The organism is Ruegeria sp. YTSA072 (genome assembly GCF_059610285.1).
Map to the genome: position 1 here is coordinate 1 of NZ_JBXWNI010000018.1, position 57,671 is coordinate 57,671.

Sequence of the window (57,671 nt, forward strand, 5' to 3'; positions counted from 1 at the left end):
AGAGCGCCGAGCCATCATCAGAGGTCAGGTAAAGCGTATAGCTGCCACCCTCGGTGACATTCAGATTACCAGTATAGCGCGCGGCAAAATCATCCGACGGGCCACCGTCCCACAGTGATCCGTTGCTGCGATAGGTGTTCAATTCAGAGGCTGTACTTTTCAGGCTTGGAGCAGTGGAGAAATCGATCAGGCCTAGACGATCAATCTGAGATTCCAATGTGAAGTATTCCGCATATAAGCTCATGATACTGCCCGTTCTCCACTAATTCCGCTTCAGTGCGGTTATTGTTTCCATTTATCGACTTCAACGAGGCTCAGTTGCGGCAAAATTGTGTCTTGGCGGAAAAGCGCCGAGCTTACAGTGGGCGCAAAACGCCCTATTTTTTTGCACCTGAACCTTTCGTCGAGTCTCACAGTGGTTTGGAAACCGCTGCTCCGTGAGTGTTTAGATCCGCCATCTATAACTGAATTGTTTTAAAAAACTTTGCAGTTCAATCCGGCAAACCCAATCGGAGGGGTAATAGGCAGAAAACGGCGAGGATCACACATGCCATAAGCGGAATTATGACAAGTTAGGGCCTATCGGCTCCCTACCAGAGAACCGCTACACTCAGATTCCGGCAATCCTCAACTTGAAACGGGGCAAACTATCATATCGCCCAATCGCTATTCGAGGTAGTGCGAATTTATCCGCATTGTCTGATGCCAACTCCATGCCGAGTATTGCTGCGGAGTTGAAATTCATTTGTTCGATTGCCACACGCAGCAGCGCGCTTTGATTCCCGTTCGGATATGCAAAGTGACAGATTTCCCGATGTGTCCAGGTTTCCAACAGTGAGCGAGACCGCAAGATACTTTCGCGCGCCTCACAAAAAGGGATCTGGTCGAGCAGATTATGACAATGGCTATGCGACCCAATTGTCACCCACGGATTGGCGGCCAGAGCCTGCAACTGATTCAAACTCAGCGGCACTAGGGGCGCGCAGCCGGACTGAACGGCCCCCGCTTGAAGGGCAATTTTTTGAGTCAAAATTTCGCGCTGTGCTGGTGAGACAGTTTTCAAGGTCTCAAGAATATCCGAAATGAGCAGCCAACGGACGATACCTGTTTCGGGTCCGATGACCCAACGCCTTAATCCATCATCTGTCAGATCAATGATGGTCTGCCCGGGATTCTGCAGAACGTTCATAATACGATCAAACCAATAAACTTGACCATTTTCGATTTGAGCAGTCGCAATATAAACCGTTACAGGTAGATTTTCAGCTTCAACAATTGGCAGAAGACAGTCGAATAGCCCCACATCTCCATCATCGAATGTCAGAACCACGCGGGGCCGTCCCCTCGATTTGGGTGAATTCAGAGCCTCATCAAGACTGACAATGTCATAGCGGGTACGCAGATACTCAACCTGTCTGCGGAAATCCGACACACGCAAGACGGTCCAGGCATCTGTTTTATCGTGATCTGGGCCCAGTGTGTGATAGCAGAGAATAGTTATCGGGCTACCAAGTAAGGCACGCGATCGCAAAATTTTATAGGGCAGCTCAGAGCTCAGAACCCGAACCAACGTTTCCTTCAAGATACCCATAGCCCCAATTTAACTCGCAAACAGAAGCTGCAGTTTGGCTGCCTCGGACTCAATATTATGTCGAAGCTTCACCCTGCATCGTGCTTTTTCTCCCATACGATCTCGCACTGATTGTGGTGCCGCTATGGCCTCACGCAACGCCTCCAGCAAAGTGTCCACGTCGCCCGCAGGAATAAGCCATCCAGTTTCGCCAGGCAGGACCAGTTCCGGAATCCCTGCTATATAGGTAGATATAACCGGGCGGCCCTGCGCCATAGCTTCCATGATGACAACGGGAAGACCTTCAATGAAGCTGGGCTGAACTAGGGTATGGCAGGCCGCTATCTCTTCCTTCACCTCTTCAGAAGAAATCCAGCCTGTGAACTGTACAGATTTGGCAATTCCAAGCGTACTAACTCGGTCTTCTATTTCGCCACGCATGGGCCCGTCTCCAGCCAGAACCAACTGGATATCCTCATGGTCGTGCAGAAGCTTCGCAAAGGCTTCTAAAAGGATCAGGTGGCCCTTTTCCGGACTCAGGCGGCCAATGCACAAGAAGCGGGTCGATGAAGCCGGGACGTCATGCGTAGGTTTTTCAAACGCTTCAGGCGGCAATCCACAGTGAACCACTTTTATCTTCGGCCAGTGCTTCGGTGCCACGTGTCGCATCAATTGACTGCGCGTGTATGCGCTTATGGTTACAACAAACTTGGCATGAGCAACCTTATGATCGAAACCTAGTCGTTTTGCATTGTCAGCCTCATCCATCCCGTGAATGGTGAAGCTATATTCGCCGCCGCCCAGAAAATGTACAAGCATTGCTACTTCTGCTGGATTAGTCCCGAAATGTGCATGAATATGCGAAACTGGGTTTTCTTCCAACCAGAGCCGAATACGACAGGCATGCGCCAAATAAATCAGATGGTAAGGCCATGGGCGTACAGAATTACGCGACATCAAAATAGTAGCCCTGAAAGCAGTTTGAAACGAGCAAGGAAAACGAGCAGCGCACCTGAATAAACAGAACAACAAAGGCAGGATGCCTTCAGAAAGCGTGTAACGGGTCTTTTTCTTCTCAGACTGATCCTGAGGATTCGTTACTTCTGCATCCCAACCTCTCAGAGCAAACCGAGAGACCTCCACCCCCCTACGTTCCAGTGCGGAAATTTCTCTCCGAATAAAGGTATGACTACCTTTGGGGTATTGGTTTATCAGATAACCTACACGCATTCTGGATACTCTTGCTTCGAAATATTACTCTATGATTGGGTTAGATGAATTTTTACATTCAAAATGCTGCCATATTTGGACAGCTCCTTATTATTGCGATAATCATAAAGCACTGCAACATAATCACTTTTCACATTTAAGAACCGCTTTTTAGCCCTAGAATTCAGACTCCATACAAACCTTAATCTCCTGCTTGTTTCATGGCCAGAACAAGACGGTGGCTACGAGAGCGATTGCAGATAAAAATACCTTTGAACATCTATCTTATCACGTTGCCGCCCGCCACCAATCCTTGAAGCTTCCGAACATGATCTCGATGCGGTTGCGCTGTTTGTATCGGCGCCTATCGCACTCGACTGATGTCTTCCGCTGTTTTCAACTAAAGATTTAGGCGCAAACAACTTTGTCTTTCAACACCTCTCAGAACCAATCTGAGTCAGGCGCGGTCCTCGAGTAGCCATCCGACATCTGGTAAGCCACTCAGTAATGCACGTGTTCCGATGCAATCTCTGATCTGAGCTAAGGGTGACAAATAAGCTTACTGGTCGCCCTTAACTGCCGCATGCCTCACGCGGCTTGGTATTCATCCCAAACTTAGTTCGACCTACTAGGTGTCCACACTCTCTTTTTCGCGACTATGCTGGTCGCTGTCTGGCCGGCCTTGAGGTAAATTACATCAATGATCACGGCCTTTTCTTCGCCGTGTTCGGCGGGTAGACTTGCCGCGATCTGCACAAAGACCCATTTGTCTCCCCATCGCCCTCAACTGTTGTAAAGTGTCTTGTGCGGCCCGTACGCATTAGGCGCGGCTGGCCGTGGAACTTAGGGAATAGGGCTCCAGACGAACCATCTGCTCGTCATCCAGCCAGAAAAGATCGCTCATGTCATCGCTTTTAAAACGATGGATCTCGCTGAATTCCTTAAAGCAATGGCTCCTGACCCTAACGAAGATTGGTAATTGTCACACAATACGACTTTATTCAGCACTAGAACTGACCGCACCTTTAGTGCCTGCATTTGTTGCAGGAAACAGATAGACGATTCGATCATCTTTGTTGACGGATCACCGTGCCATCTGGCGGTTGCAGAGCCCGGGCTGGCCTGAGGTATTGCTCTGAAAGTCCCCGCTGTCATAAATTATCAAAAATTTGTCATGAAACTGTCTTGGGTACAAAGGTTATTGATGTCGCGACCTTCATATATTTTGTTCACCGGAGTACTCGCTTTCGGGTTAGGCCTTATATTGACGCCGAATTTTTTTATTTGGTTGGGGCCGCTGAAAACCAGCCTTTTGTCAGAGATTGAATCAGTCAGAAGCATTGCGCAGCTTGAAGTGTTCATCGCGCGTTTCCTAGTTCTCGGAACCTCTGTAGCCCTGATTGCAACTTGGGTGTTCTGGCCCCAGCTTTCGGAAAGCCGTGTGGTCAATCGGATTTCCTACCATCAGCTTTCAACCCCGCTTGATCTGCGCCTGCCCAATACTTCGCTGATCGTCATGAGCAGTATGTTTGTGCTCATCCTCGTTTTGGTTGCTATCGCGGGTTTCTTTCCAGGGGCTTATCAGACCAGCGTCATGGAAGAGGACGGGCTGATAGAATATACGACCGCTTTTGTTTTCCTGATTTGCTCGTTTCTATCTGGCTATCTGGTCACTAAGCTCCCTGAGCGCCGGAAAAAGATCCTTCATGTCATACTCTGCCTGGGGTTCTTTCTGTGCTTTGGTGAGGAGATCAGCTGGGGGCAGCGCATCTTGGATTTTGAAACGCCGGATGCGGTTCAGGTCGTGAATGTGCAGGGTGAATTCAATATCCACAACTCGTTCGGGTATCTCGCAGACCATGTGTTTATAGCGGGGGTTTTCATCTATGGTGGCGTTCTTCCGATTATTGCAAGCCGCAGCCCCTTCTCTGCAAAATTAATAGACATGACCGGTCTGCCCATAGCCTCTCTGGGGTTGGCGATTGGGTTTATACTGGCATCATTGTTGCATAATTGGACGGTGTATGTTGTCCTTCCTTGGACGCCAATAAGGATTGCGGAACCTAGGGAATTTTTGTCCTCAATAGGGTTTTTATTGTTGATGTTGGAAACGATTAAGAATGCGGGTTCTATTCATAAGTCAAAATAGTCTGGCCAGCTTTGTAGTTGCGTGTAGCGCTCTGCTTGCGTCAGTGAATTCGTGCGATGCACAAGCTTCCATTGGCCTACAGGAGCGTCCCTTCAACACACGCATCGTGCAGTCGGGTCATAGTCTTACCGACCCAATCCCAAAGCTGTTGAAAAAGATGGTGCGTGCACAAGGTAAATTTGGCGTGGTTATTGATCGTTCCACGATACCAGGTAGCCCGATGCAGGCGCGATGGGAGCACAAACCCGGGGGTTCAAAAGCTGACGCAAGGTCAGAAATAGGAAACTATGATCTCCTTGTTACCACTGAGCGCGTCCCTCTCGAAGGTGCGATGAAATATCTGGATTCAGAGAAAGTCACTCTGAAATGGTTCAACCACGCCTGGAAAAACGGCAATAACGGCCGTGGCGCGGAAACAATATTGTATGCATCCTGGACAGAGCTCACAGGCGTAGATGATGATGGAACAGTTCCCCAAGGGCTTGCTCCATTCCGGGACCGTTTAATGACTGAAATGGCAATGTGGGAGAAGATCTCTACATATGTGAATGCCAATCGCCCCGCAGGCTCGCCGAAAATGCAGCTCATTCCTGGACCATTGATTGTTGCTGCACTTTTTGATGAGATCAAAGCAGGCCGTGCCCCGGGAATGACCAGCATCAAGGATGTCTTCAAAGATGATATCCACTTCAATTCTAACGGCAATTATCTGATTACCCTTGCGCATTATGCTGTGATCTACGGGCGTGATCCAAGGGGTCTTCCGTATAATCTGGGACAGGACGCCCCCCCGTCTCGCGAGCAGGCCAAATGGATGCAGGAGCTGGTGTGGAATATCGTCAATAGCTACGCAGCCGAGGGCCATTAGTCGCGTTAGGATTGTATCCCCAGTATGATTAAATACCACCATTTTGGGCGCATTGTTCTTGATCACCCCGTGCCGTCTGCATGCAATCCTTCGTCATTTCTGAACTGCATTACCGTGAAGCGTGCGCCTGAATTTCTATTAAACTACTCTAAAAAGACAGGGAATTAACTTCTTTTTGCCAGCTTTTGACGTCAAAAATACAGAGCTCTTTGGGATAGTCTTGCCGCCTTCAAACAATCATCGTGAAATCATCTGTTTCGTTTGGCAATCCTAGTGGCACCCCTTAAACTCAGATTAGTTTATTTATGGATGGTTCAACAGTGAATACTTCTGCCAGGGACGGCGACATCGCAATCGTTGGCATTGCTGCGCATTTGCCCGGCGCGTCGTCGATTGAAATTTATTGGTCCAACCTGCGCGAGGGGGTGGAATCTATCCACCAACTCAGCAGGGAACAGCTCCTTGCAAGCGGCGAAACTCCGCATCTGCTTGAGCGACCGGACTATGTGCCGTTTGCTGCCCCGCTGAACCGCTTTGAGGAGTTTGATGCCGAGTTCTTCGGTCTGTCTCCCAAAGAAGCGGCCATCATGGATCCGCAGCACCGCCAGTTTCTGGAGGTTGCTTGGGAGGCGCTGGAAAATGCGGGCCATCCGCCTGAAAAATTTCCCGGGCCCATTGGTGTCTTCGCCGGTTGCGGGATGGGCAGTTATTTCTATTTCAACGTCTGTTCGAACCCGGATCTGGTCGACGATGTGGGCATGTTCCTGCTGCGACATACTGGTAATGACAAGGATTTCCTGTCGACCCGGCTGAGCCATATCCTCGACCTTAAGGGGCCGAGTGTGAATGTGCAGACCGCGTGCTCGACCTCACTGGTTGCGGCCCATTACGCGACGCAGGCTTTGTTGACCGGTGAGTGCGATATGGCGATCGCTGGAGGTGTCACAATCGAATTCCCTCATAATAGGGGTTATGTTTATAAAGAGGGCGAGGTTCTTTCACCGGATGGCCATTGCCACGCCTTTGATCATCGTGCGCAAGGTACGGTGTTTGGCTCGGGCGCTGGTGCTGTCATCCTGCGTCGCCTGTCCGACGCTATCGAAGACGGCGATCACATCTGGGGCGTGATCCGGGGTACCGCCATCAACAATGACGGCGCGGCCAAGGCCGGGTATCTGGCACCGTCCGTTGATGGTCAGGCTGCCGCGATATCCGAGGCCCATGTGATGGCCGATGTGAGTGCCGATACGGTGGATTACATCGAATGCCACGGTACCGGCACCTATCTGGGTGACCCGATCGAAGTGGCCGCGCTGACGCAGGCGTTTTCGGAAACCACGCAGGAGACAGGGTTTTGCCGGTTGGGTTCGGTCAAAACCAATATCGGCCATCTGGATACCGCTGCCGGCGTTGCGAGCCTGATCAAAACCTCGCTGGCTTTGCACCACAAGCAGATCCCGCCCAGCCTTGGGTTTGAGAAGCCCAACCCGGCGATTGATTTCGAGAACAGCCCGTTCCGGGTGAATGATACCCTGACCGATTGGGTCTCGCACAAGGGGCCGCGTCGCGCTGGGGTCAATTCTCTGGGTGTTGGTGGAACCAATGCGCATGCCATTCTGGAGGAAGCGCCCGAACGTGCCGCGTCCGAGCCTTCGGATTGGCCGTTTCAAATCCTCACGGTTTCGGCGCGGGGCAAAAAGGCGTTGGATGCAAACAGCGCAGCGTTGGTCGAACATCTGCGCGCCAACCCCGATCAGAATTTGGCCGATGTCGCCTGGACACTAAAAAACGGACGTCGCGGGTTTGAAAAGCGGCGTGTGATTGTCGCTGAAACCCATGAAGAGGCTGCGGCCATTCTGGAGGAAAACGATCCTCGTCGGGTGTTCACGCATTCGGTGATCTCAGACGCGCCGGAGCATGTCTTCATGTTCCCCGGCGGCGGCGCGCAATATGCGGGTATGGCGCGGGACCTTTATGAGACCGAGCCGGTCTTTGCCGACTGGATGGACCGCGGGTTGGATATTCTGCAAGCCAAACTCGACTACGACATCCGCGCGATCTGGCTGCCCGAACCGGGCCAGGAAGAGGCCGCGGATGAGCAGTTGAAAACGCCTTCGGTGCAGTTGCCGCTGATCATGATCACCGAATATGCGCTGGCGCAGCTTTGGATGGAATGGGGCGTGAGCCCCGCCGCATTGGTCGGCCATTCGATGGGTGAAAACACCGCCGCTTGTGTGGCTGGTGTTATGTCGTTCGAGGATTGCATCGGTCTGGTGCATCTGCGCGGGCGTCTGTTCGATACGGTTCCCGCTGGCGGGATGCTAAGCGTCCCCTTGCCCGCGGACGATCTGAGACTGCTTCTGGGGGATGACCTCGATCTGGGTGCCGTCAACGCCCCGAGCCTGAGCGTTGCAACCGGGCCTCAGGCGGCACTGGACGATCTGGAAAAACGCCTGCGCAATCAGGGCGTAGACTGCCAGCGTATCCCGATTGATATCGCGGCGCATTCGCGGATGCTGGAGTCTATTCTGAAGGAATTTGGCGACTATCTGCGCTCGATTGACTTGCTGGCCCCACAGATACCCTTCCCCTCGAACCGCAGTGGCAACTGGATCACCGAGGCTGAGGCCACGGATCCCGAATACTGGGTTGGTCATCTGCGCAACACTGTTCATTTTGCCGATTGCATCACCACGCTGTCCGAGAACCCCGAGCGTATCTTTATCGAGGTTGGCCCGGGCAAGGCGCTGGCCTCACTGACCGGGCAGCATGACAAGGTAGATGCCAACCAGGTGATCAGCAGCCTGCGCCACCCGAACGATGAAGTGGCTGACGATGCCTATTTCATGGCCATGCTGGGCCGTATCTGGGCTTTGGGTGGCACATTCGACTGGAAACAGATCTGGGGTGAGGCCCGCCGCAACCGGGTGCCTCTGCCCACCTATGCTTTCCAGCGCTCGCCCTATTTCATCGAACCCGGAGAAACGCAAACGGGAACGGCCGACCAGTGGCTGATGCGGACCGAAGACACGACTGACTGGGGTTACCGCGTGGCTTGGACGCCAAAATACGCGGCCTGCGATGTCGATGTCACCGGGGACCTGTCAGATGCGCCGCAGGAAAGCTGGCTGATCTTTGCGGATGAGGCCGGGCTGTGCAGCAAGCTGACCGAGCGCCTGAAACAAGCGGGTCACAAGGTGATCACAGTTACACCGGGCGATGCCTTTGCCCGTATCGACGAGGATCACTATCAACTGGCTCCGGAACGCGGGCGCGAAAGCTATGACGCGCTGATCCGCGATCTGGTCGCGCAGGAGCGTATTCCGACCCGGATCGTTCATGGCTGGCTACTGACGCAGGCCGAAACCTTTCGCCCCGGCGGCAGCTTCTTTCACCGCAATCTTGAGCAGGGCTTTTACAGCCTGTTCTTCCTGGCGCAGGCCATCGGCGATGAAGACCTGCCGATGCCTCTGCACCTCCATGTCCTCAGCTCGGGCGCATTGCAGGTCCGGGACGAGGCCCTGCCCTACCCTGAGAAAGCAACTGTCACCGGCCCGACCCGCGTGATCCCGCGCGAATTCCCCGCGCTGACCTGTGCGCTGCTGGATATCGACCTGCCGCAAAGTATGGGCAAACGCCGTGCCCCTGCCCTGCCTGACGGCCTCACGGATCAGGTTCTTGAAGATCTTCTGGCCCCGCCCACCTCGTTCACAGCGGCGATCCGCGCGGGCAAGCGGTTTGAACAGGGCTATCGCCCGCAAGCGCTGGCAGAGCCCTCTCAGGATGACCTGCCATTGCGCGACGGCGGCACCTATCTGATCACCGGCGGTTTTGGTGGCATTGGCCTGACATTGGCCGAAGCGCTGATTTCCAATGTGAATGCCAATATTGTCCTGCTCGCGCGCGGTGAACTGCCGCCGCGCGAGCAGTGGGAAAACGTCCTGAGCAACTCGGCCCCGCAGAACAAGACCGCTCGCCGTATCCGCGCCATCGAAAAACTGGAAGCTGCTGGCGGGACAATCCTGCCGATGTCGGTCGATGTCAGCAATGTTGAAGAGATGCGCCAGTGCGTTGATCGCGCAACACAGGAATTCGGCCAGATCAACGGCGTGATCCATGCAGCTGGCCTGATCGATGACGCGCCGATCATGACCAAGACCATGATGGAGATCGAGGATGTGTTTACACCCAAGATCCACGGCACACAGGTCATCGACCAGATATTCCCAGATGGATCGCTAGATTGGCTGGTTCTTTTCTCGTCCACTTCGACCGCGACAGCGCCTGTGGGTCAGGTCGATTACGTTGCCGCCAATGATTATCTGAACGCCTTCGCGCGCGCGCGCTCGGGCGGCAAAACGCAGGTTCTGTCCGTCAACTGGGGCATCTGGACTGATGTCGGCATGGCAGCAGACGCGATGGAGGCCCGAACCGGATCCATTGAGCCCGCGCCTGTGACTTCGGCCGATGTGCCGATGCTGGATCAAGCGAGCTTCGATGGGGCGGGCAATTGCTTGCTGAGTGCGAGCTACAATGCCCATGATCGCTGGTTCCTTAATGATCACCGGACCAAGGCCGGCCATGCTCTGGTTCCCGGCACCGGCTATCTGGAGCTGGCCTCGGAGGCGCTGCGGGTGCAAGGCGAAATCGGCCCATTTGAGATTCGTGACCTGTATTTCCTGCGGCCCCTCGCGGTGCCGGACAGTGAAGATCAGCAGGTCCGACTTCGCCTGCCACGCAGCGATGTCGGCTATGATCTGACGGTCGAGAGCGGGTCGGATGACGCATTTGAGCTCAACGCCCAAGCCAGCCTGTCCCTGCTGCCCCTGATCACGCCTGCGCCGTTAGACGTAGCCGCCATCGCGGCCCGCTGCGGCCCGGCCCATCAGGCCGAGGGTGCAGGGCGTCTGCGATCCCCACAGGAGGCGCATCTGAATTTCGGCCCGCGCTGGCGGGTACTGACCTCGACCGCGCTGGGGCAGGATGAAGGTCTCGCTCATCTGGCGCTGCCCGAGGGCCTGCAGACGGATATGGAGGCAGGCTATCGCCTGCACCCTGCCCTGATGGATCTGGCCACAGGCTGGGCGATGGAATTGATTGCGGGATATCGGGCCTCACACCTGTGGGTGCCGGTCTCTTACCGATCCGTGCGCGTGTTTGCCCCGCTGCCCGCGCAGATCGTCAGTTGGGTCCGCAACGCGGGCGACAACCGGGCCGAAGGCAAAACCGCCAGCTTCGATATCACCATCGCCGCTCCGGATGGGACGATCTGCATCGAGGTTGAAGGCTTCTTGATCCGCCGGATGGAGGATGCGGTGGACTTCGCCTTCACCGAAAGCGCCCCTGCGGCCACCTCTGGGGTCGATACCCCGGCGCCCTTGTCCCCGGCCGAGGAACGTCTGCGTCATAACCTATCTCAGGGTATCCCGGCGGTAGAAGGACCCAGCCTGTTCTTCAAGGCGCTCTCCAGCGGACAGTCGCAGATTATCCTGTCCTCGTTGGATCTGGACGGGCTGATTGCGCAGGCTGCTGACAGCGGGGCATCTACGGAAAGCTCGGACCAGAAGTTCCAGCGGCCCGAGTTGGACTCTGATTATGTTGCGCCAGAAAATGACATTGAACGGCGCTTGGCCGGGTTCTGGCAAGAGCTGTTGGGCGTAGACGAGATCGGCGTCGAAGACAGCTTCTTCGATCTCGGCGGACACTCTCTGATCGCGGTGCGTCTGTTCGCGCAGATCCGTAAAACCTATAACGTGGACTTCCCAATCTCGGTCCTGTTCGAGGCGCCGACCATCCGTAAATGCGCCGACCTGATCGCCGCCCGCGGTGTGCCGAAAGATGGAGGTGAGGGAGACTCGCCTGCAGCAGCCCCAGCCACGCCGGAACGCCGCTTCACCCATCTGGTGCCGATGCATTCCGGTGAAGGTGGACCAAAGACACCATTCTTTCTAGTGGCAGGCATGTTCGGCAACGTGTTAAACCTGCGCCATCTGGCGCATCTGGTGGGCACAGACCGGCCCTTCTATGGCCTGCAGGCGCGCGGACTTTATGGCGATGAGGAACCCCATCGCGATCTGCGTGAGGCCGCCAAAGATTACATCGCCGAAATGCGGCAGGTGCAGCCCACAGGGCCGTATATGCTGGGTGGCTTCTCGGGTGGCGGTATCACGGCTTACGAGATCGCACGGCAGCTGACCGAAGCGGGAGAAGAGATTGCGGCGCTGGTCATGCTTGACACGCCCTTACCGGTACGGCGGCCCTTGAGCAGACGGGATCGTCTGATGATCCAGTGGCTGGAGTTGCGCGACAAAGGTGTGAACTATCTAATCCAATGGGCCAGAAACCGGATCACCTGGGAGTTTCAGAAGCGGCGGCCTCAGAATACGATGTCCAACGCAGGTCAGCAGTTTCATGATGCTGAAATCGAGGCGGCCTTTCTCGAAAGCGTCGTCAGCTACCCGCTACATCCTTGGAGTGGTCCCCTGGCACTTTTCCGTCCGCAAGGGATCGGGAAATGGGAAGTTGCCCCGGGTCGGCTAGTTCATCATGACCGGTATTATATCACACACGATAACGACTGGACAAAATGGGCACCCAATATCAAAGTGTTCGAGGTGCCCGGCGATCATGACTCGATGGTGCTAGAGCCCAATGTGCGCGTGCTGGCGGCACAAATGAAAACCTGCTTGGAAAACGCCGAACGTCAAATTGTGCACCCACGCCCTATCCTGCAGGAGGCGGCGGAATGACCATATCTGTTCCCAAACTCCTAACGGTCATCCTGAATTACAAGACGCCGGACATGACCCTGCGATCAGTCGAGGCCGCAAGGCTGGCAATGAGTGGTATCGCTGGCGAGATCATTGTTGTGGACAACGATTCACAGGATGGCTCCTTCGAGGCCATCTCAGTCCATGTTCAGAATCAGGGTTGGGATAAGGACAACCGCGTTCGGATCATCCAATCTGGTCACAACGGCGGTTTTGGCGCGGGAAATAATCTGGGGATCCGAACGGGGCTGCACGATGGCACGCGGCCCGACTACGTCTACATCCTAAACTCAGATGCCTTTCCGGCACCGGATGCCATACGCCTGTTGGTGGAGCATCTTGAAGCCACGCCAGAGGCGGGTTTCGTGGGAAGTTATATCCACGGCGAAGACGGTGATCCACATCTGACCAGCTTCCGATTTCCTTCGATCGCCAGCGAGTTCGAAAGTAGTATCAACTTTGGCCCTCTTACCCGATTGTTCAAAAACCGGATCGTGCCCATTCCCATCCCAGCCGACACAAGCCCTGTCGACTGGCTAGCCGGGGCCAGCCTGATGACGCGCCAAAGCATTCTGAATGAGATCGGCCTCTTTGACGAAGAATTCTTCCTTTATTTCGAGGAAACCGACCTGTGCAGACGTGCCGCACTGGCGGGCTATCGCACTGATTACGTGCGGCCCAGCGAAGTCATGCATATCGGCTCCGTCTCAACCGGCATGAAAAACTGGAACCGGGTACCTACTTACTGGTTTGACTCCCGTCTGCGTTATTTCGTTAAGAACCACGGAGCATTTTATGCCGCCTGCGCTACATGCGTACATTTGGCAGGTGGTTTTCTCCACTGGCTGCGCTGTCTTATCGCGCGCAAGCGCAGTGGTGTTCCACCTTATTTTTTGCGCACCCTAGCTTGGCATGACCTGTCCGCCTGCTTTCGCGCACCATCACCTAAAAGAAAGCAGGACACCGCGCCCAAGCCTGTTATTGGAGAGTAAAATGCCTTTCAGCACATTTCTTATCGGCCATGAATCCCTTGTCATTCAATGCGGGGAAATGCTGCTGGAAGCGGGGCACAGCATTCAGGGTGTGGCAACGCGCAATCCGGACGTGGAAGCTTGGGCTAATTCTCATTCTCTGCCTCTCCATACATCCGGACGTGATTTGCCACGCCAGATCGAAGGGGTGGCGTTTGACTACCTTTTCAGTATAGCAAACCTTGATCTGTTGCCGCAGGCGCTTTTGGGCAAAGCGCGGAAGGGTGCCGTCAATTTCCATGACGGTCCGCTACCGCGCTATGCGGGACTGAATGCGCCGGTCTGGGCAATTCTGAACGGTGAGACGCAACATGGGATCACTTGGCACATGATCTCGGGTGGTGTGGATGAGGGCGATATCGTCGCCCAAAAACTGTTTTATATCAACGACTCTGAGACCGCTCTGACCCTGAACACCAAGTGCTATGGCGCGGCTATCGATAGCTTCACCGATGTCATTCACGCGCTTGAGACGGATCAGCCCCCTGCCCCACAAGATTTGTCACAGCGCAGCTATTTCGCAAAGAACGACCGCCCCGAAGCGGCAGCGCGGTTAGATTTCTCAAAATCCGCCAGCGAACTGACCGCTTTGGTCCGTGCGCTGGATCACGGGGACTATTGGAATCCGCTTTGTCGCCCGAAAGTTGAACGTGACGGTCGGGTCTGGCTGGTCGGGTCAGCCACGGTAAGCGATCAGCAGACGGATGCTGAGCCCGGCACCATTCTTGCAAGTACCTCTGAGACGGTGACCGTCGCAACCAGTGATGGCGCCATTGAGATCAGCGATCTACGTAACGGTCTGGGCGCGCGCCTGCCTACCGATGGTATTTTGAATGGCGGCAGCGCCCTGCCCATCCTGTCCGCAGAACAGGCAGCTTCGATCAATCAGGCAACCGCTGACGCGCTGTCAGCCGAGTCGGAATGGCGTATTCGTCTTGAGGCGTTGCAGTCCGTTGCAATACCCTTGGTTGAGGCCTTTGCCCCCTCGGGAGCCCCCCGGTCACAGGTGCTGCATGTTCCCGAAAACCTTGAAGATCGCACAGCCAAATCGGCTCTGGCGGCCCTCATGATGCGTCTAGGAGATACCGCCACTCTTGATCTGGCGCTGAACATGAGTGCTGCAACGCCCTATCTCAACAGTTGGGTGCCGGTACGTTTTGCGGCTGAACAGGCGTTTTTAGACGCGCAAAACAGCTTTGACCAGACCATCGCCCGAGCCCAACAGCTGGGCCCCTTTGCCTGCGATCTTCCGGCCAGGTTGCCTGGCGCGACCCCGGTAAAAACACCCGTGATCGGACTGTCAGACGATACGTCTGCAGGACTCATCTCGGGCACCAGCCTGACCTTGGCCATATCCTGTGGAAAGGCTGTTTTGTTTGCCGATGGCGGACATGTCTCCGAAGCCGCTCTACACCTGTTTGCCGCCAGATTGGAGAGCCTCTTTGTTGCGCTCACTAATCCGGCTAATACAAGCCTGCCGATTGCTGAACTTTCCATTCTGCCCAAGACGGAACGTGCGCAAATCCTGCAGGACTGGAACAATACATCCGTCGCGTATGACGAAAGCACCTGCGTTCATCAGCATTTCGAAGCACAGGTTGAACGCACTCCGGATGCGCCTGCCCTGGTCTTTGAAAACCTCAGTTTCTCTTACTCCGAGCTAAATGCCTTGGCCAACCAGGTCGCGCATGTCCTGCGTGAGAAGGGCGTGGGGCCTGACACTCTGGTGGGGCTGCACGTCAAACGCTCTCCGCTGCTTTTGATCGGAGCGCTGGGTATCCTGAAGGCGGGTGGTGCCTATGTCCCGATGGACCCGGCCTATCCTGCGGAACGGACCGCTCTGTATCTTGAAGACAGCGGCGCAAAGGTAGTTCTGACGGAATCCACTCTGGCAACGGGCTTGCAGGATCATGGTGCGCAAGCCCTGTTGCTAGATACGGACCCACGGCTGGGAGCGGCAGCGATTGGCAATGTCAACAGCGGGGTGAATGCGGCCAACCTCGCCTATATGATCTACACCTCCGGTTCGACCGGACGCCCCAAGGGGGTCATGGTCGAACACCGCAACGTGTCGAACTTCTTCACCGGCATGGACGACCGCATCAGCCACGATCCGGCCGGCGTCTGGCTGGCGGTGACCAGCCTGTCCTTCGACATCTCGGTGCTAGAATTGTTCTGGACCCTGGCGCGCGGGTTCAAGATCGTCCTTAGCGACGACGAAAACCGCGCTTTGGTCGCAGGCGAAGCGACACCCGGAAAGTCCATCACCGGGAAAAGTATGGAGTTCAGCCTATTCTATTGGGGTAACGACGATGGCCTTGGGCGCGACAAGTACAAGCTACTGCTTGAGGGCGCGAAGTTTGGAGATCAGAATGGGTTCTGCGCCGTCTGGACGCCCGAGCGTCATTTCCACGCCTTTGGCGGTCCCTACCCCAACCCATCCGTAACGGGCGCAGCCGTCGCTGCCGTGACCGAGAATATAGGTGTGCGTGCCGGCAGCTGCGTTGCCCCACTGCATCACACCGCGCGTATTGCAGAAGAATGGGCGGTGATCGACAACCTGACCAACGGGCGCGCGGGTCTTGCCATCGCTTCTGGCTGGCAGCCCGATGATTTCGTTTTACGGCCCGAGAATACGCCGCCCGAAAACAAGCCCGCGATGCTCGAAGCGATCAGCACTCTACGTCAGCTCTGGGCCGGTGAAACGGTGGAGTTCCCTACCAAGTCCGGGGATATGCATGGTGTGGTCACGCAGCCGCGCCCGGTATCAAAAAAATTACCTGTATGGGTCACCACTGCGGGCAATCCGGATACCTGGCGCGAGGCCGGAGCCATCGGTGCCAATGTGCTGACCCACTTGCTGGGCCAGAGCATGCAGGAGGTCGCCAACAAGATCGGCATCTACCACACTGCCCTGCGCGAAGCGGGGCACGATCCGAACGATCACAAAGTCACCTTGATGCTGCACACATATGTGGGTCAAGATCGCGAAGAAGTGCGCCAGGTCGCGCGCGCGCCGATGAAGGACTACCTGCGCTCGGCAGCCGGGCTGATCAAGCAATATGCTTGGGCCTTCCCCGCCTTCAAGAAACCCAAAGGTGTGTCGAACCCGTTCCAGCTGGATCTGGGCAGCTTGTCTGACGAGGAACTGGAAGGCATCCTCGATTTTGCCTTCCAGCGCTATTTCGAGGATTCCGGCCTGTTCGGCACCGTCGAGGATTGCCTGAACCGGGTTGAAGAACTAAAACGCATCGGGGTCGACGAAATTGCCTGCCTGATTGACTACGGCATCTCGGTCAATGAGGTGATGGAGGGGCTGAAACCTCTGGCCGAGGTTCTGCGCCTGTCCAATCAGGATGTAGAGCTGGCCGAGAATGACTATTCCATTGCCGCCCAGATCATCCGCCACAAGGTCAGTCATCTGCAATGCACCCCGAGCATGGCTCAGATGATCCTGATGAACGACGAGGCGCGGTTTGCCCTGTCTAAGGTCAAACACATGATGATCGGTGGCGAGGCCCTGCCCGGCTCGCTGGTCAAGCAGATCAACAAGCTGTCCCCGGCGCATATCGAAAACATGTACGGGCCCACGGAAACAACAATCTGGTCGACCACCAAAACCGCAACCGCCGCGGAGGGCGTGGTGAATATTGGAACCCCGATTGCCAATACGCAAGTCTATGTGCTGGACGATGACAGAAAACCCGTCGCCATCGGCGTGACCGGAGAGCTGTATGTCGGCGGTGCCGGTGTCACCCGAGGCTATTGGCAGCGCGAGGACCTTACAGCCGAGCGCTTCGCCCCCAATCCGTTTTCAGATGCTCCGGACGCACGGCTCTACCGGACCGGAGATTTGGTGCGCTGGCGTACAAATGGGCAGCTCGATTTCCTGGGTCGGGCGGATCATCAGATTAAGCTACGTGGTTACCGCATCGAGCTGGGTGAAATTGAAAGCCTGCTGGATATGCAGGCCGGGGTGCGGCAGTCGGCTGTCATTGCGCGGGAAGACACACCTAATCTGGTTCAGTTGGCAGCATATATGACCGTTGATCAACCCGTGGATGAACAAGCGTTGCGCGAGGCGCTGTCAGCACACCTACCCGATTACATGGTGCCGGCACATTTCGTAACTTTGGACAGTTTTCAGCTGACACCAAACCGGAAGTTGGATCGTAAGGCCCTGCCAGCGCCTGCGGTGCCGATGCCGCGTGCCTCAGCCATCTCGGCCAAACCTGTGCTTGGCGGATCTGTTGCTCAGAAAATCGCGGCTATCTGGTCACAAATCCTGGGAGTTACCGACATCGCGGGGCGTGATAATTTCTTTGATCTGGGCGGGCATTCCCTGTTGGCCGTGCAGGCGCATCGTGAAATTCGCAAATATCTGAATGTGCCGGGCCTCAGCATTACGGACATCTTCCGCTTCCCAACTCTGGCGGCGCTGACTGAGACGGTGGAGCAGAAAACAGGTTCTAAACCTACGGAGGCCACTCCCGCTCAGCCCTCACCCAACAAAGCCAGCAGCCGCAGCGATGCAATGGCGCGCCGCCGCGAAATGCGGGCGCGCCGCCGGTCTGCATGAGCAGGTTTTCGGTGGTAAAGGCCGAGCTTCGCCAGATGCTCGGGCCGGATGTTGGAATCGGGGTGACAGATCCCAAATCCTCAGGTGAGATGCTGTTGCCAGAAGAAAAAAACGCGATAGCGCACGCCGTGCAAAAGCGACAATTGGAATTCACCTCGGGGCGCGCCGCGGCTCGGCAGGCGATGAGCGAGTTAGATCATTCTCCGGCAGCCATTCCGATGGCTGCTGACCGCAGTCCGGTCTGGCCTGACGGGCTGGTCGGTTCCATCACCCATTGCGATGACATCTGTATCGCAATTGTAGCACATAGTGGTTCCAAACACAGCATCGGTATCGATATCGAGCCGAACGCACCTTTGAGCCCCGATCTGGAGGAAGTCATCTGCACTCCGTCTGAGCGGACATGGTTGGGCGCCCAGCCTCCGGAGCGGTGTGGGTATATTGCAAGGCAAATCTTTTGCGTGAAAGAGAGTATTTACAAGGCTCTATACCCGATTACCGGCGAAGTCATTGGCTTTGATGCGCTGGAACTTTCGTTGCCTTTGCGGCAAAATGCCCCTGTCATTCTGAAAGCTGTCGAACCGGCAGAAAGGCTGAATATCGAGAGCAAGTCTTGCATCCTCGGAAGCCACATCTTTGCATATGCCAGCCTTGTTGAAACGTCGGTTACCATGTTACAGAACAGCGGACTTCACCGATGATCAAACGCTATATTCCAGCTTTTGCTTTAATCGCCATTGCCGCCATTTTTGGTACGATGCGGTTTGGCTTCACCAAGCCGATAGAGATAGCATCTTTCGACGCTTTGTACACAACTCCGATCCCTGCCCCGCTGGGCCCATTGAACGTCTTTCATCTGGGACACAGCCTTGTTGGTCCCGATATGCCCGAAATGCTAATGCAATTGGCAGGAGGCGAGCACAATTACAGCAGTCAATTGGGCTGGGGCACGCCCTTGAAGGCCCATTGGGAACCGAAAGAGCCCATTAACGGATTTGAGTTGCGGGATGCACCATCCGGTTATGCCGATGCCAAAGATGCCATCTCCTCTGGAGACTACAACGCTTTAGTCCTGACCGAGATGGTCGAGATTCGGGATGCCATCAAGTATTTCGATAGTGCAAAATACTTGCATGAATGGGTGCAGCTTGGTCGGCAGTCCAATCCGGAGATGCGCATCTATTTTTATGAGACATGGCATTCTCTGGACGATGAAGAAGGCTGGCTGGAGCGGCTCGACAAAGATTTAGAGCGCTATTGGGAAAAGGACATTCTACGGCATGCTCTGGCTTACGAAGAACGCCCCGCGCCCGTATACATAATTCCAGCCGGTCAGGTCATGGCAAAATTTGTCCGAGAGGTCGAAAGTCGTGGAGGCATCGGCACCATCACCAGTCGCAAAGATCTATTTTCCGATGACATCCATTTGAACGATTACGGTACCTATCTTATCGCCCTGACTCATTATGCCGTCCTCTATCAAAAATCACCGGTTGGTTTGTCCCATACTTTACGTAAGGCTGACGGCTCCCCTGCTGCCGGTCCTGGTTTGGAAGCAGGCCGCCTCATGCAGGAAATCACATGGGATGTTGTAACCAGCTACAATCGAACCGGAGTGCCGCAAAAGTAGAAGTTCTTCACTGTGACCCGCTCCCCGAGCGTCTCTCACTTATAGAGAGAACCTGCGGGTCTTGTTTTGGACAAGTGCGCCGAGCGCGGAGCTCTGAAATTACTCAACCGTACCGCCCGCCCTGCTTAACCTGAGTTCCGCAGTAGGCTTCTCGGCTCCTGTTTTTTTGATTGTCCCGATTATCTGCGCGGCGATAAAGCGGCCCCTTCAAGGCTGAGCAAACTCTACATCAGAACGAGGGAATTCCGGGGGGGCAGCCTTTGGATTGGTGCATCGAACTAGGCTGTCGCCAATCTGGCCCACCATAGATCATTCAAGAACCAACGGCCGTAATTTACTAGGCCGGCCTGGGTTACGACGCCGGCCGACGCAGAGTTGCGTATCCCGATGAGTGGCTGCGGTTCCTATCTAGACAGCACCTTCATCGAACATCTCCAGTACTCACCGAAGCAACAAGCCATCTACCTCGAAGAAATCCAGGATGGTTTCTGAGTCCGAAGGGTAGTCAGGAACTGAACGATGTTCTACAGCTCCAAGCGATTCCGTTCCGTGCTTGATTGGCTGACGCCGGGCTGCGCAGCATCGGACAACACGAGGTCAATCCCACTAATTGAATTAGTGTAAAAACCATCAGTAATTGTAACTTCTACTTCTACTTATACTCAATTAAGTTCGCAGGTTTTTTTTTCCATCGCCGCCAATAATACTTGGTTATTCCTATAGCTTCGGGGAAATTTCCTAAGGTTAATAGAAGAGCGCGTTCCCACCCCTGATAATCAGCAATTCCCTCTCGGCGAGCCAAGCGTAAAACCTGTGCGGGGTAAGCCAGAAAAAATATTAACGCCCATGCCGATAAGACCAAAGATAAAATTAAAATTAAAAGTGGGAGTCCAAGACTCCACTTCAGTATTCTCGCGACTGCTGCCACATTGTGCCGTTCTGGTGGTGCCCCATGCAAATCCGCTCCTTCGGCAAATGCATGGCCGCTCCTGACGGTACGTTTCCACCATTGACTAAACTGAGAGATTGCAGCGTCATGGAGGGTCATCTCTGCGTCAAGACGCCATATTTTCCAACCTAAAGCCCGCAATCGGACACACAACTCGGGCTCCTCTCCGGCGACCATGGATTCGCGAAACCCATCTACTTCTTTTAATGCTGATACTCGCATCATAGCATCTCCACCGCAGGACTTGGATAGTCCTATCGGTGTATTCCATTCCCAATCACATAAGCGATTATAGGCTGAATGATCCGGTGAGATTTCTCTGCGCCGCCCACACACTACCGCAACTTTGGGATTGTGGGATAAGAAATCGATAGCTTCGTTAAGCCAGCTTTCATTTATCATACAATCACCGTCAATAAACTGTACAAAACTTATCTGTGTATCTTTAAGAAGTATTTTAAACCCCTCATTTCGGGCTCTTGCGGCCGTGAATGGTATCTGCAGGTCCAATTCAATGGGTATTGCGCCAGCTCCCTTGGCGGTATCAAGGCTGCCATCTGTTGATCCCGAATCGACGTAAATAATCTTCCCAACATCTCGGGATATACTTTCTAAACATCGAGCGAGGCGCTCTCCTTCGTTGCGTCCAATTACAACAACGCCAATACAAGACAATTTCAAAATCGTAACCTTTACGTTACAGGCATAGCGTTGGTCCGTCGTCCGCCAACGTCATAATTTGTTCGAACATCATGCAGTTTTTCTAACACTTAGTGAACTGGATTCCCCTAAGTATGTATTCTTTCTCGGACCTAAATTCCAATTTCACATTTACAATATATCGGAAGGCTGACCTTCCCCCTGAACTTTTCTCGTTCAGATGTAGAGTTTGCTCAACCTTGAAGGAGTAAACGAGTGCGAAGGGGCCGCTTTACTGCGGCGCAGATAATAGGAATGATCAAAGAACAGGAACCGACAAGCCTACTGAGGAGCTATGCCGCAAGCATGTACTCATCAGGGGACGTTCTACAAACCTAAGTACGATGGCATGGCCATGTCTGACGCCACCAAGATTAAGCCATTGCAATATGAGAATGAAATGCTCAAGCGCCGATCCGATTTATTTTTGGTATGGTTGACGCTGTGATGAGGCGATTCATCTCTTGCTAGATATAGTTCACTCGCATCTAAAGGCCATTTTTAGATCATTTTGCGCATTACTAATTTGAGTTGTGGTTTTCTTTTTTACATCAGATAAGTATCCCTTATCAGGTGTAATTGATTTTCCGAAGAAATGCGCCCAGAATACGCCTCATGAAGCCTCCTGCCCCTTTTATCCCCACCGCTCCCCCTGCCCTCTCCCAGGCAGATCAGGACGCGCTGACCGACCTCTACGTACGTGGAACACCCGCCAACACGTTGCGGGCTTATGAGCGTGACCTGCTCTACATCACGGCCTGGAAGGCAGCGCGCTTCGGGTCGGCGATGGACTGGCCCGAGAGTGAGGCCACCGCACTGGCCTTCATTCTCGATCATGCGCGGGATTTGAATGGGGCGCGGGAAGCTGACATCGCCCGTCACACGGCGGAAGCCTTGATCGCGCAGGGCTTGCGCAAGTCGCTGGTCTGCCCGGCGCCCTCGACCCTGGACCGGCGCATCGCCTCCTGGCTGGCCTTCCACCGGATGAAGAACCTTCAGAGCCCCTTTGGTAGCCCGCAGGTTAAACAGGCCCGTTCCAAGGCCCGCCGCGCCGCGGCCCGGCCCCCTGCCCCAAAGTCACAGCACCCGATCACCCGCGATATCCTCGAGCAACTGCTGGCCACCTGTCGGGATACGCGTCGGGATTGCCGCGATCGGGCGACCCTGATGCTAGGCTGGGCCTCGGGCGGGCGGCGGCGCTCCGAGATCGTCGGGCTGATGCGCGAAGATGTGTCGATGAAAGAGCTTGGCAAGTCAGGCGTGATCTGGGTAGCGCTGCTGGAAACCAAGACCACCCAGAAGGGCGAGACTCCGCGGTTGGTACTGAAAGGGCGCGCGGCAAAGGCGCTGGTGCATTGGATCGAGGTGGCCGAGATTGAAGACGGACCGCTGTTCCGGCCCATCTCCAAGGCTGACCAAGTGCTAGAACGCCGCCTGTCGCCAGATGCCATTGCGCAGATCATCCGACACCGGTTGAAACTGGCGGGATTGCCAGAAGATTTCGCCTCACCCCACGGATTGCGTTCTGGGTTCCTAACCCAAGCCGCCTTGGACGGTGCTCCGATCCAGGCCGCCATGCGCCTGTCGCTGCATCGCTCCATGGCACAGGCGCAAAGATATTATGATGATGTCAATATCGCCGAAAACCCGGCGGCGGATCTGTTGGGGTGAAAAAACGACGAAAGCCATGAACGTTTCGACAGGCTGGTGTGATCATTGGTTGCCAAGCTCGGCATTCTCGTTATCAAATACCCTAACAAACTGGTTACGCACCCAAAGATTTTGTTTCCTTTTGAATGAAGTAATGGGGAGAGCGCTCGGAAAGTGCGACGCAGCTTTCCCCTAAAGTGAGGTGCCGTCGATCAATCAAAGGTATGAACCAGCTGGTTCATACCTTTATTGTTTAGTGTTTCGCACGCGAAACACTAAACGGTCTGAGATTTCAGCCACTCTTTTAACCGGTCAATGAAGTCGGCATCTAGGTTAGCACCACTCAACACCAGTTTCTGTCCCTGTTCTGCGTGTTGAATACGGATACCACCTACTATCTCAGAAAGAATTGCACTGTTTTCCGCGACAGGTTTTTGAGGTTGCTTATCACGGCCGGCCTTGGTGATCAGATCAGCCAGCACCCTCGCCTCAGCATCGGCATTTTTTGGCGGGTTGTTTCTCAGACTCTGCGCAATGAGATCACCCAATTCCATGTTTTCTTTGAGTGCTTTAGATAGAGACAAACCCAACCGTTCGGGTATTGCCGCAGCAAATCGCAGGTCTGCATCAAGCGCGTGGTAAATCGCAGTAAACGACCCTATCTTTGATCGTTTGGCGCGGCTGGCCGTAGAGAATAGGCCACGCAGAGCAGAGGCCTCGTCTGGATAGGCCCCCTGCTCGGCCGCCCGTGCCGCAATACGGGCACGTTCATAGTAGCTGAGCCCAACACGGATCTCATTCTCCTCGACCATAGACAGATAGGCGTCCGAGGCGTTTTCGGGGCGCCTGAGCAGTGTCTGAACAGTGGCAAAACGCTCATCGCCTGCTTCCGCATATAGTGCCTTGAGTGCGGTCAGGCGGCGCCAGCCAGAGATCAGGCCGAATCGATCCTCGGTCAGCTTGACCACCTCGATCGGGGTCTGCTGACCACGGGCGCGCAGGCTTTCAACCAAAGCCGACATCTCATCCCCGTCCACCACGATCCGATCGCGTACCAAATATGTTTCCTCGATGGATGTCAGCGGTATCTGCTGTACCAACCGCCCTTCGGTGCGTGCCGTGCGTATCTCAGAGCTCAGGTCGTCCACAGCAGCCTGCAGCGCCGTGTCGCCGGCAACTTGCGCAATCGGTGGTGCTGATAGTACCGGAGGGAACATGGACTTTGTTTCAAGTGTCGCGCCCGAGGCCTCCTCAGGCAGATAATTGGCACGGGCGGGGGTCAGCCGTTTGCGTTTTGCCATGTCAAATCCTCCTCATCTGCCCGTGATAGCTTCTGTTCCATCCCGTTACTGCAACGCACGGCGCAACACGTGGTTTACAGAGCCAAAGGAAGCGTTTCGCGCGCGAAACATTGGCTAGGCAGGGCAGGGGGCTCATACCGCCACCTCGGGCTGGTCTTCGGTCTGCAAAGCCAGCTCCTCGCGCCGCCAGACGCCCAGCACCAGCCGTTTGAAGGCAGCATAGGTCTCATCAAAGGTTTCGCGCCCGCGCGCATAGGTCTCTCGATTGAAATCACGGTAATCGGCTTCGTAGATACCGTTCACTTGCTCTCCGGCTTGACCAATCAGCGCAGTGAATTCTTGCCGGTGAGGCGACAAGGCGTTTCCCAGATAGGATTGCATCAATCCGGCTAGCTCTGCCTGCTGGGTGCTGTCATAGCGGGTAATGACCGTGCGCACCGCATCCCACTCAAAGGCCATTTCTTCACGGCCTAGGGCCCGGGCGGCCATGTTTTCGCCTTCCTCGATCGATTGGAAGGTCGAATGGAGCATGTCAAAGAACCGCCCCGTGGAATCAAACTCCAAGAACGAGGCACCCATAGGGACCAGCAGAATATCTGCCGCCGCCAAGCCGTTGATCGTCAGATAGCCAAGAGCCGGAGGAGTATCGAGGAAGATCAGATCATATTCATCAAGAATACCATCGGCCTCCAACGTTTCGGTCAGCGCATCCCACAGCTTCCAGCCGCGGGCCTGCATCCTCCAGACCGGAATCTGAAATTCGGCCCAATAGAGGTTCAGCTGTGCTCCTATCAGATTAATGTTAGGCCAGTGTGTTTTCTGGATCAGACTGTTTGCGCGAGTATCCAGGGCCTCCATCAGGGTGTCATCGATAGGGTGGGGGGCCTCGCCTCGATCCAGCCGCCCATGATTTTCGCGGCGCAGATACCCTGCATAGTGGCGCGCGAGCAAGGGAAACACGGTCTGCCATTCATCCGTAACCGTGCCCCCAAAGATTGAGGTCATTGATCCTTGACTGTCCAAATCGATTACCAACACCCTATACCCATCCAGCGCTGCTGACATCGCCAGATGCGCGCAGGTTGAGGTCTTTCCGACACCGCCCTTGAAGTTGGCGACGGACACCAGTTTGGCAGGCAGCCCTTTGGGCCGGTAAGGGCGGTACTCCTTGGCCTTTGAACCTTCTGAGGCAAAATGAGTCCTGAGCCGCAACACCTCATCTAGGGTGAACCATTTTGCGCCGCCTTCAGTCTCTGATCGACCTTGTGGCAGATCGAGGTTGGCTTTGAGTACACGTCGGAAATGGGGTGCTGCAACCGGGATCAAATAACGGGTGATCTCCCAGGTGGAAAACAAGCGTAGCTGCCGTTCCTTTCCATCCTCCAAACCCCGGCTAGCCAAGTCTGCGCGTCCCTGTGTGCAGGCGTTGGCAATGGCCGCAAAACCGTCTGTGGTGGAAGGCCCCCCCAGCTCAGCAAGGGCGGTGTCGGGGTCAATGTTGAAATAGGGTGGGAGTCCATCTTTCGGAGATATCGCCATATTTTTTGCTCGATATGCTGTGTTTTGGACAGTGTATCATAAAACACAGCATATGGAACAACTAACGGCATCGATGTAAATATTCAAAGTAAATCAGTGGGTTGAAAGCGCTAACAGTATTAGATTTTGCAGTATGTCCAAATTTTTTTAGTTATAATATAGTTATTTATTAGTTACAGGTACGCTAAAACTTCCGTAAAACCTTGAAAAACAATAAGCTAATAGGTTTTTTTTATAGTCTAGTGAATCTGAACCCACGATAAAGTGACTCTGATCCCACGTTGTCCTGACTCTGAACCCACGATCCGTCGCTTTACCAAGCCTGTGGATAAATTTAGGGTGGGTGTCAATAAAACCACGAAGAAGATTCGGTGAGATCAGGAGCAGAGATATGGGTTGGAGTATTTCAGTTCTGATTTATTTTTCATGAGTAGGAATGTGCCCACCCAGGCAGGGGGGCTACTGCCGGATCGGCATCCGACCGCGGATTTTTTTGTCTGCGACATCTTCGATGCGCTGCCCAAAACGGACATGGGATCGATGGAGCATCCGATGTTCTCTCTGTCCACACGCCCTGATCGGCGCATCCTGAACTATGAACATAATGGGGTGGAAATCACGGTCACGCCCTCGGTGCGGGGGCTGGCGACGATCCACGACAAGGACATCCTGATCTTTTGTATCAGCCAACTGATGGCGGCGATCAACGCGGACCGTGCGGTCAGCCGGGTGCTGCATCTGAAGGCGCGTGATCTGCTGGTGGCAACCAACCGGGAAACCTCGGGCGATGGCTACAAACGACTGCGTGAGGCATTCGAGCGGCTGGCCGGCACCCGTATCACCACCAACATGGTGACCGGGGGGGTTGAGACGACCACGGGGTTTGGCCTGATCGAAGGTTGGGAGATCGTTCGCCACACGAGGGCAGGGCGCATGGTTAGTGTTTCGGTCAAACTGTCGGACTGGCTGTTTCGAGCGGTGTTGGCAAAGTCGGTGCTGACGCTCAGCCGTGATTACTTCCGGTTGCGCAAACCGCTAGAGCGGCGGATCTATGAACTCGCGCGCAAACATTGCGGGCGGCAACCTGAATGGCGGGTGTCAGTCGAAACACTGCTGAAGAAATCCGGCTCTGCTTCACCGCGCCGTGTGTTCCGTAAGATGGTGCGTGACATGATTGCCGCCGATCACTTGCCCGACTATCACCTTGAAGAGGAGCCCGGTGACATTCTCCGTGTGAGCCGTCGTGACGCCGTGGTCGAGGTTGAGGATAGACTGCATCTAAAGCCTGAGACACTAGAGGCTGCTCGCCAGCTGGCCCCTGGATGGGATGTGTATGCGCTTGAAAGTGACTGGCAAGCGTGGTGGGTCAGCAGCGGTCGCAGGCCGCTCAGAAATCCCGACAAGGCTTTCTTGGGCTGGGTGAAAAAGAGAGTGGCATAGACTTTATCTCTGGTGCTGCGTTTTTGACACCGTGGCTTGATTGTCATATTTCTGTTATTACACTTAGAGCAGAAATTATGTTCTCGAGTTCAATGTTGAAGCAGCATCTTAAGCGAAAAATTCAGCAGACGTTGGAAACCAAAGGTTTCGAACTACGTCGTGTACCACGTATCGAACCGCTATATAGCGCGGATCATTTGTCCACATCCGGAAACATACTCGAATTTGTGGGCCCGTCTGGCGGGGGGAAGACTACACTTTTTGAGCATCTGGAGTGTTTTCTGGTCCAGCGATGGTATGCGCCGCATTCAAAGCGTTTTCTGGAACACACATCAGAGGATGAGATTTTGGAGGCGCATCAAAAGATTCTGGTAGCCAAAATCCAAAGAATGGAACACGACGGCCTGGATGTCTGGATGCAAAGTGAGATATTTATAAGGCTTGGCAAGATTATCCAACAAAGTCTGGCAGGTAGTTCGAAAGTCTATGCCAAAGGTTTTGCACTGGATGAGGGGATCTGCCACTATTTTGCAGAGCAGATACTGGAACAGGAACGTGACGTTGCCTGCACGTTGCTCAAAAATAGATCCTTGGTTCTTCTGCTGGCAAGAGCTCCCGAAACCATAATTCAGCAAATGCTGGAGAGGGCCAGGAAAACGATGCCAAGCGATGCATTGGACCGGACGGTGACGCGCCTGGGATCCAATACAATGTTGCGGAGTGTTACCGCACAGCTGGAGATTTACAAAAACCTGGGCAACTTGGCGCAAGAATGCGGGCGCCAGGTGCTGGAGGTGTTTTCCGAAGATGGGATCAGGGAAAACACAAGTCGCATTACCCGGTTTGAGCAGAGCCTGTGTTGAAAAAGGGCGGGATCATTTAGCTGGTAGAAGCAAAGCCTCATCGTGAACTGGTAAGGTTCGCCGCTGCAGGTATTGCAAGCAGCATGAATATCACAAGATATGACAGGCCGCTTAGGGCATAGACCACGAGGGCTGTGTATATTGATGTGTCTATATAGAGCGCGCAGACGGCGGCCAGCACTCCAAAGCATATACCTATGCCCACAACCCTGATCATGATGTTGACCCGCCCCAAATCCCAGTCCTCGTATTGTCAGGATTGGCAGCCCCGACAACAAAAATCCAGAAAACCTTTTTAGGCACCCAAGGCAGGCATAGACCTGCTCATTGCTGGTGAGATATTGCCACGCAATACTTGTGATTCGGAACACGGTTGAGCCCGGTGTGTACAGACGAAATCTGCATTCATATTGAGAATTGTTTCCATGACCGAAACCTAAATGCACCAGGTCTCAAGCTTATGTGAATTAAGGCGGGAATGTGGTGATCTCCATTATCGTCTGTGTTAGCCGTTTCACTGAAAATACGAGTTATTACAGTTAAAAGGTCAGAGTATGAAAAAACTTCTGTACATAGCATCCGTAGCAACTGTCCTGGCAACAGGGGCTCAGGCGGTTACTGTCAACCTGTATGGCAGGGACGGTGGAGACGCTGCAGTCAGCGGAAAAACAGCAACTTTCAATAAAGATGGTATATCCGGTCGGATCGAAGCTTTTTCGACCCACACGGGTGCTGTGCCGAGAATCACAGCCAACACATATGGTCTTGGTGTGCTGAACGGGCCGAATGACGTGGCTTATTATCCCGGGAATGGCACCTATGCAGCGGGTGATTATGCCTCATTGGGTGGACAGATTGATGGTCGTTATCAAGACGATTGGCTGACCTTCACATTTGATACCGCGGTACAACTAATCTCGCTGTCTTTGGGGAGTTTCAACAATTCAGCCCCTTGGAATGACAATGCTTACATCAGTGTGAACGGGGGAGCGTTTACGCGCACCAGTTCTTGGCTGTATTCGTTTGGTGACGTCATCGCGACATCTTTTACGGTCAGAGCCCAAGATTATGACGATGAGTTTCTGGCTTATAGCTTTGAGGCCTCAACCTCGGCATCTCCCGTGCCTCTGCCAGCTTCGGCATTGCTACTTTTGGGCGGAATCGCCGGATTTGGTGTGATGCGGCGGCGCAAGCGTTTGGCCTGACAGCCAGACCTCATGGGATGAAGAACACGGCAGTTCCAAGGGGGCTGCCGTTTTTGATTGCGCTTCCAAGGGACAACCAAGAAGATATGGTGTACGTGACCAATTTAGTATGAGTTTGGTATGTCAGCCTTTGGTAAAATGACAATGGGAGCTGTGCCTGGAAGGAAGGGGCGATCTTTCTTCGGGCTATTTTGGCTGGGTCTCCTGGCGCTCGGGGCGTTGGTCTTCTTTCGGGAAGGGATCGCAGAACTCTTCCGTGTGTGGCAGCTGCCGGAATACAGCCACGGCCCTCTGATCCCGGTGCTGTCGGTCCTGCTGTTCCTGCGTCAACTCAAGGGTGTGCCTGTAGATCTTAGCCCAGTAACGGATAGCTGGCCTGGCTTTTGCCTGCTGATGGTCGCGCTGCTGATGGGGGCAGGGGGGCGGTTGATTGGGATCGCTGACATTGTAGCCTATGGCTTGATCCTGTGGGTGGGGGCTGTTTTACTGATCAGCTTTGGCTGGATTGCCGGGCTTCAATTCTGGCCACCTGTTTTACATCTCGTTTACATGCTTCCTTTGCCTGGTGCGCTTTATTATGGGGTATCGACCTGGCTGCAGTTGATTTCATCGGAACTTGGCGTTTGGTTTCTGGATATCCTCCGGGTGCCGGTGTTTCTTGACGGCAATATAATTGATCTGGGCGTCTACCGCCTGCATGTGGCCGAAGCCTGTTCCGGGTTACGCTATCTGTTCCCGATCCTGAGCTTTTCGTATATTTTTGCGGTTCTTTATAAGGGGCCGACATGGCACAAAGCCGTTCTGCTGATCTCGGCGGTGCCAATCACGATATTGATGAATTCCATCCGGATCGCGGTGGCGGGCCTGATCGTGAATTCTTATGGGCTGAGTTATGTCGAAGGGTTTTCGCACTTCTTCGAAGGGTGGGTCATTTTTCTCAGCTGCATTTTGATCCTGTTTGGTATCGCATGGTTGCTGGTGCGCTTGCGCCCCGAGCGGCTTTCGCTGGCCGAGGGGCTGGATCTGGAGACGGACGGCCTGTGGGATCAGGCCAAGCGTATTCGGCATGTTGTGCCTTCCGGGGCCCTGGTTGGCGGTGCCGTTTTAGCAATTGGACTGACAGTCCTCTGGCCTTTGGTTCCCGCACGCGACGCGCCCGCTGTGGACCGTGCGCCCTTCGCTGCATTTCCCAGCCAGTTCGAAGATTGGACGACAAGCGCACCCCGCGTGCTTGATCCGGATGTAGAGCGCATATTGGGTGCTGACGACTTTCATTCGGTCTTTATGCACAAATCGGGCGAGGCCGCCCCGGTGGACCTCTTCTTGGCATGGTATAAAGACCAAGATGACGGCGGAGTTCATTCACCGGAAGTTTGCCTTCCTGGAGCAGGGTGGGAGATCGCTTGGCTTGAGCAGACCGAAGTTTCAAACGGTACATCCAGTTTCCCCGTGAACCGGGCCATCATACAAAAGGGTCTGGAGCGGATGCTGGTATATTATTGGTATGAACAACAAGGCAACCGGGTCGCCTCCGGGTTTCGCGCAAAGCTGCAGTTGATGGTTGGAAAAATAACCAATGGTCAAACGGACAGTTCCATCATACGGCTGATCACGCCGATCAGACGAGATGAGGATGAAGCGGATGCCGAGCGACGGCTGCTGGACGGACTTTGGGCGGTCGAAGGAAATTTGGATGAGTTTGTTGATGGCGGTTGAGGTAGTGTGACCATTGGCTGCCCAAAAACGAGCAGGTCAGGAACAAGAACCAACATTTTTATTGCGTTGCCATTTTCGTGTGTCGAAGAATGTGGTGGGGAAAGCGCGAGGAAATTAATTATTGTCAGGAGTTTTCACTATGACAGAGCCAGTACTGAAGATGGATCCGGAGACACTGAGCTTGTCGACGGCGGCGGCCAAAGAGGCTGCATTATCATTTTCTGAAGACTATCAATCGGGGAAACCTTACGCGCATGGATGCATCGACAATCTCATGCCCCCGGAAATCCTCGAACGTGTTCGCAATGAGTTACTGTCATTGCCGGAGGCTGAGAGCAGCTTTGACCGGAACCAAGAGCGGCTGAAAACCAGTTATTCACCGGAACGCCTCCCTCCCTACACTAGGAACCTATTCTACTTCCTGAACTCGCGACCGTTTCTATTATTTCTTGAAGAAATGACCGGAATTGAGGGGTTGATTCCAGATCCATATTTTGTGGGCGGGGGAATTCATAAAGTTTCCAATGGCGGGCATTTAGACATCCATGCTGACTTTAATCACCATGGGAAACTGAATTTAGAGCGCCGCTTGAACGTTCTGATTTATCTCAACAAGGACTGGAAGGCGGAGTGGGGCGGTGAGTTTGAAATATGGAATAACGAAATGACCGAAAAGGCGGCGTCGTTTGTGCCGATTTTCAACCGTATGTGCTGTTTCAGCACAGGTTCCGACACTTGGCATGGAAACCCGGAGCCCGTAAATCACCCGGATGGAGAGCCGCGCATGTCAATTGCGCTGTACTACTACACCGCGACTTGGAACGAGACACGAAAAAGTCACACAACTCTGTTTAAACCGCGACCGGGAACGGCAGACAAAGCAGACCGGATAATTGCGCGTCGCGAATTCTTGCGAAATGTTTTGCCGCCTTTCGTATATCGCCGTGTTGCGCCACACATGAGGCGGATCGGTTTCTGAGCAGACACTGTAGGCAGGCAATCTTTATAGTTACCGACCTATTTCAAAGGAAATAGAACGCTTTGTCCCGCTTGAAGCTCATATTAGGTGCTTGGCAATTACCTGCTGAACAACGCAGTCTAAAGCAAAAAGCCATGCTTGCAGGAGTGTGGTCAACTCTTGCTTTTTTTGTCGTGGCGCTCATGCGCCTGGTTTCAACGATCGTGTTGACGCGCCTTCTGACCCCAGATGTTTTCGGGATATTTTCTGTCCTTTTGACAGTGACCTTTCTGATGACAATGTTTTCCGACCTCGGGGTACGGTCGCTCATTCTAACATGTGAAAAAGAGCAACTTGGAGATGCGTTTCTTTGGAATTGCTGGACGATACAGCTGCTGCGTGGCTTTGTCGTCGGCGGACTAATAGTTTTGATAGGGGCGCTATTTCGGGCGCTCCAGAATTACGAGGTTTTTCCCGAATATAGCAGTTATTCCGCGCCGGTTCTGTCATCCTCAATTACGGTGTCGGCTCTGGCGTTTGTTATCCTCAGTGTGGAATCCCCAAACAAGTTTGTTTACGAGCGGGATATGAAATTCGGCTTGGTTACGGTTGCGGAAGTTGCCGCCGCGACCCTGTCGCTCATTTTTGTAACCGGCCTTGCATTTTTGCTGTTGAATATCTGGGCGCTGGTCATCGCCTCGGTACTAACGGCGATCGCGCGGGTTGTGCTGAGCTGGGCTCTGTTTCAGGGACCGCGCATGCGGCTGGCCTGGGGAAAAGAACACATTTCACTCATTTTGGCGCGCGGGAAATGGATCGTTACTCATTCGGGCCTAACGGCCATTACAAATGTGGCCGATAGATTGCTGTTGGGAATGTTTATTCCGGCTTCGAGTTTTGGGTTCTACCATATCGCCCGGCAGCTGATTGACATGCCAATTATGCTCCTGAACAAGATCAACGGGCAGATCGGACTGCAGGTATTTTCAGAGCTTCATAAACACAAAACCGCAGAGGCATTCCGCAAAAGCTACTATAAGTATCGCAGGTTTTTCGATTCCATGTCCATGATCGGTTGCGGGCTGTTGGTTACACTTGCGGCTCCTATCGTGGGGATCGTTTATGATGACCGTTATGCCTCCGTAGCGACCATCTTGCAGATTTTAGCGATGGGTTTGCCGCTAGCTGGTTTCTTTGCCCTGAGGGCTGCATTTGGCGCGCAGCGGCGGTTTCGCAAGATGACCCTGCTTAGCATTATCCAGGCCGTGTCAATTTGGGGGGGGCTGATTGTAGCCTTGGGTGTTTTTAACTCGGTTACGGGGGCTTTTTGGGTTGTAGCTCTTCACCGCGTACCCGAAGCGCTTGTCTTGATGGTCATGGGATATAGGGAACATTGGGTTGTTCTTTGGCGGGAATTTTCAAATGTTCCCCTGATAGGTGTTGGTGCCTTGATTGGCTGGTTAATAGATAAAGGGCTTCTTGCCTATTTATGAATAGTGTCAACCAGCCGTGTGGAGGAAAGGAAAACCATTCGTGAAGATAGGATTGATCACACCCTCGTGGCCCGGTGAGGCGACGGCAAATGGAATTACGACGGCAACAGCATCTTTGGTAGAGGGCCTTGTGGCGTTAGGCCATACGCCTGTTATTTTGTCGGCGAAGATCAGCGATGATGGCGGTGTGCAAACGGTGTCTTTTCCTGCGGCACGACCGTGGAGTTTTTGGGAAAAACTGAACCTTAAGCTTGGCCGGGACATAGCGACGGTACCTGTCACCGCGCAAAAAATGCTGGAGGCAGCGCGAATAGCCGTCGATTTGTATGGCATTGAAGTTCTTCTCGTTGAAGAAACACACGGTTTTTCAGGTTACTTAGCAAAAGGATTGGATATTCCGGTCGTTGCCATCTTACATGGTCCGTGGTTCATCTTAAGCGAATTTCAGAAACGCGATGCAGCACAACCAATAAACAAAGGGCGCATTAAGCGAGAGGGGGAGGGCCTACACCTTTGCGCTGGAATTGTGGCGCCTTCGGTAGATGTTCTGCGTAAAACACAGGAATACTATGACCTGAATGGTATTCCACATCAGGTTGTTCCCAATGCGATCGAAGAGAAATCTTCGGCTAAATATATGGTGAACGGGGGGGCTGATCCCAAAAAACTGCTCTTTGTTGGTCGCTCTGACTGGATTAAAGGTGGTGATCTGGTTCTGTCAGCTTTCAATCAGATTAGACAACAAGGGGTTAACGCCACGCTTACATTTGTAGGGCCCGATAGAGGAGTGTTTAATCCGGACGGAAGCCATCAGAATATCAAGGAAGCGCTGGCGACCTTACCAGAGAGTGTGAGTAGTAGGATCAACTATCTGGGGCAGTGTCATAAAAACGAGATAGATATTTTGCGTCGACAGCATGGGATAGCGATCATTGCATCAAGATATGAAACCTTTTCTTTGACAGCCTTAGAGTCTCTTGCAACTGGTATAGCGACAATAGGGGCTGCAGTTGGGGGAATCCCGGAAATCATACGGGATCAAGAAACCGGGATTTTGATCCCATCCGGTGACGCAAGAGCGCTGGCAGACGCCAGTATGCGTTTGATCGCAGATCCGAGTTTATGTATGAAATTGGGGAAGGCAGCACGAAAAGATGTTCTGGGGCGGTTTTCACCAACAGTAGCTGCTAGCCAGATGGTGCAATTTCTCAGGGAAGTTTCACCAGATGATGTGATGCCGAATTGAGCCCCGAATTTTCCCCGCTTCGCGGATAGTCCTTGGGATTGGTTAGATGGCTTTACTCGGTCAGCGAACTAATGAGTGTTTTCTTGAGACACTCATCTCTGAGTTTGCGATGAATGTGTTCTGGGTAAGTTGCTCCGGTGCGATGTAGTGCCAGCCGATCCTGTTGTCCTGCCCCCCTCTGAGCACAGCTATGCTCAGGAGCTCGGTGTGATTGACCTCGAACCGACGAACAGTCCACATTCAATGCAGAGTACGCCCGAATCTGGCTCACCTGATGAACTTCCATAAGATGAGCCGCCGTCTTACGCTTGGCACTAGGCGTTACCGCTATTTTAAGTTTACATCTCTGAGTATCCTACATCTCGCATCATCTAGCCTCCGAATTTGTCGAATGTCGCTTCAACCTAGGGCGCCGCTTGAAGTTGGACGATGGCGATAACTCGATAATATCCGAGCCTTCTTCTGGTCCAGCTGAAGTTTTCTCAATATAGAAATAACGTCCTGCCAACGCGCCGCTAATCAAAAATATGATAGGCGTAAAAGATGCATTGGGTATGAGATCTAATAGGTTGAGGGCAAGAATAATTGTAAGACCGGATGTAGCAACAGAAACTCGAATTTGTTTTTGCTGCCAGAAGAGAGCAAAAATAGGAAAAGCTAGCAGACCAAACTGCGCGATATATCCTAGCCAGCCGAATTTGCTAAATATGATTATCCAAGCTCCATCAAAAGTGCTGGTTGCTTCACCATCCTCTGGGTCGTAGATTTCAGGGCGCCCCCAAGATCCCCAGCCGGCAACCGGTCGTTCATTGGCGCGGGCTAGCAAAAGGTCTTCATTGTCTGTTCTGTACTTAAAGGATTGAGCGCGGTCGGGATCAACCGAATATGCAAAATCATATATGGACGTCACAGGAATGAAACCTGCGCTACGCAAAGCGGGGAAGGAAAGGATGAACACTCCAACAATGACAGCAAGCAACATTTGCGTTCGAATATTAGTAAAAAAGATAATGGGACCCAATATCACAACAAGAATAAACGGACCAAGGCTGCGCGCGACAAAAAGTATAAAAATCATCCAAACCAAAGGTGCCAGCCACGCATTGCCCACAACCCGACGTTCTGATCTCCACAGAGCGATAGTCGCTAAAATCGTCATGGCAACAAATAGGCCCAACAACAGACCGTGCCGGAAAAAAACGACTGGTCGGAAGCCGTCCCCGCGAATGTGTTGCGAGAATTGATGCGGAAAATACCCATATATCCAAGTGTGTAACTGTGGACTCATTCTGGCTTCAAACAACATTGGCATCGAATATACGAGCCCCGCGATGCACAGACAACGTAGCAACAATACATGAGACTCCGGCGAAGCTAGAAAACGTCTTGCTAAAAAGAACGGCAGAAATTGTACAAGCAAACCAACGCTCATCGACAATGCATCATAAAGGCGTAAGCCAGGGAGATATCGAACCCCAACGAAGAAAGCGTCCTGATTAAGTAGAACCGTAACAAACGGGGACGCCACTAAAAGAAAAGTCAGGAGGTGCAGTAAAGGTGAGTTTGGTCGCGTTTCCGGAGTTTCCCGAGTGCCGAAAGTCATTTGGAAGGTAACAGGCTCTGAGACCCTAGTTTTGGCTGGCCTCCCCCATAGACCCAACGCAAAACATATGGCGGCGGCGGACAAGTTTGGAATAGATGTTTTATCCAAATCCTGGAGAGGAAGCTTTATTTCGAGTGAACTGGGCAGCAACAGCAGCCCCGCCAGAAGCGACCATATTAAAGCTGAAGCGGGTGATCTTGTGCGAAACAGGATCAAGACAACAATCGGCCAGCTGTATAAGGCAATGTAAGAGAAAATATTGGGCATGTTGTGCTGGGGATATCCCTATCCGAAGTCAGTCCGCAAACTCGATCCTCTCAAAAAAACCGATGATCACCAAAACGTTCAGGTGTGATTAAGCTTACGCCCGGAAGGCCAAGAGATAGCACTTTCATCGTTACCAATTTGTACCTTTTTAAGTTGAATTACCATCTTCAAAGGCTTCTAGCATACTTGTTTCGTCATTGACCTGCCACGGGATTTTCCTTCCACTGCTAATTAGGGGACGGGCAATGAAGCGAGCGAGGTTTACGGATGAACAGATCATCGGCATTCTGGCTGAGCACGAGGCGGAAGCAAAAGGTGCCGACCTGTGCTGCCAACACAGGTATGTCGGAAGGTACCTTCCACAACGAGAAGGCCAGAAAAGGCCGTGAAATTTTCAACATCGTTAGCCTGTGCTCAGGGCCGCCAAGCAAAATCCCGACCGATTGAGAAGAAAGCGAGAGGGCTTTCTGCGCGACCAAGGTCAGATTCATCCCGAACGCGATAGTTGAGTCCCGTATTGATAATCCACTCTGACTCAAGCTGATAGCTATAGACGGCATTTAAATCCGTGCGCTCCACGCGCGGGTCAACTTCTGTTTCATCGGCCAGCGCATAGGTCGCCCCCAACCCAAAGCGGGAAGATGGACCAAGGCCCCAGATATATCCGATATCGAAAATCAGTTCATCGCGGAACACTTCATCATCAGTGATGACTACATCCCGGCTCAAAAACACTCGAAGTTCATTTTCTCCGAATTCGTTTGCGTATGCCAGAGACACGAGCGGCTCGGTTTTGCCGCCATCTGTATGCGCAACACCCAGGCCGGCAGAAAAGGTAGCGCCAAGAACTTCAAGAGTGCGACCAACGCGGAGTGAATTGAGGCGGCCAGCCAAGGCCAGCTCACTCTCGAGGTCAAAGGTTACCGCACCGTTGGGCATTGCGTAATCAACGCCCAACGCTCCGATGGGGCCGGAAGTTGAATCATCCCCCAAAATCAGCCTTCGCTCGTCGATCTCGGTATATCCAAGAGCAAAGTCGAGGATGGTCCGTTCATTTAGTGCATGCGCTAACCCAAAGATGATGTCTTTGGTTTTTCGATCGGTTTGATCGGGGTTATCTTCGTCATACTGTTCAGCGCTGGCATCAATTGTAGCGGTGGTTACAGGTGACAAGGCAAAGCTGACCCCAACGCCCGCACTCAGGGTGTCGTTGTCAAAGAGATCCGGGTTTGTCTGGTCCACATAATTTAGGTTCTGCGTGTCCATGCGGAAATAATATCCAACAAGATCCTGGCGGCCAAAATCCATCTGGAAATCAAGGTTATATTCCCTGCGGGTGCCATCACCCGTCAGATCACCGAAATCAGAGGGTAATCTGAGGATGCCATCATCATCGATAAAATTACGCAAAGATCGCAAAAAACCAATATCGTAGCTGGAGAAATCGGCACCAAAATCCAGCCCTGCATTGGCGCCATCCCGGATATAGCCAAAGTCAAATATCGAGTCGCCGATATCGACGTCGGTTCCCTTATCAGGCAGGTCGCTAAAGCGCAGGGCAGTTACGGCATCCAATCCAATACTTTGGATGGGGGTTTCGCTGGACAACCCAAACGACAGAATCGAAGAGGCGATCGTTCCACTACCCTTTTCGGGGATATCCAGTCCGAGATTCCTCCCGGACTCAAATCGTTGGGCTATGCCCAAAGTCATCTGTGTCCCGCCCGGGTCCAGATCTATGGCCTGCGCTTCCGCGCGATTGTCTGAATTTACAATAAAACTTACAGCACCGAAGAGCGCTGCTTGTAGTACCACAATTTGTTTCACTGCCCTGCCCCTTTTTTTGGGGTTACTCGAACAAGCGCCGTTGTGGGATTACAATCACATCACCGTCGGTCAGCTTTGTCGATCCCCCAGTTCCTGTGCCTTCCAGCATATCATCGTAATTAAACTGGTACACAGCTTCTTTACCTGTTTTGTCTGTACGACGCAGCATTATCCGTTTTGTGGCTGCAAATCTAGAAAATCCACCCATTTCGCCAAAGAATTGCAGAAGTGTTGTACCACGCACCGGCGTGTGTCTACCGGGCACGCCAGCTTCGCCAATGACGTAGACATCAATCGTACGCGGCGGCAATGGCACGCGCGGAACATTAAGTGCGCCCAGTGACACGAAGACATTGGGCGGAGATGCAAAATTAGGGGCCAGCATTTGTGACAATTCATTGCTGACCTGTTCAACGCTTCGTCCCCCGGCCCTTAAAGAGCCCGCAAGGGGAACATTGATGCGTCCATCCGGTCGTACCAGAACATCGCGGGTCAGGCTTTCATCTTCCAGCACTTCAATACGCAACGTGTCTCCCGATTGGATGCTGTATCCCTGCGCCAAAACCGGTAACGCCGTTGCATAGGTGATAATTGAAACGAGCAGCACAACAATAGGCTTCATATCTAAACTCTTTCATCTCTGCACAAGCAATTCAGGACGGTTCACCAAGTTTCCAGAGAACCGCTTACGATTCCATTTTGCATCGCTTTTGATAGAAACTCCATATTTTCTTCGTGCCAGCAGGGAAATTACCCATTATTTAAAGGGTTTTGTCCATTTGTGTTCACGCAAGTGAAGCCGCCATTGTGTGCAAGACGGACATTATTGCGCCATATTTGTGCTTTTGGTTCGCCTTATTCCTTCAATAGCATTCCGTTATGAAGTGCCTTGGGGCTTAAAAAACCATGATTGTTGGGCTGATCTTGTTGGGAATGATTGGAGGAGCGGCCTTCGGAGGCGCTACACTGATATCAGGCGCTTCGCTTGGTACTGCACTTGCAGTCTATGCAGGAACCGGTGTTTTTTTGGTTCTGAGTGCTGTCGTAATTACGGGGTTCCGAGCTGTTCCGAGAGATCGCTTACCCACGGAAGAAATGACCGGACAACATGCGATCGCACCGGCTTCCCGGATGTCCCAATAATTTAATTCTGCTCTGACAGTGCCTCCAGGAGTTCTTTTGCGCGCTCAATCTGTGGGAATTCCTGATTGGCTGATAGTTCCAGGGCCTTGTTTAACGTATCCTGAGCATTGTCGGTTCTCCCCAATGCCATATACACCTCTCCCAGATGATACTGCACCAGTGGGTTGTGTGGCAGGCCTTCTGCCGCAGTTTCCAGATGATTTAGCGCCTCTTCGTGCTGGCCACGTCGAAAGGCGATCCAGCCATATGTATCCTGAAAGGCGGGTACATCTGACCCCTTTAGCCGCCGTGCAATGGTGTAGGCGCGTGAAAGGCTTTCTTCGTCATCCTTATGCGTCGAGATCAGGCTGGCCAGATTGTTGGCAAAAACTATATTCCCTTTATTTTCCTCATAAATACCCTCATAGAGAGCGATGGCACCTTCGAAATCCTGCAGGCGTTCCAGCTGCTCTGCTTTCAGCAATTGAGGGAACAACGCATCGGGTTGGGCGGCAATGGCGATTTCGATTAATTCCGCCACTTCATCTTCGCGCTCCTGCGACACCAGAATACGATTAAGCTGGCGTAAAGGCTGGGGGGCTCTCGGAAACTCCTGTAGCAATGTGCGATAGATCGCTTCTGCCTGCACTTCCTGACCTTCGGCCACATGCAATCCCGCGCGTACGAAACGCAGATTCGGGTTTTCAGGGTCTTGTTGGAGTCGAGCTTCAAGCAAATTCCGAGCGTCATCCACTTTGCCGTTTTCAACATACGTACTGACGAGATTAGCCATCGCGACCGTTTCGTTTGCATCTTCTGTAAGTAGATCCCCAAGAAAAGCAATTGCATCTTCCGTTTGACTGCGTCGAAGCAGGAACGCTGTTTCTATCCAATTGGCAACGGCAAGTGCGGCAGGGGTGTTTTGCACCCGAAGCTCTGACAAAAGTTGGGGTATGCGGTCCCAATCCTGTTGTCTTAGCTGAATTTCAGCCAGGGTAGCTAGCAGGTCGACGTCAGCAGGAGAAACGCTCAGCGCGTCTGCTATTACAACCTCGGCTATATCCAGTCGGTCCTGCTGCAAAAGAAAGTTAGCATAGCGCAAAGACACTGCCGGTGCGCGGCCGGATGCCTCAACCGCCAGGGCATACCGCTCGCCGGCCAATTCACGTGCCCCGGCACGCTCATGAGCTTGTCCCATAAGGATCATGATGTCGGGGTCACGCGGTGCACCCGCTTGGGCGGTGCGCAAGGCTAGAATCGCATCTTCCGGGCGGTCATCTTCAATTTGCCAGGCAGCTTGCATTTTTAGCGCTTCGACGTGACCCTTCGTGTCTACAAGCACCTCGTCGATTATTGTCCTGGCCGCGCTGACCTGACCCTCGCTGACCAGCATACGCGCCAGATTTACCTTTAGGTTAGAAGTGTTCTCTGACGGTGCGGCTTTGGTCAGCAGGTCTTTCATCATGGCAATGGCCGTGTCGGTAGACCCGCTTTCGAAATTTAGGGCTGCGCGAGTGGCCAGATAGGTGGTTTCGTTCGGGTTCTCAGCCGTTAGCCGGTCCAGCTCTGTTCGGGCGCGCTCGATACCATAAGTGCGACGTAAAAAATCCACGATCCGGAGGTTTTCATTTACACCTGCATCAGGCGCATTGGCCAGTTGGCGCAGAAACGCTTCGGCACCAACTGTATCGCCCTGCTCCAGATGCCAGGCGAGCAACATATTGCGAACTCTCAAATTCTCCGCAAAACGCCTGGACATCGTTTGAAGCACGACACCAATTGTTGCTGCATCTTTTTGTGCATCTAAAATGCGCAACTTGGTGAGATACAGATCATATTCATCATTTAGGTGCGAAAGCGCGGTGTCGATCTGCTGCAGGGCAGTTTCGGGCGTGTCATTTGTCACCGCGTGGTCGACCACCAGACGCCACGCCAGCCGGTCAGATGGGTTTTCAACCAGTCTGTCTTGGGCGATCTTCAGATAAGATTCGAGGGTAGATGTGTCATCGGACAACGCCGCCTCACGATAGTCCAGAGCTGCGTTCAGGAAGATGACTTCGGCATTTTCAGGATCCAATTCACGGGCGGCGCGCCCGTGTCGGGTTGCTTCTTCCCAAGCATTCAGTTCCAGCGACATGCGTGTCAGCGGAATGCGGGCTTCCAGAAGATTCGGGTTATGTTCGGAAGCCAGCAAATACTGACTGATGGCTTCCTGTACTGCACCCTGTTCGGCGAGGGTTTGGGCAAAGAGTAGCCGGCCATCCTGATGTTCGTCGTCGAACTTGACCACATTGCGCAGTTCAATAAGCGCGCGCTCGAGGTCACCTTCTTCTAGAAGCTTGAGCGCTGACTGGTAATGCCGTTCTGCGCGCCCTTCGGAATCTTCGCACCCTGCAAGAAGCAAGGTGGCACAAATCACCAGAAGGTGCCAAGTGGCTGGGCGGTACGACATTGCGATCTTTCCAGCAGGACAAACCTGCCGACAGCATGCGGTATGTGGGGTTAATTTTTTCTACTTTAGAATGCTTAGTGTCCGGTTCCGCGTAAAACAACCCCGGCAGTGGCAAACAGAACACCCAGATCGGTTTTCAATGACAGACGCTCGGAATAGCTTGCATCAAAATCCGCCCGGCTGGCAAAGCTGCTGTCGTTGCGCTCTGACACCTGCCACAGACCAGTGATACCGGGCCGAAGTTTATAATAGGCTGTGCCTGGATAAAGTTCTTGTTGTACCGGAAGCATGGGGCGTGGTCCAACAAGGCTCATGTCCCCCTTCAGCACATTGAACAGCTGAGGCAACTCATCCAGGGATGTCTTGCGCAATGTCCGGCCAAGCGCTGTGATCCGCGGGTCGTTCTTGAGTTTCTGGGTCTCGTCCCATTCTCTGCGCGCTGCCGGATCACTGGCCAGATAGCTTTCCAATTGAGCGCTGGCATTAGGCACCATGCTGCGAAGCTTCCACATGGTGAAGAGCCTGCCATTCCGGCCAACACGCTTTTGCACATAAAGCGGGCTGCTTCCGTCACAGGCGATCAATGCGGCGAGCCCAAGAACGAGCGGAAGAACAATCGGCAGCGCAAACAAGACAAAAATGATGTCTACACTGCGCTTAAAGACATGTTGATAAATTCGGGTTGGCCCAGAAGTTAAAACGTCTCTGGCTTGGGCGGCGTGTATCGATTTTGCTTTGCATGGAATATCTGTGTACTGAACGGTCATAATCTAGTGCATCACTCTTTAACCAAGACCTAAAAAACGGCCTTTTTCACTTGCATGTAGCCCTTACAAAAAGGGCGGTACGCTACTCAAGCTGCAAATACAAATTGTGTCAGAACGGTGCTGGCAGCCCTCTTCACGCCACGATCGTAACACTATTTTAGATCATAGCTCAAACAGGCAGAGTCAAAAAAGGATAAAATTGACCCCAATGCGAGACCAATGCATCAACAACAGCAATATTGTTTCGCCTCTGAGTTCAGACAAGGGAGTGAATCCATCTCGCTATGTGAGTAATCTGGCATACGTTCAGTTCGGTTGCTGATATATTGTTCTCACTTTGACATGTAAGCATGTCTGTTGGGTTAATTGTTTCGCTGCACGCGCGCAGCGGAACTGCACGAATGCAACTACGCTTGTTGGGCAAGACACTGGAAATGGAGAAAATTATGGTTACTTTTTAGATATGTAACGAGCTCCAACCTTGCAATCGAATCGATGGCCGGTTTGGCGAGGCGGAAAGTGTCGCTCCACAATCGCAACGCCGGGCATTTACACTTTGAATAATCCGCCCGCTCTTATAAATTCACACGCGTCACTTCGGGTCATTCCCGGTAGTCGCGCAGAATTTTTCTCTTGGGAGATTGGGAGATTGGGAGCGTTGCGCGGTCAGGTGATTGGCAATTGTATTATTGAGCATTCCCATTAGAGCCTAGATTGAGGCTGGGATAGGAACACGGTTGGTCTGCGCCCCCGGGGCCATCGGTGAAACGTAATCAGGAGGAAGTACAGGTTGATGACCCATCGACTCTCTTCTGAAAAAAAAACGGGGGCCATTCGGCTGTTGTTGCAGCGCAAGTGGCGGGTGGCTGGAAAGAAGGCACGTTTGTTGGAAGACAGTAAATTTCAGGAGCATGCACCAAACAATATGGTGGCCCAAGATTTTGTGTCCTACAGAGATGAGGCGGACACCCAAAATTCAGCGCTGCCGGAACACGTAAATGAGTACAAAAATTTGAACATTAATCCGGCCGATACCCCCAGCAGCTACAATACGGATAGCTCGCTTGATATTTACACCGCGTATTTTGAGCTAACCGAGCGGCCGTTTTCTTTGCTGCCGGATCCAGATTTTCTGTTTTGGTCAAAGGACCACCTCAAGGCCTATACGATGCTCGAATATGGAATTCTGACATGCGCTCCGATCACATTGATTACCGGCGAAGTGGGCGCTGGCAAAACAACACTTTTGCACCATCTTCTGAAATCTGTCGGAGATGACGTGAAGATCGGGTTGATCTCCAATGCGCATGGCGACCGAGGAGAATTGTTGCGCTGGGTTCTGATGGCGCTGGGTCAACCGGCCCCTACGGACGCTACCTATGTTGACCTCTTTGCCGCCTTCCAGAGGTACCTGATCGAGCAATATGCCAAGGGGCACAGAGTTATTCTGATTTTTGACGAGGCGCAAAACCTGAGCCAAGAATCTCTCGAAGAGCTGAGAATGTTCACAAATATCAACTCTAATAAGGATGAGTTGCTGCAACTTGTTCTGGTGGGGCAGCCCGAGTTGCAGGACATTGTTCGCCAACCCAAAATGCGCCAATTCGCACAGCGCGTTGCCTCCAGTTTCCATCTGAATGCCATGGATATGCGCACGGTCAGGAAATATGTGGGCCATCGGCTGGAAGTTGCGGGTGCCGCGCGCAATTTGTTTAGCCCCGGTGCCACGGAGCTTGTTCATGAAGCCACCGGCGGCGTGCCGCGTCTGGTAAACCAGCTTTGTGATCTGTCCTTGGTCTATGCTTTCACACATGGGCGCAAAGGAGTTGTGCGGCATACAGTTCAGCAGGTTTTGGATGATGGGGCATTCTTTGCGTTTAGCTTATCTAGTGAAGAAGGCGCTTAACCGTCATGATGAATGAGTTTCGATTTTACCTTTCTTTGTTTCTGAGAAGGTTACACTATCTGATCCTGATCATAGTGGCCTGTACAGTTGCTGGCTTGTTTCTCGCCTTCACCTTACCGCCCGTCTACAGAGCTGAATCCCGGCTTGTTGTAGAATCCCCGCAAATTCCCGGAGAGCTTGCGTCGACAACCGTGCAGGCCAGTGTGGTGGAAATCTTGCAGGTCATTCAGCAAAGGCTATTGACGCGCTCCAACTTGTTGGATTTGTCGCGGCGCTTTGCAGTACATGCTGATCAACCAGGCATGCTGCCTGATCAGATCGTTGACGACATGCGCGAGCGTATTGAAATTGAACTGCCTTTCGATACGCGGAACCGGGCGTCTTTTGTTACCGTTTCTTTTGCGGCTCCAACCGGTGAAATGTCCGCATTGGTTACAAATGAGCTAGTTACTCAGATTCTGCAGGAAAACGTGGCCATGCGCACAAATGTTGCTGGTCAGACACTGGATTTCTTTGAACAGGAAGTCGCCCGCCTGGACGGTGAACTGGCAAAACTGGGTGCCAAAATTCTGGAATTCAAGGAGGCGCATAAAGACGCTTTGCCCGATAGCCTGGATTATCGCCGGAACCGCCAGTCCTCTCTTCAGGAACGCATTCTGCAATTGGATCGCGAATTGTCCGGTTTGCGAGATCGCCGCGCCCGGTTGGTTGAAATCTACGAACGTACGGGCCGTTCTGACCTTGCGGGTGAAAGCCTGACCCCTGAACAGCGGCGATTGCGACAGTTACAGGATGAGCGGGCCTCGGCCCTTGTGGTGTATTCACCGGATCACCCGCGCATTAAATCTCTGGACGGTCAGATTGCGGCAATGGAAGCGGCCAATATCAAGCTTGGCCTGGGGACAGAAACCGCCCCGAACATCACGGCCTTTGAGTTGCAGGTGTCTGATATTGATGGGCAGGTTGAGTTCATAGAAGAGCAGACAGAAATCATTAACGAAGAGCTTGCGCGACTGGCAGCCTCTATCAGTGCCACGGCGACCAATGCGATTGCGTTGGGAACCCTTGAGCGTGACTATGACAACCTGCGCCTTCAATACAGCCAGGCCACGGCCAGCTTAGCCGAAGCGCGTACAGGTGATCAGATTGAGGCTCAGTCCCGGGGGCAAAGAATTACCGTTGCCGAACAAGCCATCGTCCCGCGCACCCCGTCAGACCCTAATCGCAAGCTGATAGCAGCCGCTGGTTTTGCCGGCGGCGTCGGAATAGCGGTCGGACTCTTCTTGCTTTTGGAAATACTCAACAACACCATTCGCCGCCCGGTTGACCTCGTTGTGCGAACAGGGGCAACAGCATTCGGAATAGTGCCGTACATTCAGACAGCACGCGAGATCGCGATCCGCCGTAGCATGATTGCGGCAAGTATTCTTTTGCCAGTTGCAGGATTGTGCATCGGGCTCTATCTCATACATGTTTATTACATGCCTATTGACTTGCTGCTTGAAATGGTTGCTGAGAAACTGGGGGTCGGCACATTGCTCGACCGCTTCAAGGCGGCTTAGCAGGGAATAAATCATGGAACGTATCCAATCCGCCATTCAGAAGGCCCGAGAAGTACGGCAGCAATCCACCCAGGTGGAGAACGCTGCAACAAGTAGGGAACCTTCGATGCCCTCGAAGATAATTCCAAGCGAACCTTCTCCAATCGCGCCGGAAGTTTCCGTTGATCAGTTGTGGGCGCGTTTGCCGACAATTAAGCTAAAGCGCCGCCAACTGCATCGTGCTCGGATCATTTCTGACCAAGCTGGTACGACCACAGCGCCCTTTGATGCCTTGCGCACTCGGATCATGCATCAATTGCACACCAATAACTGGCGCCGGGTGGCGATCACCTCTCCCGGGGCGGCCTGTGGTAAAACCACTTTGTGCATGAACCTTGCATTCAGCTTTGCCCGCCAGCGTGCGACGCGCACAATGGTTATTGATCTGGACATGCGGCGCCCGGCTATCGAAAAGATATTGCGGCAGAAAGAACAACATAACTTTGCAAGTGCTTTGGAGGGAAATACCGCACCTGAAGAGCACATGGTCTGTTTTGCCGAGAAGCTGGCCTTTGCAACCAACCATAAACCTGTTCAAAATCCCGCGGAGCTCTTGCAGGACAGCGGCACTGCTTATGCCATAGACAGGCTGGAAGAGCGCTATAAACCAGATGTCATGCTGTTCGACACACCGCCAATGTTAGCGTGCGACGATACCTATGCTTTCCTCGATCAGATAGATTGTGTTTTGTTGATCGCCGCAGCCGAAGCAACGACGGCCGATGAGCTGGAGAAGTGCCAGCGCGAGATCACCACACGCTGCAATCTGATGGGGGTCGTCTTGAACAAATGTCGCTATCTGGACGAGGCAGACAGCTATGGGTATTGAATAGCCAATGACCGGCTACGCTAACGGCACTTACCGCGAAATTGACACTAGCGAGCGCTGAAGCGGGCACCAATTGCCCGCCACAGCAAATCCGGCATAATCAGAAAACAACGCCCGTATCGTATGGCAAGCCGACGTGGATTGCTCAGCAACCTCCAAGCCCATTCAAGGGCCAGAGATCTGACCCATCGGGGAGCTCGGGTTTGGCTGCCTGCGATAAAATCCAGCCCTGCTCCGATGGATACGAATCCACATTCCGGTGCCAGGTCGATTCCGCGTGCGGCCAATATTTCCTGCTTTGGAGCCCCGAGCGCAATAAAGCACAGTTTGGCACCTGATCGTTCGATTGTTTCCAAATAAGAGGCGGCCTCGGGCCCCGAGGGATCAAAACCTAAAGGGGGCGCAATCTGTGCGGCTATATGTAATTCGGGCGATATTTGTTGCAGATGGGCTGCTGCCTGACCAAGCGTGTCCTCCGTTGCACCGAGCAGAGCAATAGGGGCATCCTGCTTTGCCGCCAGCTTGGACAATGGAATGATCAACTCAGATCCAGGGATCAGTTCAATTGGACGGCCCGCCAACCGTGATAGCCAGACAATCGGGTTCCCGTCTGCCACAACATATGTATGTGCTTTATATGCCTCAAGAAAATCGGGCGAATGTCTCATCTTTACGATGTGGTCCAGATTAAGTGTTGCCAGAGCAAAACCGCACCCGCGCTGCCAGCGCGCCACAATGCTCTCATCAAGCTGCGCTCTTGTCGGTTGGTTAATTAAGGTCAAGAATTCTGGTTTGGTTGACGTATCGAGATCGTTCATACTTTCACCGGAAATCGTAAGATACGGATAAACAAAAGCTCTTATTCTCTGATGATCAACCTTCAATCGGATGTCCATAGCAGTTTGCAACACGCACAAACTCTGGCATCACATTATGTAGGTAATAGATCTTCAGTACGGAATTTTCATGCAAGGCTTTGATGCAAACCAACGCGAAGATAATGCGGCTATGGGCGATGTAAATGATGTTCTTTGCGTGATTATTGCCGCTTATAATGAAGAAGCCTATATTGGCCCATGCCTGAAGGCGCTTTTGCTGCAAGATGATGCGGCCGGCCCTGTTGCAGTTATTGCAGCCGCAAATGCGTGTACTGATCGAACTGAAGAAATTGTTCACGCCTATAAGGTCGATTTCGAAAAGCGGGGCTGGACCCTGACGCTGCTCAATATCGAAGAACCGGGCAAGGTAAATGCCTTGAACATTGCCGATGGTGTGGCGTCCGGCATGGCATATATTTATCTGGATGCAGATGTAATTTGCGATCCGGATCTGCTGGGTCAACTGCGCCGCGCGCTCGATGATGCGAAGCCGATTTATGCGACGGGAACCCTTCAGGTGGCCCGTGCAAAAAGCTGGATCACCCGTGCATATGCCGATCTTTGGACCCGCTTGCCATTCGTACAGGGCGGCACGGTTGGAGCAGGCCTCTTTGCCATGAACGCTGCCGGGCGACGGCGTTGGGAGACCTTCCCCGAGATCATTTCAGATGACACTTTCGTACGGTTGCAATTTACACCGGAGGAGCGTATCGAAGTCGCTGCCCGGTATCATTGGCCCATGGTTGAAGGATTCAAAAACCTTGTCAGGGTGCGCCGACGCCAAGATGCCGGAGTAATCCAGATCGTGCATCTGTTTCCCGAACTTATGAAAAATGAAGCAAAATCTACCCTGTCGACAACTGAATATCTGCGGTTGTTTGGGGCAGCTCCAGTCAGCTTTGTGATCTATGGGGCCGTGCATCTTGTTGTGCGCTTGCGCCCCGGTGGAACCGAATGGTCACGCGGTCGGTAAAGAGAGACGGTAATATGGGAAAACAGGTCCTATTGACGGGCGGCACAGGCTTTATCGGCTCGCACACATATCTGGCATTGGTAAAAGCCGGATACGACGTGACAATTTTGGACAATTTTGAAAATTCGCACCGCTACGTTCTGAATCGTTTGGCTCAAATTGCGAAGCGACCGACACCGGTCATTGACTGTGACATTCGTTCCCAAGCAGATGTTATGAAAGCCTTTACGAACCAAAATTTCGCCGCGGTTGTGCATTTTGCGGCGCGCAAAAGTGTCTCGGAAGGTGAAGCTGATCCAGTAGGCTATTATCAGAGCAATTGCGCCGGGCTTCTTAACGTCATCACAGCCATGCGTGCACATCACGTCGGAAAGATTGTTTTTTCTTCCAGCGCTGCAGTTTACGGTGTTCCCAAAGTTGTTCCAACTCCGGAACACACATGTCCGGCCCCCGAGAGTGTCTACGCCAGAACCAAAGTTTTGGGAGAGACCATCCTGAACGACTTGGCTTTGGCACATCCTGAAATGACCGTGGGCATATTGCGATACTTCAATCCCGTTGGAGCACATGCATCCGGATTGATTGGTGAGGACCCCAGCCAGCCTCCTACAAACCTGGTTCCTTTAATCGCGCGAGTAGCCGGCGGGGAAATGCCCGCATTAAAGGTGTTTGGCGGGGATTATGCGACGCCGGACGGGACCTGCATACGTGATTACATCCATGTCGAGGATCTTGCCCGTGGGCACGTACTGTCTCTGCATGCCTTGTTTCGGGACGATCAAGGTCATTGCGTCAACTTGGGAACCGGTGTCGGCTATAGTGTGCTAGATGTGATAAGTGCTTATGAAAAAGCGTCTGGCAGCTCTATCCCCCATGAAATCACAGATCGCCGCCCTGGTGATCCGGAAAGATCCTGCGCAGACGTCTCAAAGGCAAAGGAACTTCTGGGCTTTGAAGCTCAACTTGGTTTGCTGGACATGTGCACAAGCAACTGGAAATATTACGTGAACCAAAGAACAGCAGGGTGAGCATGATTGAGAACATTCTCATCTTTTACGTTCAGATGATCTACAAATTGTGCTTTTCAGAAGTGAGAGTGTTTATTAACTGGCTGAATAGTTACGGTTTGCCTAAATGATGGATATATCAATTATCGGCTGCGGTTTTGTAGCAGACCTCTACATGCGGTCATTTTGCAGCTTTCCTGATGTTCAGGTTGCTGCGGCCTATGATCGTGACCAGAAAAGAGCCGCAGAGTTTGGCAAACACTGGTCGGTTCCGATTGCGTGTTCTTTCGAAGAATTACTCAGGGATCAGAAGCCTGGCGGCCTCATTTTGAATCTCACCAACCCATCTTCGCATTATGAAATAACAAACCAGTCTCTGAGTGCGGGCTTCCACGTTTACACGGAAAAACCTCTCGCACTGAAAATGGAACATGCCCACACCCTGTACAATCTGGCAAAAGAACAGAACCTGATGTTGGCTTCTGCGCCCTGCAGTGTTTTGGGTGAATCCTGCCAGATCTTGCTACAAGCAATAAGAAATGGCGTCATTGGCCAACCCCGTTTGGTTTATGCCGAACTGGATGACGGTTTTCTTCCACAAGCTCCCCATCAGGATTGGCGCAGTGAATCCGGTGCCCGCTGGCCGGCAGAGGATGAATTCAGAACCGGGTGTACGATCGAGCACGCAGGTTATTATCTGAGCTGGCTTGTTGCCATGTTTGGGTCTGTAAAACGCGTCGTGGCAGCTTCGGCTTCTGTTCTGACTGACTTGCTGCCCAGTGAAGCAGCACCGGATGTCTCAATCGCTACATTGTTTTTTGAGAATGGCACAGTCGCACGTCTCACCTGTTCCATTGTTGCGCCGCATGACCATTCAATCCGAATTGTTGGAGATATGGGGGTCCTTAAAGTCAAACAAGCTTGGAACAATCGAGCGCCGGTTCGGTTTCACCGGAGATTTACAGTTCGGCGGCGGCTGTTCGAATACCCAATTGGCAAACGATTGAAATCCGACTTAGCAATGCCGCCATCAACAAGGCGCGTCGGGGCGGCAGCCATGAATTTCGCCTTGGGACCGGTCGAGATGGTGCGCTCCCGGCAGCAAAATCGCGCCTGCCGTCTGAGCCCCGAGTTTGCCCTGCATTTAAACGAGATAACGCTTGCCATCCAGGATGCAGGTTACGGCAATGGAATACAGACCATTCAATCTCGTTGTGATCCGATGGAGCTTGTCCCTTGGCGCAGTTGAATGTTCTGGTCACCGGCGCCAACGGTTTCATCGGGGCGCATGTTATCTCCGCGCTTCTGTCGCGGAATCATTCCATCTCGGCTGTTGTTCGAAAGCCGCGCACTCTGCGCCCCGAATGGAAAGAAAACGTTGCCATTCAGTCAATTATCTCGGATCTGGTTGATGCAACAGCCGAATTGACCCTGGCCTGTGTGAAAGCTGATGTTGTTGTTCATTGCGCCGCCGCGATGACTGGGGATGACGATACCCACAAACACGACACTTTATTGGCAACTGAGCGGCTGGTCGGGATGATGCGCCCCGGCGCGCATCTGGTTTTGATTAGCTCCTTGGCCGTATATGATTATTCCGCCCTTTCAAACTTTGCCGTGTTGGATGAGGCGACGCGGTTGGAGGCGCATCCGGAACAGCGCGATGCGTATTGCCGTGCCAAGCTGGCGCAAGAAAAAATAGCCCGTAGCTCAACGAAGGAACGCGAGGTCACGTTATCTGTTTTGAGGCCGGGTGTCGTCTTTGGGCCCGGGCGCCTGTGGAATTCACATCTGGGGATCGGGTTGGGGCCGATATTGTTGCGTACCGGTGCAAAGGGCGAGGTGCCTGTCAGCTTTGTCAAACATACTGCAGAGATAATTTCCCTGACTGCAGAGCAGGATAAGAGCGTGGGGACATTAAACGTAATTGATGACGAATGCCCAAGTCGTTCTGCATATGTGAAATGTCTTGCACGCACTGGCTGGCCAAAATGGGTGATCCCACTCCCATACAATCTTCTGTTGCTCTTCGCAGCAGTGTGCACGCGACTGCCGGGCATGCCAGGTCTGCTGCGAAAACCCGTTCTGGCAGCCCGGATGAAACCCCTCTGCTACTCTAATGCACGCCTTCACAAGCGATTGCACTGGCACCCAATCATGGGTTTTGAACAAGCCGTGCGCCACTCTGCCGAGAGGGTAGCCAGATGAAATTTACGGGCCCTGTTGCTTACCTAACCGGAGAATACCCGCGGGCAACAGACACATTCATTCAGCGTGAAGTTTTTGCTTTACGACACCAGGGCCTGACAGTGCTGACCTGCTCTATCCGCAGAACTGATAAAGAACATTTAGTAGGTGAAGAACAGCGGTCTGAGGCCGCGTCAACATTCTATGTTTTGCAAGCGGCAAGATGCTTGCCGCATTTAGCCAACTGCCATGTCCGGGCGTTGATCTGTCGGCCCGGGCGCTATCTCTCGACACTGCTCCTGGCTTTGCGAAAACGCCCAGCGGGATTGAGGGCCATATTGTACCAGCTATTCTACTTTGCCGAAGCCGTTATCTTGTCAGACCACCTGCAAAAGAACAACGTTAAGCACCTGCATAATCACATTGCCAAGTCCAGTTGTACGGTCGCAATGCTGGCCAGCCGCCTGTCTGGAATACCTTTCAGCTTTACGTTGCATGGGCCTGATATTTTCTTCGAACCTTTCCACTGGCAACTCAGAGAAAAGATCGCCGCAGCTTCTTTTGTTGCCTGTATCAGCCACTTCTGCCGCTCTCAGGCCATGGTGTTTTCCGCTCCAGAGCATTGGGAAAAATTACACATCGTGCATTGCGGTGTTGAACCTGAACGCTATCAGCGCAAAACAACTCACCAAAACGGCAATCAACTTCTCTTTGTTGGACGATTGGCTGGAGTGAAGGGGGTGCCTCTGCTGCTGGATGCTATGGCCAAGCTGAGTTTCCAGTATCCCGACCTGCACCTGACATTGATCGGGGATGGACCGGACCGGGCAATGCTGGAGGCAGAAACCGAGCGTCTTGGGTTGCAAACAAGAATAACATTTGCCGGGTATAAATCTCAGGACGAGGTCGCAACTGCGTTCTTACAAAGCGACATCTTTATTCTTCCAAGCTTTGCCGAAGGGCTTCCCGTAGTTTTGATGGAAGCATTGGCCGCAAGCCTGCCAGTCGTCACGACGCGTATCGCGGGTATTTCTGAATTGGTAGAAGACGGAAAAAGCGGAATGCTCGTTCCACCAGGAGATGCAGAATCCCTGACGGAGGCAATCCGCGATCTTCTGAGCGCACCAGAAAAGAGAATATCCATGGGAGAGACCGGCGCACGCAAAGTACAGGCAGAATTCGATATCCAGAAAGAAGCCCGCAGTCTTCATGACCGCATCGCAGCATTTCACCACTCGACTGGATGACCGCAATTGCGCCACGATCATCAACGATAGACAGTTCACACTTGTACCGCTGATAAATAAGAGAGTATCTTGCGCGCACGGCCCGTCTCAGTTGGCCAGGGTACATCTGTCAAGGTTTTTGAGTTTCTGGTTAAGCACTATGGATAATTGCCCGGGCTCTAAAGAAGAGTTCAAAATTGTTATTTCAATTATCAATTTCCGCACCCCGGAGTTGACAATTCAATGTGCTGAATCTGTTCTCGCAGATTTAGGGGAATTGCATGCACATGTTGTTATCGTTGACAATTTTTCTGATGATGGCTCCGTAGAAAAAATTTCAAGATGGATCAGAGAGTTAGAGCCTACTGCCTCTGTCACTTTATTAAAATCGGAAATTAACTCGGGTTTCTCCGCCGGACACAACAAAGGCATTTTGTCTTTTCCAGCTGATTATTATCTCATCCTAAACTCGGACGCGTTGTTGCAACGAGGGTTTTTTGATGCGATAATGACCGCCACCCAAAATAACCCAAATGCTAGTTTGTATGCTCCTAGAGTAGATTATACAGGCGGGCAACCTCAGAATACATGTTTCCGCTTCCCTAATCCTGTCAGTGAGATAATCCGCGGAGCTCGTACTGGGCTTATTACGCGTATATTTAAAAAATATGACGTAATTATCAATTGGCCACCGCCTCGAAATCAAATTGATTGGACAAATTTTTCATGTGTTCTGATCCGTCACGAATTATTGAATGACCTTGGACCGATGGATGAAGGGTATTTTCTTTATTTTGAAGACACAGCTTATTGCTGGAAATTGCGTCAAGCTGGTTTGGAAATTGACTATGTACCCGAGGCACGCCTGGTTCATTTTGAAGGGGGTAGTGGCCCTGTTGAAAATAGTATGCATAACTATGAGCGTTTGCCCAAGTATTACTATGCTTCGCGAACTCGGTTTTTCTATCAAGCCTATGGTATAAAAGGGGTTTTACTAGCTAATACCTGCTGGTACTTTGGCCGCTTCTTAGCGGGATCAAGAATACTTCTTGGTCATTCAATCCCCAAAGCCAACGCATCAGAGTGGCGCGATATTTGGACTAACACGCTGAAACCACTAGACGTAGATACCAGCTGCCGGAGCCGCAAGTGACCCAAAAAGCTTTTTTTATTTGGCATCGTCGCCATCAGGAGAAACGAAGGCGATCGCCTTATTAGCCGCCTCACCTCAGGGCACATTGAAAATGTTTGCCCGTTTCTTGGGGAGAGCGAAGGGATAGAATGGCAGTCGGATATCACTAGGCAAAATGATCCGCACAATGAAATGCAAAATACTGTCTGCAATAACCCTGTAGTAAATGCGTTGCGCCAAACCCCGATAGCCTAGGCTGTTAGCGATCGTATATGAGCATGTCGGCAAATTCAGAAACGGCCTGATTTATCCGTAGGCCGGCGCTCTGACCTAGAAGAGGTGTTCTCCAAAGATTATGTAAATATCTGCCAATTAATACCTCAAGGCAAGTTACTCGTTTAAATGAAAGAAAGTTGAGCCCCCTATCTGAGCAAGTCTCGGACGATGCATGTTCAGACAACTTGGAACAAGTGAAAACAGGACAATAGCCGCAGTACGGACAAAGCAGTCTAGTCCAAGTGTACCTAATAACTCCCGCGCAGGCAGACATGACAGCATGTCAAAACCACGCTGTCATCCGTAGGAATTAATTCGTTGACACGTTGTCCATTCTGAAGTCGGGATTATTGGATCCGCTAAGCATTGCTTTACGTCTTCCTCAATGAGTTTAAACGCAAACTTCTTGTCTTCATCTGTAAATTCTGGGTAGGAGATCGCGCTATTTTCTTGGTTTCGACCCAGTATCGTTCTGATGTGTCCTTTGGCAACCTCTTTCAGCCTAGGAAAAAAATCGGGTTTCACTTCCCTAACTGAGGCATTGAGTGCAGGGACATCACCAAGCCCCTGATAAGGTATCTGCAAAAAATCACAAATTTCCTTTTCTAAGGACAAGTAATCACCCAGTGCCGAATAGGGCAAAAGGAGCATTTTGTCCTCTCCAAATACAGACCGCCAGCGCGAGATATGCTTCCAGTAGCAGCTTCGTTCGGCGTGGAAAAACAAAGGCTGAAAGCCCTGATCAATACGTTGCTCCTCGGCTTCAAGTGAGCCAACGAAATCCAGTACCTCAAGACCATCTCTAAGGGTGTGGCAAAATTCTGAGTACATGCGCTCAACTGGATCGCGAAGTATGCACATGACTTTGACGTTATCATTTACCAATTCGCCGTTTATCCGATCACAGGTACCTAAGTCGGCAAAATAATCGGTAGACGCATCTAGACGCCAAATATCGGGTGCCGCACCTTCAAACTGCAACTCATACTCAGCAGGATCAGACATGTACCCGTCCTCATTGCTAACCTCAAATTGATCAGGATAACGGGCATTAATAATCCATCTTCGCTCACCGGTTCGGAAGAAACCTGGTTCTTTAACTCGCGCAACTTGAACCAATTGGTGCTGCCCCAACCAATTTGCCAACGATGAGGTGCCACATTTAGGTGCCCCTACAATAAAAACACGACTTCTGCTCATATTAATAAGCCATCCACAAATTTTCCAACAACCTATTAGGCGACTTACTGGCGTAGCAGCCTCTTCAGAGGCGTTTTCCACCTCCTTTTTTCCACCTTTTGATGCTAACTCTTTTCCATGACTTGGATCAATAACCGACAACACGGCAATGGGCGGTGAATCGACAATTGGTTGCCCTTATTCTATCCGCCTGATCGACAAGTTCGACGTCTGCTCTGAGCTCAAAGAGTTATCTAACAAAAACATCTAGATGACTTCTTCACCGCGCTGAGCGCCCTTTATGATAGCAGATTCCATTCTTTGCAGCATCGAGTTTCGAGAGCATAATCATAGTAGGATTGTCTATGTCGTAACCTGTTCTGGTTCAACTAAGAGTGCCTAAACCGCACCCCTCAATGTGAAACCAAACACCTGCAGAAGACCTGCCAAACGTTAGAGCAATTCGGGGGCAGCGCACCCGGCGCGTTCGCCCAATACAAAACCGCAAAATATGGCCGTGCAGTCCACCGAATCTCATTACAAGCAAGGGGCACACAAGAAGCAGCTCAGGAGCTTCAATAATTTCCAAACATATAAGATTCTATTTAAGCGATGCTCGTTCTATATCAGACATTTTATTACGAATCAGTCGCTCCAACCTTTGAAGGCGGAATTTCCGCACTACTTTTTCCCCAAAAAAAAGAATGAAGCCAAAACGTTCAATGCCACTGATCCAAATACCAGTTTTATTTTTCAACCATAGCTTGCTTTCTAGCATTCTTCCCATGGAGATGGATTCTCCCAATACGTCGTACCCACGTTCCCTCATCAGCTTGCCGGCTTTGCGCTCAACAAGCGCAACGTCAATTGCATTCATTTTACGACGCCATTGATATATAAGCGATTTATCTGGAGGGCCATAGGTAGAGCCCTTGTGATAGTCCAGCATCTCTTGAGCGTAAGTGGCACCTAAAAAATCGCAAACTCTGCGCAATTCATTTTCTGGTTCACTCATTAACATTTCATATTTCAGATTCATGTACTGACCTGAGCACATAGACTTTTTCTCGTCTTCCCAAGATCGCTCCACCTCACACCAGAAATCCACACCATGATAGGTTGTTCCTGCCCAACCCATTCCAACAACGGACAGGGCGACATCTCTAGGGTCTCGCAGCAAATGAATAAACTGAGCATCAGGGAATATAGCTTTAATCTTTTTCAGATTTCTATGCACATTAATAGTAAACACTGGTTTTGTTTCTTTTTTGTGCAGTTTTTTCATCATGAAAAACAGCAGTTCCAAGCCATCGTAGAGGTCAACATCTATTCCGAATTCCTGTTCTAAAAAAACACGATCAAGTTGCAATTCTTCCTTTTTATAAAACCACCTGGATAAGTTCTCCTTATCTCTTTGTATATAATCAAATAAGAAATCGAACTCCCCCGGGTTGCTGATTTGTGGATGTTCATCAAGCATCAGCCGAAAAACAGTTGTTCCAGAGCGCTCTGCACCAAAAACGAAAATTTTGGTAAAATCTGAACTATCATATCTCATTTAATCACCTATCAAA

Annotated in this window: 38 protein-coding genes and 2 pseudogenes; 25 read left to right on the plus strand and 15 right to left on the minus strand. The window is 52.4% G+C overall.

Annotated elements, in window-relative coordinates:
- The 4 genes and pseudogenes from AC2FIB_RS20370 to AC2FIB_RS20385 all read right to left on the minus strand — a co-directional run.
- Positions 1-244, minus strand: a 244-nt coding sequence (locus AC2FIB_RS20370) for a PA14 domain-containing protein (RefSeq protein WP_496737356.1), incomplete at its 3' end; no start/stop codon positions are given.
- A gap of 366 nt (positions 245-610) precedes the next feature.
- Complete coding sequence (locus tag AC2FIB_RS20375; protein ID WP_496737357.1) at positions 611-1,330, minus strand: polysaccharide deacetylase family protein; 720 nt, start codon at positions 1,328-1,330, stop codon at positions 611-613.
- A 270-nt stretch (positions 1,331-1,600) separates the two neighbouring features.
- Positions 1,601-2,800, minus strand: a complete 1,200-nt coding sequence (locus AC2FIB_RS20380; protein ID WP_496737359.1) for a glycosyltransferase family 4 protein — start codon at positions 2,798-2,800, stop codon at positions 1,601-1,603.
- A gap of 198 nt (positions 2,801-2,998) precedes the next feature.
- A pseudogene (locus AC2FIB_RS20385) lies at positions 2,999-3,683 on the minus strand (IS5 family transposase).
- A 300-nt stretch (positions 3,684-3,983) separates the two neighbouring features.
- On the opposite strand from AC2FIB_RS20385, the gene AC2FIB_RS20390 reads away from it, so the two are divergent.
- The 7 genes from AC2FIB_RS20390 to AC2FIB_RS20420 all read left to right on the plus strand — a co-directional run bounded on the left by AC2FIB_RS20390 (position 3,984) and on the right by AC2FIB_RS20420 (position 19,806).
- On the plus strand, positions 3,984-4,928 hold the full coding sequence (locus tag AC2FIB_RS20390) for a hypothetical protein (protein WP_496737361.1): 945 nt from the start codon (positions 3,984-3,986) through the stop codon (positions 4,926-4,928).
- Positions 4,900-5,796: a hypothetical protein gene (locus tag AC2FIB_RS20395; protein ID WP_496737362.1), complete on the plus strand. Its 897-nt coding sequence runs from the start codon at positions 4,900-4,902 to the stop codon at positions 5,794-5,796. Before AC2FIB_RS20390 ends, AC2FIB_RS20395 begins: the two co-directional genes overlap by 29 nt.
- Before the next feature lie 305 nt (positions 5,797-6,101).
- Positions 6,102-12,545, plus strand: a complete 6,444-nt coding sequence (locus AC2FIB_RS20400; protein WP_496737364.1) for a type I polyketide synthase — start codon at positions 6,102-6,104, stop codon at positions 12,543-12,545.
- Complete coding sequence (locus tag AC2FIB_RS20405) at positions 12,542-13,558, plus strand: glycosyltransferase family 2 protein (protein WP_496737365.1); 1,017 nt, start codon at positions 12,542-12,544, stop codon at positions 13,556-13,558. The genes AC2FIB_RS20400 and AC2FIB_RS20405 overlap by 4 nt, the downstream gene beginning before the upstream one ends.
- Before the next feature lies 1 nt (position 13,559).
- Positions 13,560-18,176 (plus strand): MupA/Atu3671 family FMN-dependent luciferase-like monooxygenase, encoded by a 4,617-nt coding sequence (locus AC2FIB_RS20410; protein ID WP_496737367.1) that lies wholly within the window; start codon positions 13,560-13,562, stop codon positions 18,174-18,176.
- Positions 18,173-18,877 (plus strand): 4'-phosphopantetheinyl transferase family protein, encoded by a 705-nt coding sequence (locus tag AC2FIB_RS20415; RefSeq protein ID WP_496737369.1) that lies wholly within the window; start codon positions 18,173-18,175, stop codon positions 18,875-18,877. Before AC2FIB_RS20410 ends, AC2FIB_RS20415 begins: the two co-directional genes overlap by 4 nt.
- Positions 18,874-19,806: a hypothetical protein gene (locus AC2FIB_RS20420; RefSeq protein ID WP_496737371.1), complete on the plus strand. Its 933-nt coding sequence runs from the start codon at positions 18,874-18,876 to the stop codon at positions 19,804-19,806. Before AC2FIB_RS20415 ends, AC2FIB_RS20420 begins: the two co-directional genes overlap by 4 nt.
- A 652-nt stretch (positions 19,807-20,458) precedes the next feature.
- Here the strand turns inward: AC2FIB_RS20420 and AC2FIB_RS20425 are convergent.
- Positions 20,459-21,436 carry a glycosyltransferase family 2 protein gene (locus tag AC2FIB_RS20425; RefSeq protein ID WP_496737373.1) on the minus strand — a complete coding sequence of 326 codons (978 nt, stop codon included), beginning with the start codon at positions 21,434-21,436 and terminating at the stop codon, positions 20,459-20,461.
- 633 nt (positions 21,437-22,069) lie between these two features.
- Between AC2FIB_RS20425 and AC2FIB_RS20430 the strand changes: the two genes are divergently transcribed.
- Positions 22,070-23,125, plus strand: coding sequence for a tyrosine-type recombinase/integrase (locus AC2FIB_RS20430; protein WP_496737374.1), 1,056 nt, complete (start codon positions 22,070-22,072; stop codon positions 23,123-23,125).
- A gap of 254 nt (positions 23,126-23,379) precedes the next feature.
- Here the strand turns inward: AC2FIB_RS20430 and AC2FIB_RS20435 are convergent, their stop codons facing one another.
- On the minus strand, positions 23,380-24,405 hold the full coding sequence (locus AC2FIB_RS20435; RefSeq protein ID WP_496737376.1) for a ParB/RepB/Spo0J family partition protein: 1,026 nt from the start codon (positions 24,403-24,405) through the stop codon (positions 23,380-23,382).
- A gap of 132 nt (positions 24,406-24,537) precedes the next feature.
- Positions 24,538-25,944 carry an AAA family ATPase gene (locus AC2FIB_RS20440; protein WP_496737377.1) on the minus strand — a complete coding sequence of 469 codons (1,407 nt, stop codon included), beginning with the start codon at positions 25,942-25,944 and terminating at the stop codon, positions 24,538-24,540.
- A 438-nt stretch (positions 25,945-26,382) separates the two neighbouring features.
- Between AC2FIB_RS20440 and AC2FIB_RS20445 the strand changes: the two genes are divergently transcribed.
- The 7 genes from AC2FIB_RS20445 (at position 26,383) to AC2FIB_RS20475 (ending at position 34,865) form a co-directional block, all read left to right on the plus strand.
- Entirely contained in the window at positions 26,383-27,384 is a 1,002-nt protein-coding gene (locus AC2FIB_RS20445; protein WP_496737378.1) for a replication initiator protein A, read from the plus strand.
- The gene (locus tag AC2FIB_RS20450; RefSeq protein ID WP_496737380.1) at positions 27,306-28,247 is read left to right on the plus strand and encodes a hypothetical protein; all 942 of its coding nucleotides are present in this window, start codon (positions 27,306-27,308) and stop codon (positions 28,245-28,247) included. Before AC2FIB_RS20445 ends, AC2FIB_RS20450 begins: the two co-directional genes overlap by 79 nt.
- A gap of 554 nt (positions 28,248-28,801) precedes the next feature.
- Positions 28,802-29,452 carry a VPLPA-CTERM sorting domain-containing protein gene (locus tag AC2FIB_RS20455; RefSeq protein WP_496737381.1) on the plus strand — a complete coding sequence of 217 codons (651 nt, stop codon included), beginning with the start codon at positions 28,802-28,804 and terminating at the stop codon, positions 29,450-29,452.
- Positions 29,453-29,671: 219 nt separating this feature from the next.
- Positions 29,672-31,168: a VPLPA-CTERM-specific exosortase XrtD gene (gene xrtD, locus AC2FIB_RS20460; RefSeq protein WP_496737383.1), complete on the plus strand. Its 1,497-nt coding sequence runs from the start codon at positions 29,672-29,674 to the stop codon at positions 31,166-31,168.
- 139 nt (positions 31,169-31,307) lie between these two features.
- Positions 31,308-32,147 (plus strand): 2OG-Fe(II) oxygenase, encoded by an 840-nt coding sequence (locus AC2FIB_RS20465; protein WP_496737384.1) that lies wholly within the window; start codon positions 31,308-31,310, stop codon positions 32,145-32,147.
- A 62-nt stretch (positions 32,148-32,209) separates the two neighbouring features.
- The gene (locus AC2FIB_RS20470; RefSeq protein WP_496737386.1) at positions 32,210-33,619 is read left to right on the plus strand and encodes an oligosaccharide flippase family protein; all 1,410 of its coding nucleotides are present in this window, start codon (positions 32,210-32,212) and stop codon (positions 33,617-33,619) included.
- A gap of 40 nt (positions 33,620-33,659) precedes the next feature.
- Positions 33,660-34,865, plus strand: a complete 1,206-nt coding sequence (locus AC2FIB_RS20475) for a glycosyltransferase family 4 protein (RefSeq protein ID WP_496737387.1) — start codon at positions 33,660-33,662, stop codon at positions 34,863-34,865.
- A gap of 367 nt (positions 34,866-35,232) precedes the next feature.
- Here the strand turns inward: AC2FIB_RS20475 and AC2FIB_RS20480 are convergent, their stop codons facing one another.
- On the minus strand, positions 35,233-36,735 hold the full coding sequence (locus AC2FIB_RS20480; RefSeq protein ID WP_496737388.1) for a hypothetical protein: 1,503 nt from the start codon (positions 36,733-36,735) through the stop codon (positions 35,233-35,235).
- Positions 36,736-36,980: 245 nt separating this feature from the next.
- Here AC2FIB_RS20480 and AC2FIB_RS20485 point away from each other — a divergent pair.
- Positions 36,981-37,119, plus strand: a pseudogene (locus AC2FIB_RS20485) (transposase); the annotation flags it as partial.
- A gap of 30 nt (positions 37,120-37,149) precedes the next feature.
- Here the strand turns inward: AC2FIB_RS20485 and AC2FIB_RS20490 are convergent.
- The 4 genes from AC2FIB_RS20490 to AC2FIB_RS20505 all read right to left on the minus strand — a co-directional run bounded on the left by AC2FIB_RS20490 (position 37,150) and on the right by AC2FIB_RS20505 (position 42,903).
- Positions 37,150-38,562 (minus strand): hypothetical protein, encoded by a 1,413-nt coding sequence (locus tag AC2FIB_RS20490; RefSeq protein ID WP_496737389.1) that lies wholly within the window; start codon positions 38,560-38,562, stop codon positions 37,150-37,152.
- Positions 38,563-38,584: 22 nt separating this feature from the next.
- Entirely contained in the window at positions 38,585-39,184 is a 600-nt protein-coding gene (locus AC2FIB_RS20495; RefSeq protein ID WP_496737391.1) for a polysaccharide biosynthesis/export family protein, read from the minus strand.
- A gap of 522 nt (positions 39,185-39,706) precedes the next feature.
- Positions 39,707-42,136: a tetratricopeptide repeat protein gene (locus tag AC2FIB_RS20500; protein WP_496737393.1), complete on the minus strand. Its 2,430-nt coding sequence runs from the start codon at positions 42,134-42,136 to the stop codon at positions 39,707-39,709.
- Positions 42,137-42,210: 74 nt separating this feature from the next.
- Entirely contained in the window at positions 42,211-42,903 is a 693-nt protein-coding gene (locus AC2FIB_RS20505) for a sugar transferase (protein ID WP_496737395.1), read from the minus strand.
- A gap of 793 nt (positions 42,904-43,696) precedes the next feature.
- On the opposite strand from AC2FIB_RS20505, the gene AC2FIB_RS20510 reads away from it, so the two are divergent.
- The 3 genes from AC2FIB_RS20510 to AC2FIB_RS20520 are packed head-to-tail and all read left to right on the plus strand — an operon-like array spanning position 43,697 to position 47,239.
- Positions 43,697-44,809: an ExeA family protein gene (locus AC2FIB_RS20510; protein ID WP_496737396.1), complete on the plus strand. Its 1,113-nt coding sequence runs from the start codon at positions 43,697-43,699 to the stop codon at positions 44,807-44,809.
- A 5-nt stretch (positions 44,810-44,814) separates the two neighbouring features.
- A complete protein-coding gene (locus AC2FIB_RS20515) occupies positions 44,815-46,371 on the plus strand; it encodes a GumC family protein (RefSeq protein ID WP_496737397.1) in 1,557 nt (518 codons plus the stop codon).
- Positions 46,372-46,384: 13 nt separating this feature from the next.
- Positions 46,385-47,239 carry a CpsD/CapB family tyrosine-protein kinase gene (locus tag AC2FIB_RS20520; RefSeq protein ID WP_496737399.1) on the plus strand — a complete coding sequence of 285 codons (855 nt, stop codon included), beginning with the start codon at positions 46,385-46,387 and terminating at the stop codon, positions 47,237-47,239.
- Between the two features lie 47 nt (positions 47,240-47,286).
- Here AC2FIB_RS20520 and AC2FIB_RS20525 read toward each other — a convergent pair whose 3' ends face one another.
- A complete protein-coding gene (locus AC2FIB_RS20525) occupies positions 47,287-48,135 on the minus strand; it encodes a WecB/TagA/CpsF family glycosyltransferase (protein WP_496737401.1) in 849 nt (282 codons plus the stop codon).
- 70 nt (positions 48,136-48,205) lie between these two features.
- Between AC2FIB_RS20525 and AC2FIB_RS20530 the strand changes: the two genes are divergently transcribed.
- The 6 genes from AC2FIB_RS20530 to AC2FIB_RS20555 all read left to right on the plus strand — a co-directional run bounded on the left by AC2FIB_RS20530 (position 48,206) and on the right by AC2FIB_RS20555 (position 54,663).
- Positions 48,206-49,090 (plus strand): glycosyltransferase family 2 protein, encoded by an 885-nt coding sequence (locus AC2FIB_RS20530; RefSeq protein ID WP_496737403.1) that lies wholly within the window; start codon positions 48,206-48,208, stop codon positions 49,088-49,090.
- Between the two features lie 14 nt (positions 49,091-49,104).
- Positions 49,105-50,118 carry a UDP-glucose 4-epimerase GalE gene (gene galE / locus AC2FIB_RS20535; protein WP_496737404.1) on the plus strand — a complete coding sequence of 338 codons (1,014 nt, stop codon included), beginning with the start codon at positions 49,105-49,107 and terminating at the stop codon, positions 50,116-50,118.
- A gap of 106 nt (positions 50,119-50,224) precedes the next feature.
- Entirely contained in the window at positions 50,225-51,346 is a 1,122-nt protein-coding gene (locus AC2FIB_RS20540) for a Gfo/Idh/MocA family protein (RefSeq protein WP_496842674.1), read from the plus strand.
- A complete protein-coding gene (locus AC2FIB_RS20545) occupies positions 51,334-52,305 on the plus strand; it encodes an NAD-dependent epimerase/dehydratase family protein (protein WP_496737408.1) in 972 nt (323 codons plus the stop codon). Before AC2FIB_RS20540 ends, AC2FIB_RS20545 begins: the two co-directional genes overlap by 13 nt.
- On the plus strand, positions 52,302-53,531 hold the full coding sequence (locus AC2FIB_RS20550; protein ID WP_496737410.1) for a glycosyltransferase family 4 protein: 1,230 nt from the start codon (positions 52,302-52,304) through the stop codon (positions 53,529-53,531). Before AC2FIB_RS20545 ends, AC2FIB_RS20550 begins: the two co-directional genes overlap by 4 nt.
- Positions 53,494-54,663 (plus strand): glycosyltransferase family 2 protein, encoded by a 1,170-nt coding sequence (locus AC2FIB_RS20555; RefSeq protein WP_496737411.1) that lies wholly within the window; start codon positions 53,494-53,496, stop codon positions 54,661-54,663. Before AC2FIB_RS20550 ends, AC2FIB_RS20555 begins: the two co-directional genes overlap by 38 nt.
- Positions 54,664-55,215: 552 nt before the next feature.
- Here AC2FIB_RS20555 and AC2FIB_RS20560 read toward each other — a convergent pair.
- The gene (locus tag AC2FIB_RS20560; protein ID WP_496737413.1) at positions 55,216-56,262 is read right to left on the minus strand and encodes a sulfotransferase domain-containing protein; all 1,047 of its coding nucleotides are present in this window, start codon (positions 56,260-56,262) and stop codon (positions 55,216-55,218) included.
- Positions 56,263-56,698: 436 nt separating this feature from the next.
- Positions 56,699-57,655 carry a sulfotransferase family protein gene (locus AC2FIB_RS20565; RefSeq protein WP_496737415.1) on the minus strand — a complete coding sequence of 319 codons (957 nt, stop codon included), beginning with the start codon at positions 57,653-57,655 and terminating at the stop codon, positions 56,699-56,701.
- Between the last annotated feature and the right edge of the window lie 16 nt (positions 57,656-57,671).

What these genes read in the sequence shown, in the direction of transcription:
- AC2FIB_RS20520 (WP_496737399.1), top strand. Translation starts at nt 46,385, where the DNA reads ATGGAACGTATCCAATCCGCCATTCAGAAGGCCCGAGAAGTACGGCAG.
- AC2FIB_RS20465 (WP_496737384.1), top strand. Translation starts at nt 31,308, where the DNA reads ATGACAGAGCCAGTACTGAAGATGGATCCGGAGACACTGAGCTTGTCG.
- AC2FIB_RS20550 (WP_496737410.1), top strand. Translation starts at nt 52,302, where the DNA reads ATGAAATTTACGGGCCCTGTTGCTTACCTAACCGGAGAATACCCGCGG.
- AC2FIB_RS20480 (WP_496737388.1), bottom strand. Translation starts at nt 36,735, where the DNA reads ATGCCCAATATTTTCTCTTACATTGCCTTATACAGCTGGCCGATTGTT.
- AC2FIB_RS20400 (WP_496737364.1), top strand. Translation starts at nt 6,102, where the DNA reads ATGGATGGTTCAACAGTGAATACTTCTGCCAGGGACGGCGACATCGCA.
- AC2FIB_RS20410 (WP_496737367.1), top strand. Translation starts at nt 13,560, where the DNA reads ATGCCTTTCAGCACATTTCTTATCGGCCATGAATCCCTTGTCATTCAA.
- AC2FIB_RS20430 (WP_496737374.1), top strand. Translation starts at nt 22,070, where the DNA reads ATGAAGCCTCCTGCCCCTTTTATCCCCACCGCTCCCCCTGCCCTCTCC.
- AC2FIB_RS20395 (WP_496737362.1), top strand. Translation starts at nt 4,900, where the DNA reads ATGCGGGTTCTATTCATAAGTCAAAATAGTCTGGCCAGCTTTGTAGTT.
- AC2FIB_RS20435 (WP_496737376.1), bottom strand. Translation starts at nt 24,405, where the DNA reads ATGGCAAAACGCAAACGGCTGACCCCCGCCCGTGCCAATTATCTGCCT.
- AC2FIB_RS20495 (WP_496737391.1), bottom strand. Translation starts at nt 39,184, where the DNA reads ATGAAGCCTATTGTTGTGCTGCTCGTTTCAATTATCACCTATGCAACG.
- AC2FIB_RS20500 (WP_496737393.1), bottom strand. Translation starts at nt 42,136, where the DNA reads ATGTCGTACCGCCCAGCCACTTGGCACCTTCTGGTGATTTGTGCCACC.
- AC2FIB_RS20515 (WP_496737397.1), top strand. Translation starts at nt 44,815, where the DNA reads ATGATGAATGAGTTTCGATTTTACCTTTCTTTGTTTCTGAGAAGGTTA.
- AC2FIB_RS20530 (WP_496737403.1), top strand. Translation starts at nt 48,206, where the DNA reads ATGCAAGGCTTTGATGCAAACCAACGCGAAGATAATGCGGCTATGGGC.
- AC2FIB_RS20555 (WP_496737411.1), top strand. Translation starts at nt 53,494, where the DNA reads ATGACCGCATCGCAGCATTTCACCACTCGACTGGATGACCGCAATTGC.
- AC2FIB_RS20390 (WP_496737361.1), top strand. Translation starts at nt 3,984, where the DNA reads ATGTCGCGACCTTCATATATTTTGTTCACCGGAGTACTCGCTTTCGGG.
- AC2FIB_RS20455 (WP_496737381.1), top strand. Translation starts at nt 28,802, where the DNA reads ATGAAAAAACTTCTGTACATAGCATCCGTAGCAACTGTCCTGGCAACA.
- AC2FIB_RS20525 (WP_496737401.1), bottom strand. Translation starts at nt 48,135, where the DNA reads ATGGACATCCGATTGAAGGTTGATCATCAGAGAATAAGAGCTTTTGTT.
- AC2FIB_RS20415 (WP_496737369.1), top strand. Translation starts at nt 18,173, where the DNA reads ATGAGCAGGTTTTCGGTGGTAAAGGCCGAGCTTCGCCAGATGCTCGGG.
- AC2FIB_RS20510 (WP_496737396.1), top strand. Translation starts at nt 43,697, where the DNA reads ATGACCCATCGACTCTCTTCTGAAAAAAAAACGGGGGCCATTCGGCTG.
- AC2FIB_RS20505 (WP_496737395.1), bottom strand. Translation starts at nt 42,903, where the DNA reads ATGACCGTTCAGTACACAGATATTCCATGCAAAGCAAAATCGATACAC.
- galE (WP_496737404.1), top strand. Translation starts at nt 49,105, where the DNA reads ATGGGAAAACAGGTCCTATTGACGGGCGGCACAGGCTTTATCGGCTCG.
- AC2FIB_RS20440 (WP_496737377.1), bottom strand. Translation starts at nt 25,944, where the DNA reads ATGGCGATATCTCCGAAAGATGGACTCCCACCCTATTTCAACATTGAC.
- AC2FIB_RS20540 (WP_496842674.1), top strand. Translation starts at nt 50,225, where the DNA reads ATGATGGATATATCAATTATCGGCTGCGGTTTTGTAGCAGACCTCTAC.
- AC2FIB_RS20405 (WP_496737365.1), top strand. Translation starts at nt 12,542, where the DNA reads ATGACCATATCTGTTCCCAAACTCCTAACGGTCATCCTGAATTACAAG.
- AC2FIB_RS20565 (WP_496737415.1), bottom strand. Translation starts at nt 57,655, where the DNA reads ATGAGATATGATAGTTCAGATTTTACCAAAATTTTCGTTTTTGGTGCA.
- AC2FIB_RS20420 (WP_496737371.1), top strand. Translation starts at nt 18,874, where the DNA reads ATGATCAAACGCTATATTCCAGCTTTTGCTTTAATCGCCATTGCCGCC.
- AC2FIB_RS20380 (WP_496737359.1), bottom strand. Translation starts at nt 2,800, where the DNA reads ATGCGTGTAGGTTATCTGATAAACCAATACCCCAAAGGTAGTCATACC.